The following is a 57,023-nucleotide window of genomic DNA, read 5'->3' as shown; positions in this document are numbered from 1 at the left end:
AGATCCTGCGTCGTGAACGTCTTGCGGGCCTTGTTGCGCGACATCCTCCGGCCGGCGCCGTGCGACGCGGACTCGAACGAGTCGGGGTTCCCGAGTCCGCGCACGATGTACGAACCGGTGCCCATGGAACCCGGGATGATGCCCAGCTCTCCACGGCCGGCGCGGATCGCACCCTTGCGCGTCACCAGCACGTCCTCGCCGAAGTGGTTCTCCTCGGAGACGTAGTTGTGGTGACAGCTGATCGGCTCTTCGAAGGCGATCTGCGGGAACTCGGCGCGCAGCACGTCGCACACCAGGCGCAGCATGACGGCGCGGTTGCGTCGCGCATAGTCCTGAGCCCAGTACAGGTCGTGACGGTACGCCGCCATCTCGGGCGTGCCCGCGAGGAACACGGCGAGATCCGGGTCCGGCAGCTCGGAGTTGTGCGCGAGCGTGCGCGCCACCGCGATGTGGTGCTGCGCGAGCTCGTTGCCGATACCGCGCGACCCGGAGTGCAGCATGACCCACACCCGCTGGTCGGTGTCCAGGCAGACCTCGAGGAAGTGGTTCCCGCCGCCGAGCGTGCCCATCTGGTGCATCGCCTTGTCGGCGCGCGCCTTCACGGCCGGCGTGAGGTCGTCGAACTTCCTCCAGAACGTGCCCCAGTCGGACGCGTCCCTCTCGGTGAACGCCGTCGCCTTGTGCTGGCCGAAACCGACGGGAACCACGGCCTCCATGCGGGACCGCAGACCGCGCAGCGTCTCCGGCAGGTCGCTGGCCGTGAGCGAGGTGCGCACGGCGGCCATGCCGCAGCCGATGTCCACGCCGACGGCCGCGGGGGAGACGGCGTCGCGCAGCGCGATCACCGAGCCCACCGTGGCGCCCTTCCCGTAGTGCACGTCGGGCATGACCGCGATGTGCTTCACGGCCCACGGCAGCGCGGAGATGTTCTGGAGCTGTCGCATGGCGAACTCCTCGACCTCGTCCGGTCGAGTCCACATTCGGATGTCCACGTTCTGGCCGCGGACCACAGTTGCTGCCATGCCTACGAGGTTAGGCCGCGTTTTGCTTGTTCCACAAAGGAGTTTCCCCGGCGCTGACGAACTCCCAGGTGCCCTTGCGCACCTTCGCCTTGCCGATGTCGCCGCCGATGCTGGTGACGAACGCCCGCACGGTCGGCAGGTCGCCCGCGTCCGCGATCAGGATCGCCTTGTTCTGCAACGTGACACTGCCGCCGCCCAGCTTCTCGCGCGCGACCGCGTCCTTGAGCAGGCCTTCGCGGACCTGCGTCGCGGTGACGCCGTCGACCTCGACCTGGACGGCGTCGACCTCCGGAGAGTTGGCGGGCAGGAAGCGGAACGTGAGCACCGACTCCTGCCGGAACTGCTTGCTGATCAAGGACGCGGTGTGGCGCAGGCTTTCCTCGTCGAGGGTGACGTCGAACTTGCGGGATCGCTCGAACGTCGTCTGCTGGGAGTCGCTCGACCAGAACACGCCGTCGAGCAGTGTCGAACGGAGGGTGACGCCACCGTTGGCGCGCACGATGCCGCGCACCTCGTGGTCGAACCGGACCAGTCTGTCCCGCAACCGCGGATCGGCGGGGTCGGTGATGATCGCGGTGTTGTTCGTCGCGAAGATCTCCGGGCACGGCAGCGGCGCGCCCGCCGCCGTGCCGGTGGAGACCGTGAACGCCAGTACCGACATGACTGCCACGACAAGATTTCGCATGGCGCACAAAGTATTGGGCGGACCCGGTCCGGCACACCCCGTTCCACTCAGCGGGCGGCCGCGCGACCGACCCGCGGCGTCTGACCAGGCCTTCGGTCACGATGATTGACAGCCGCTCTGAACGTGAAAATACTTCAGTCGCATGGAGCGTGTGTGCGTCATCGGAGCGGGTTCGTCGGGCATCGCCGCTTGTCAGGTCCTCGGCGCCCGCGGCATCGAGTTCGACTGCTTCGAGACCGGGTCGGAGATCGGCGGGAACTGGCGCTACCTCAACGACAACGGCATGTCGTCGGCCTACCGGTCCCTCCACATCAACACCTCGCGGCAGATGATGGAGTTCAAGTCCTTCCCGATGCCCGCGCACCTCCCCCCATATCCCTCCCACTTCCAGATCGCCGAGTACTTCGACGACTTCGTGAAGCACCACGGCTTCCGCGACCGCATCCGGTTCCGGACCGAGGTCACCTCCGTCGCCGTCGCACCGGGTGGCTACTCCGTCACGACGCGCGATCGCGACACCGGCGAGGAGACTTCGGGGGTCTACCGTTCGGTGATCGTCGCGAACGGGCACCACTGGTCGCCGCGGATGCCCGAGCCCGCGTTCCCCGGCTCGTTCGACGGCGAGCAGATGCACGCGCACTTCTACAAGACACCCGAACGGTTCGCGGACAAGAAGGTGCTGGTTCTCGGCATCGGCAACTCCGCCTGCGACATCGCGGTCGAGACGTCACGGGTGTCGGCGCGGACGTTCCTGGCGATGCGCCGCGGAGCGCACATCATGCCCAAGTACCTCTTCGGCATGCCGACCGATCACCTGACGACCTCGCCGCTCGCCCGCTTCGCGCCCGCGTGGCTGCAGGCGCTGTCCGTGCGGGTGATGCTCCGGCTGGCGCGCGGCAAGCTCTCCGACTACGGCCTGCCCGAGCCGTCGCACGGCATCCTCGCCGCCCATCCGACGGTGTCCGACGACCTGCTCACCCGGCTTGGGCACGGCGACATCACCGTGAAGCCGAACCTGTCGCGGCTCGACGGGTCCGGGGTCGTGTTCGCCGACGGGTCGCGCGAGGACGTCGACGTGATCGTCTACTGCACCGGGTACAAGGTGGAGTTCCCGTTCCTCTCCGCGGCGGAGTTCCCCGCGGTGTCGTCTCCCGACAACGACGTGTCGCTGTATCGCCGCGTCGTGGACCCGGCGCATCCCGGGCTGTACTTCCTCGGGCTGATCCAGCCGCTGGGGGCGATCATGCCGCTGGCCGAGGCCCAGTCGGAGTGGATCGCCGACCTGATCTCCGGGCGTGCGGCGCTGCCCCCGGTGCCGGAGATGAAGGCGGAGATCACCTCTTATCGGGAGAGGCTGCGGCGCCGGTACGTGAAGTCGAACCGGCACACGCTGGAGGTCGACTTCCTCGGGTATCAGCGGGAGTTGCAGCAGGAACGGCGAGCCGGCGCCGCTCGCCGCTGACCGCTTCCGCCGTCCGCTCCGGCCATGCCCGCCGCAGGGTCCGCACCCTCCGTCCGTTGGCCTTTGCAATGAGTCTTTTGACGTCGTCCGCAAACGTTTTTTGCATCCGGCGCACGGTGGAGACGATGTGGCAGTTGACGGGAGGGCTGTTAGCTGCGTCTTAGCAATGAGTCTTTTGACTTCGTCGGCAAAAGACTCATTGCCAAGGTGGTGATGGGCGAGGAACGAGGGGTGAGAGAAGAGGCGTCTGGGTACCGTCGGGACGTGTCGTCGAGTGCTCAAGTGATCGTTCTCAACGGTGGGTCCAGCTCGGGCAAGTCGGGGATCGCGCGGTGCCTGCAGGCGGTGTTGCCGGAAGCGTGGCTGGCCATCGGCGTCGACACGTTGATCGACGTGATGCCCGCGCGGCTGCGGCTCGGCTCGGAGGGCATCGGGTTCTCGGGTGGCGGTGAGGTCAGCGTCGGAGCCGAGTTCCGGGTGCTGGAGGACGCGTGGATGGCGGGCGTCGCCTCGATGGCGCGTTCCGGGGCACGGGTGATCGTGGACGACGTGTTCCTGGGTGGCGTCGAGTCCCGGCGGCGGTGGGAGAAGGCGCTCGACGGGCTGGACGTGGTGTGGGTCGGGGTGCGGTGTGATGCCGCCGTCGCCGCCGGGCGGGAGCTTGCTCGTGGTGATCGGGTCGCCGGCATGGCCGAGGCGCAGGCCGAGCTGGTGCATCGCGGGATGAGGTACGACGTCGAGGTCGACAGCGGGAAGTCCGAGGCGGTCGAGTGCGCCAGGGCGATCGCCGCGAGGATCGGCATTGCCCCGGCATCAGCCTGAGCGATCAGCCGCCGTTCAGAGACGCTTCATGAGGAAGCACGCGAAGCCGCTCCCGTGGGCGGGCTCGGCCAGGCGCTCGATCTCGAACGACGCCCCGAACAGCCGCTGCTCGTCACCCTCGGCGAGACCGGGGAACCGGCCGCCGCGGCGCTTCCACCACAGGATCTCGTCGTAGAAGCACCACATCAAGAACACCGAGCCGGGGTGCGACAGCCGGTGGACGGTCGCCGCCATCGCGTCCTGGGCGGGCCCTCGCAGGTCGTCGAGCACGCTGTAGTCGACCAGCAGGTCGAACGTCCCGGAGACGCCGGGGATCGAGGTCGCGGTCAGGTCTCCCGGCAGCCACTCGATCGACAACGACGGCGGCGTCGCGCGCCGGGCCTTCTCCAGGCCGACGGGGGAGAAGTCCACGCCCGTCACGTCGAAGCCGTGCTCGGCGAGGAAGATCGAGTTCGCTCCGCTGCCGCAGCCGAGGTCGATCGCGCGGCCGGGTTTGATACGTCCCGACGTCACTAGGTGCACGAGCTCGGAACGAGCTCCGCCCTCCCACGGCGCCCAGGTCCGGTACATGAAGTTGTAAGCCCGACGACCGACCATCGCACGTCCCTCCCACGAAAACGGGGCCGCCGACATGATGTCAGCGGCCCCGCTCATGCGGCTGCCCCTCAGTGCACGCCGAGCACACCGTCCACCCGGCGCGGGATGCCGAGCGGGTTCGCGTCCTGCAACTCCGCCGGCAGCAACGCGTCCGGCCACGACTGGTACGTCACCGGCGCGATCCAGCGGCGGATCGACGTGGCGCCCACCGACGTGTGCAGCGGGTTCGTCGTCGACGGCCACGGGCCACCGTGGTGCTGGCCCCACGCCACCGCGACACCGGTCGGCCAGGCGTTGAAGATGATCCGGCCCGCCACGTGTCGCAGGATCTCGGCGATCCGGCCGGCCTCCGCGTGGTCCGACTCGGCGGCGTGCACCGTGCCGGTCAGCGTGCCCGGCAGCTTCGCCAGCACCGAGTGCAGCTCCTCCGGCGACGAGTACGTCACGACCAGCGCGGCCGGGCCGAAGTGCTCCTCGGTCAGCTTCTCGAGGTTCTCCTCGAACACCTTCACCGACGTGCTGAACAGCAGCGGTGCCACGGCCCAGGCCTCGTCCGGGCGGACACCCGTCGACACCACGGAGACGAGGTCCGACGCGGCCAGCGCGTCCGTGCCCGCCTTGTAGGAGTCGCACATCCGCTCGTTCAGCATCGCGCCACCCGACGAGGCCGCGACGGCCTCGCCCAGCGCCGCCACGATCGACTCCGGCGCGAACACCAGGCCGGGGTTCGTGCAGAACTGCCCGACACCCATCACCAGCGACTGCGCGAAACCGGCGGCGATCTCCGGGGTCGCCGCACCGGGCAGGATCACCGTCGGGTTCACGCTGCCGAGCTCGCCGTAGAACGGGATCGGGTCCGGCCGGCCCTGCGCCAGGTCGAACAGCGCCCGGCCGCCCCCGGTCGAGCCGGTGAAGCCGACGGCGCGCACCGCGGAGTGCTTCACCAGCGCGACACCGGCCTCGGTGCCGTACACGATGCCGAACACGCCCTCGGGCGCACCGGCTTCACGCAGTGCGTCGACCACCACCCTGGCGGTCTCGCGCGACGTCGACGGGTGTGCCGAATGTGCTTTCACCACAACGGAACAACCGGACGCCAGCGCGGAGGCCGTGTCACCACCGGCGACCGAGAAGGCGAACGGGAAGTTCGACGCGGAGAACACCGCGACCGTCCCGAGAGGACGGAGCACGCGCCGCAGCACCGGCCGCGGCGGGATGATGTCCGGGTTCGCCGTGTCCAAAGTGGCTTCGACGTAGCTGCCCTCGCGCAACACCTCGCTGAACAGCCGCAGCTGGTTCGTCGTGCGCTTGAGCTCGGTCGTCAGCCGCGGCACGCCCAGCGCCGTCTCGCTGTCGGCCGTCTCCACGAGCAACGCCGACTCGGCGTCCAGCGCGTCCGCGACCTTCTCCAGCACCACGGCACGCTCCGCCGCCGGAACGACCGACCACGCCGAGAACGCGACGGCCGCGGCGGACGCGATGCGGTCGACCTCGCTGTCGGGGGTCTTCGCAACCGGTTCGCCGTACGGCTCACCGGTGCGCGGGTTGTATCCCTGCACGACGTGGCTCAACGCCCTGCCTCCTTGACTGCCGTGTCGAAATCGGGGCCGCACCAGGCTCCACCCACGTACCTCGCCGCGGGCGACGAGGGGTCGAGTTCGCCGTGCTGCTCCAGCACTGCGGCCGCGTACACCTCCGAGTCGTCCTGCGGCTCGTATCCCAGCGCGCGGGCCTCGTCCAGCGAGAACCAGCCGCGCTTGTTGTTCGAGACGCCCCACACGATCCGGAAACCGGGTGACGGGGCAGAGAGGCACGCCTCGAACAGGCGCGCGCCGTCGTCCGGCGACATCCACGTCGACAGCATCCGCACGTCGCGCGGCTTCTCGAAGCACGACCCGATGCGGATCGCGATCACGTCCATGCCGTAGCGGTCGGCGTACAGAGACCCCAGCGCCTCCAGCGCCACCTTGGACACGCCGTAGTAGGTGTCCGGGCGCGGGAACGCGTAGTCGCCCGCCTCACCGTCGGCGCGCTCGAGGTAGCCGACGGCGTGGTTCGAGCTGGCCAGGACGACGCGGCGGACGCCGGAACGCCGCGCGGCCTCCAGCACGGTGTGGGTGCCGTCGATGTTGACGCGCAGGATCTTGTCCCACGACTCCTCGAGGCTGTGGCCGCCGAGGTGGATCACCGCGTCGACGTCCTTCGTCGCGGCCTCCATCGCGGCCATGTCGGTCACCGAGGCCTCGACGAGCTCGACGTTCTCGCCGTCGGCGGCCGCGGGCAGCTCCGCGATGTCCAGCAGCCGCAGGACACGGCCCTCCGCGGCGAGACGGGAACGCATGAGCGTTCCCACCCCGCCACCGGCGCCGGTGATCAGGATGCGTGCGGTCACGGGTTGGAACCCTCCGTCTTGTTCAGGTGTTTCGGCAAGCTCAGCGACCGAACTGGCGGAGGAGCTCGGTGATCGTCCGGGCGGCGTCGAGCAGAGCGGAGATGACCTGCCGCTCGTGCTCCGGGGTCAGCCTGCCCAGCGGCACCGAGCAACTCATGGCGTCCAGCACGGGATTGCGGTACGGCAGCGCCACCGCGAAACAGCCCAGTCCGGGCGTGTTCTCCTCGCGTTCGTGGGCGTAGCCGACGTTGCGGAACCCGGCGAGCTGCTCGTGCAGCGCCGCCCGATCGATCACGGTGTTGGGGGTCAGCGGCGCCAGGTCGTGGGGGAGGATCAGGTCGACCTCCTCCGGCGTGCGCGTCGACAGCACGGCCTTGCCCAGCGACGTCGAGTGCGCCGGCAGCCGCCGGCCGACGCGCGAGACGACGCGCAGGTGGTGCTCGGACTCGCGGCTCGCCAGGTAGACGACGTCCGCGCCGTCCAAACGGGCAAGGTGCACGGTCTCGTTGATGTCCTGGCGGACCTGCTCCATCACGCGGATCGCCGCCCGCACGACGGGGTCGTGGTCCAGGTAGGACGTACCGACGAGCAGCGCGCGCACGCCGATGCCGTACGTGCCCCTGTCCGAGTCGACCTCCACCCAGCCGCGCGCGACCAGCGTCTGCAGCAGCATGTACAGGCTGGACTTGGGATAGCTCAGCTCGCGGTGCAGCTCCGTGAGCGTCAGCCTGCGGTCTGACGCGGACAGCACTTCGAGCAGCTCCACGGTGCGGTCGGCGGACTTCACCGCGCCCGGACGAGCCGTGCCCTTGTCGATCGGTGACGCCACCGGACCCTCCTCGAAACAGGAAAGCAACTTGCCCTTGACACGTCGCTGTCCTGATTCTTACAGTCCTGCACCAGGTTCACAAGTACGACCCAGGTTCACGTACATGAACGCGAAGGGCTTCGACGATGCGCCGTAGAACTGCCACAACACTCGCCACGCTGGGCGTGGCCGCGCTGCTCGCGGGGTGCGGCAGCGGTGGCAGCACGGCGACGTCGAGCAAGGACCCGAACAAGCCTCTGGAGGTGTGGACCCGCTCCACCGAGGCGACCGCGAAGGTGTACGAGAAGATCTTCAAGTCGTTCACCGAGAAGACCGGTGTGCAGGTCGACTACAAGCCGATCTTCAACGACTTCGACAAGCAGGTGCAGCAGCGCGCCGCGTCGAAGGACCTCCCCGACGTCGTCATCACCGACACCGGCTCGCTCGGCAACTTCGTCAAGCAGGGCTGGACGACCGAGGTCACCAAGGACGACATCGCGGGCGGCGCCGACATCGTCGACCGCGCGTGGAACAACGGGAAGGGCGCGGACGGCAAGTTCTACGCCATTCCCTACTCCACCCAGGCGATGGTCACGCTGATCCGCAAGGACTGGCGCGAGAAGCTCGGCAAGCCGATCCCCACCACGTGGGAGGAGCTCGACGACCTCGCGAGGGCCTTCACCCGCGACGACCCCGACGGCAACGGGCAGAACGACACCTACGGCATGCTCGTGCCGGGCACGACCGACCGCGGCTACCTCGGGTGGTGGGCGGCCAGCTACATCTGGCAGGGCGGCGGCGACATCCTCGAGGACGAGGGCGACGGCAAGTTCCGCGTCGGCATCGACTCGCCGGAGTCGACCAGGGCGGTCGAACGGCTGCGCAAGCTCTTCTGCGAGGACAAGGTCATGCAGCCCGGCTCGCTGACCCTGGGCACGAACGACGCGCACCCGCTGTTCGAGTCGGGCAAGAGCGGCATCTACCTCACCGGCCCGTACATGATCGGCCGCTTCGACAAGTCGGTCGGCAAGGACAAGTACGAGGTCGTCGCGTCGCCGAAGGGCCCGGCCGGCGCCACGGTGCTCGGTGAGGGCGAGAACATCTACCAGATGGCCGGCTCCGCCAAGACCGCCGACCAGAAGAAGCTCGCCGAGTACCTGATCACGCCCGAGGCGCAGCAGGCCGGCATGAAGGGCGACCCGCAGCCGGTCGTGCGCCTGCCCGTCAACAAGAGCGTCGACGTCAACGCGACGTACAAGGATCCGCGCTGGGCGACCGTGGCGGGCGTGTACTCCAGCGAGGCGCGGCCGTTCCCCAGCGTCCCGAACTTCGCGCCGTTCCGGCAGAAGACCTCGGAGGCCCTGAACTCCATCTTCGCGAAGTGCCCCGCTGACTCCTCGGCCGAGCTGAAGGCGCTCGCGGAGGCGCTCAAGAAGGAACTCGAGAACCAGAAGGCGTCGAAGTGACCGCAGTCCAATCACTCGGCGACACCCGAGACGTGGGCTCGACGGCTAGTGGCGGCGGTGCCGTCGAAACCCACCCCGTGAGGCGGCGCCGCCGGCGCCGCCTCACGGGAGCCAACTTCATCCCGTGGCTCTTCCTGCTCCCCGCCGCGCTGATCTTCCTGGTCTTCAAGTTCATCCCGATGGCGGAGGGCATCCGGCTCTCGCTGTTCGAGGTCCGGCCGTTCCTGGGCGACATCTTCGTCGGCTTCAAGAACTACGCGACGATCCTGCAGGACGAGAAGTTCCTGACCGCCAGCTGGCACACCCTCGTGCTGGCCGGCGGTCAGACCGTCGGCGCCATGGTGATCGGCTTCTTCCTGGCGCTGCTGCTCGAAGGCCACACCAAGTCGCTGTGGTTCGTGCGGTCCGCGGTGTTCCTGCCCGTCGTGGCGGCCACCGCGGTCATCGGTGAGATCTGGCGGCTGTTCTTCTACCCGGCGCCCGAAGGCTTCCTCAACGAGCTCATCTCGTGGGTAGGCCTCGGCCCCTGGGAGTACATCCACAGCACCGACACCTCGCTGGTGTCGGTCATGTTCGTGGGCATCTGGAAGCACGCCCCGTACGACATGGTGCTGATCCTCGCCGGGCTCGCCGGCATCGACCGCCAGCAGTACGAGGCCGCCGCGATCGACGGCGCGACGACGCCGCAACGGATCTGGAACGTCACGCTCCCCGCGTTGCGGCCCGTCATCACGATCCTGCTGACGCTGGCGGCTATCCGCGGGCTGCGCGTCTTCACCGAGGTGTACGTGCTCACCGGCGGTGGGCCCGCCGGGTCGACCGACGTGTGGATGACCCGCGTCTACACCACGGCCTTCGAACAGTCCGAAGCCGGACTCGCCTCGGCTGGTTCTGTGCTCTTGTTCCTGGTTACCTTGGTTTTGACGGTCAGCGTGCAGTGGTACCGCCGGTGGAAGGAGGCGCGATGAGCGTCAACTCGAGTCGCTTCGACAGCGCCATCGGCTGGTCCGCCCGCCCGGACGCGTGGCTCAGCAGGGGCATCCGGTTTCTTTTCAGCGCCCTCGCTGTAATCCTTTTCTGCGGACCGCTGCTGGTCATCTTCTCCGGCGCGTTCGACCACAACCCGGACCCGACCAAGCTGTCGGTGATCCCGGACAACCCGTCTCTGATCAACTTCCAGGTCGCGGCGGAGAACAAGATCTGGCACTACCTGATGAACTCGCTGATCATCGCTGGTGGTGCGCTGCTGCTGCAGCTGGCGGTGAGCGTTTTCGCCGCATACGCGTTGGCGCGCAAGAAGTTCCGCGGTCAGGCCATCGCCCTGTTGGTCATTCTCGCCACGATGATGTTGCCTGAGGAGGTCATCGCGATCCCGCTGTCGCTGGTGATCGGGGACCTGCCTCTGGTGCACGTGAGTCTCAAGGGCACCCTGCTCGGCGTCATCCTCCCGCTGGGGGCTTGGGGTTTCTCCATCTTCGTCATGACGGAGTTCATGAAGGAGATCCCCAACGAGCTGGAGGAGGCGGCCAAAGTGGACGGTGCCGGGGAGCTGCGCCTCTTCGCGCAGATCATTCTCCCGCTGTGCAAGCCCGCGCTCGGCGTCATCGCCGTGTTCGGATTCAACATGATTTGGGAGCAGTACCTGCTCCCCCTGATCGTCGCCGCTGACCCCTCCGATTACACGCTCACGGTCGCACTCCTCGCGCTTCGGTCCGACGACATGGTCGGAACGGGCATCGTGCTGGCCGGTGCGTTGCTGGCGCTGGTACCGAGCCTGGTCGTGTACCTGTCGCTGCAGAAGTCCTTCCTGCGTGGGATCACCACCGGAGCGATCAAGGGATGAGTCTGGTTATGCAACTCGATGGTGTGCTGTTCTTTCCGGTGACCCCGTTCGACAGCGAGGGGAACATCGCGTACGACGTGCTGGCCGAGCACGTCAAGCACGGTGTCTCCGCCGGGCCGGGCGCGGTGTTCGCCGCCTGTGGCACCGGCGAGTTCCACGCGTTGGAGCTGGGCGAGTTCGAGCGAGCGGTGGCGGTCGCGGTCGAGGCGACCGCGGGCAAGGTGCCGGTGTTCGCCGGGGCGGGCGGTTCGGTCGCGTCGACCAAGCAGTTCGTGCAGGCGGCGGAACGCGCCGGCGCCAACGGCATCCTGCTGCTGCCGCCGTACCTGGTGACCAACCCGGCCGCCGGGCTCGTGCGGTACGTGGCCGAGGTCGCCGGTGCCACCGAACTGCCGATCATCGTCTACCAGCGCAACAACGCGCGGTTCACGCCGGAGACCGCGGTCGAGGTCGCGCGGATCCCGAACGTCGTGGGCCTGAAGGACGGTCTCGGCGACCTCGACCAGATGCAGCGGATCGTGCTGTCCGTCCGTGCCAACGTTGACAAGCCGTTCCAGTTCTTCAACGGCCTGCCGACCGCGGAGATGACGCAGCTCGCGTACCGGGCCATCGGCGTCGAGCTCTACTCGTCGGCGGTGTTCTGCTTCGCCCCGGAGATCTCGATCGGCTTCTACAACGCCGTGCAGTCCGGCGACACCGAGCTCGTGAACCGGTTCCTCTTCGAGTTCTACAAGCCCCTGGTCGAGCTGCGGGACAAGGTCCCCGGCTACGCGGTCGCCCTGGTGAAGGCCGCGGTGCGCGCGAACGGTCTCGAGGTCGGCGGCGTGCGGCCGCCGCTGATCGACCCGCTGGACGAGCACCTGGCCGCGCTCGACAAGATCATCGCCGCGGGCAAGGCCCTGCTGAGCTGAGAGGGCGTCCCGCATGAAGATCACCGAGATCGTCCTGACACCGATCGCGTTCCGGGACCCGCCACTGCTCAATTCGGCGGGCGTGCACGAACCGTGGGCGCTGCGCACGATCGTCGAGGTGCACACCGACGAAGGCATTTCGGGACTGGGGGAGACCTACGGCGACCTCGGGCACCTGGAGCGCTCACGGTCCGTTGTGGACTCTTTGATCGGCCTCGACGTCTTCGCGTTGAACGAGATGCACGCGAGGGTCGCCGCCGCGCTCGGCGGCGAGGCCGGACCGGACAAGCACGGCCTGACCGGCAAGATCACGGCGGAGAGCACCGTCGACCGCGTGTACTCGCCGTTCGAGGTCGCGTGCCTGGACATCCAGGGCAGGGCGCTGGGACGCCCGGTGCACGACCTGCTGGGCGGCGCGGTCCGGTCGTCCGTGCCCTACTCGGCCTACCTGTTCTACAAGTGGGACGGACATCCCGGCGCCGAGCCGGACGAGTGGGGCGAGGCGGTCGATCCGGCCGGCATCGTGGCCCAGGCCACGAAGATGATCGAGCGGTACGGCTTCGGGTCGATCAAGCTCAAGGGCGGTGTCTTCCCTCCGGAGCAGGAGATCGAGGCGATCCGCGCCCTGCGCGAGGCGTTCCCGGACCACCCGCTGCGGCTGGACCCGAACGCGGCCTGGTCGACGGCGACGTCGCTGAAGGTCGCGGCGGAGCTCGACGGCGTGCTGGAGTACCTGGAGGACCCGACGCCGGAGATCTCCGGGATGGCGGAGGTGGCCGCGCAGGCACCGATGCCGCTGGCCACCAACATGTGCGTGGTCGCGTTCGAGCACCTCAAGCCGTCCGTGCGGCAGGACGCCGTGCAGGTGCTGCTGTCCGACCACCACTACTGGGGCGGACTGCAGCGGTCGCGTCAGCTGGGGATGATCTGCCAGACGTTCGGCATCGGCCTGTCGATGCACTCGAACTCGCACCTCGGCATCTCGCTGGCCGCGATGACGCACCTGGCGGCGGCGACGCCGAACCTCAACTACGCGTGCGACACCCACTACCCGTGGAACGCCGCGGACGAGGTCGTGGAGCCAGGCGTGCTGTCCTTCGTGGATGGTGCGGTGCCGGTTCCCGTGACGCCGGGACTCGGTGTGTCGCTGGACCGCGACGCGTTGGCGCGCATGGCCGAGAACTACGTCCGGTGCGGCATCACGGCTCGTGACGACACGGGCTACATGCAGAAGTTCGACCCGAGTTACGAGAGGAAGCGCCCCCGGTGGTGAAGTCGGTTGTCCACGCTTATCCGTGGGACCTGGTCGGAGACCCCGACGCCGTCGCGCGGTACCAGGACCTCGGCGTCGACGCGATCGCCCTCGCGGCGTCGTATCACACCGTGCGGGCCGCGACGCCGCTTCATCCCTCGCACCGGATGGTCGATGCGAGGCACGCGGCGTTCTACCTGCCGGTGCGGGAGTCGAAGTACGGCCGCCTGGTGCCCGCCGAACCGTCCTGGATGGACGGTCCGGACTCGTTCGGCGCCGCGGCGGCCCTGGTCCGGGCCGCCGGCCTGCCGGTCTACGCGTGGACCGTGCTGACGCACAACTCGCGCCTCGGTGACCTGCACCCGGACGTGACCGTGGTGAACGCGTTCGGGGATCGCTACCCGTACGCGCTGTGCACCGCGCAGCCCGACGTCGTCGAGTACACGTCGGTGCTGGTGTCCGAGGTGCTGGACCTCGGCGCGCCGGACGGGATCATCCTGGAGGCCTGCGGGCCGCTGGGGTTCTTCCACGGCGGGCACCACGAGAAGACCGACGGCACGGACTGGAACGCGGTGCAGCAGAAGCTGTTGTCACTGTGCTTCTGCTCTGCCTGCACCGCCCTGCACGCCGACCCGGATGCCCTGCGTGAAGCGGTCCGGGCCGGGGTCGATCGCGGCGCGTCCAGCGTCGAGGAAGCGCTGGGCGCGCTCGCGGAAGACGTTCAAGCGGTGCGCACCGGCGTGGTGCGGTCGTTGCGGCAGAGGCTGGTGGCGGAGATCCGCGCCGCCGCGCCGTCGATCCGGATCGGCATGCACGTGACGGCGGATCCTTGGGGCACCGGACCGTTCGCGACCGTGGCCGGTGGTGTCGACGCCGACGTCGACGTCCTGACCACGATGTGCTGGCCCGGCCCGGAGATCGCCGTCCCCGGCATCGAGGCCCTTCGTTCCGTCGCGCCGGACACGCGGATCGCAGCGTACGTGCTGGGGCTGCCGCCGAAGCCGGCCGACGGTGCCGCGTTGTCGAAGGAGTGGCTCGCGTACCAGGACGCAGGCGTGGAGGAGTTCCACCTCTACCACGGTGGTCTCGCGTCCGCGGCACGGCTGGAAGCTCTGCGAGAGGCTGTAGCGGCCGTTAGCCGCTAACTGTGAAGAGAAGTCACTGCAACCGGCTTTGAGCGCGGTTCCGTCCTCTTCACATGAGGCACATAGGAACCGTAGTTGGCACTGGCGTCCTGCTGCTGGTCATCTCGGCCTGTGGCAGTGCGCAGAACGCGGGCACAGGAGCAGGTGGCGGTCAGGAGCTGCCGATCGCCACCTCCTCCTCCGAGGTGCCCCCGAACATCGCACCCGGAGAAGTGCCGCCGGACGGCAAACCCGTGACGAAGCTCGACGCCAACGCGCTCGCGCCGGATCAGCCGCGCACCGTGTGGACGCAGGGCGACGGGAAGACCGTCGGAGTCGTGGCCCAGGAGGGCGGATGCGGCAAGGCGAGCGCGTCCGTGCTGGAGCAGAACGCTTCCACGGTGAAGATCGAGCTGCTCGAGACGCTGCCGCTGACCAAGCAGATGTGCACTATGGACATCCGCTTCCCACCCCTGACGGTGCAGCTGTCCGAACCCCTCGGTGAGCGCACGGTCGTGCTGACGTCGCGGCAGGAACAGAAGTAGACCTCCCTCCCCCCAGGTGCCCGGTCGGCAACTGCCCCGCCGGCCGGGCATCTCTCCTTGCGGACCTGTTTCTGGGGACCCGTCCGGGAAAATTCCACCGGACACATCGCGAGACATTTGACAGGGACTTCGTGTCCCGGTTTGCGAGGATGGTGCGCATGAGAAACGCCGTCGCTGCCGTTGCTCTCGCCGTCGTGCTCGTCGGTTGCTCGTCCGGCACGCAGTCCGGCGCGCCCGGCTCCAGTTCGCCGGGCGCCACGCCCACGGGCACCAGCGCGCCCGGTTCGAGCGGCACCCCCGGCTCGTCCGGCGCGAACCCCACCGCTCCCGTCCAGCCTCCGGTGTCGATCTCGGAGGAGAAGCCCGTCGTCCCGCCCGGCGTCACGCCCGTGGCGCCGGACAAGGTCGACACGACATCGTTGTCAGACACCTACCGCGACGAGGCCTACGTCTTCGGCGACGGCCGGGACGTCGAGGTCTTCGGCGTGGGCGGCGGCTGCAAGGAGGCGCGTGCCGAGATCACCGGCCAGTCCGCCGACGTCGTCCAGATCACGCTGGTCACGATCACCAAGCAGCCTCCGGGCACCCTGTGCACCCAGGAGGTCCGCCAGGTGCCGCTGACCGTCCGCCTGGACGCGCCTCTCGGCAACCGCCGCCTGGTCCTCGAATCCCGCGAGGAAACCGGCTGACCCGTGGATCCACAGCCTGTCGACCTGGCGCACGGCGACCGCGTACTGCGTGTATACGACGTGGGTACAGGTGTCCCGGTGTTCTGGCACCACGGGACACCCAACCTCGGTCTCCCGCCGGAACCGCTGTTCAGGCCCGGCATCCGCTGGGTGTCCTACGACAGACCCGGCTACGGCGGCTCCACCGCCGTCCCGAACCGGCCGGTGGCCTCCGCCGCCGCTGACGTGGCGCACATCGCCGACTCGCTCGGCATCTCGAAGTTCGCGGTCGTAGGTCACTCCGGCGGCGCACCGCACGCCCTCGCGTGCGCCGCCCTGTTGCCCGGCCGCGTCACCGCCGTCGTCGCCGGCGCGTCGCTGGCCCCCTTCGACGCGACCGGCCTCGACTGGTTCGCCGGCATGATCGCCTCAGGCGAGGCCTCACTTCGTGCCGCGGCGGCCGGTCGAGCGGCCAAGGAGGCCCACGAGGCGTCCGGTGCTCCCTACGACCCCGAGTTCACTCCCGCCGACCTCGAGGCGCTCGACGGCCCGTGGTCGTGGTTCGGCGAGGTCGTCGGTCCCGCGCTGGCCGGTGGCCCCGCCCCGTTGATCGACGACGACCTCGCCTACGTCACGCCCTGGGGCTTCGACCCCGCGTCGATCCGCGTGCCGACCCTGCTGCTGCACGGCGAGCGCGACGGCGTGGTCCCGGCCTCGCACAGCCGCTGGCTCGCGGCGCGGATTCCCGGCGCCGAACTCCGCCTGACCGCGGACGACGGCCACATCTCGGTCCTCGCCCACGCCCCGGCCGCCCTGGACTGGCTGCTGGCCCGCTGACGGTCCTGTCAGGCGTCCGCCGAGGAACTCGACGCGGTTGCCCACGGCGTCGAAGGTGTGGAACCGGAGCCTGCCGGGGACCTCCTCCGGATCGGCCCAGACGACCGGGTGCCCCGCTGCCGGTCCTCGGCTCCTGCCGGACAGGTGACCTGGACGGGGTGGATCAACGCGAAACCCCCGATCGAACGAATACGGGACAACCGTACTGTTTGATCGGGGGTCTCGGGAGAGCTAGCGGCGGAAGCTGATCTGCAGGGTCGGCGTGGACGTCTCCGCGAAGAAGTCGTTGCCCTTGTCGTCGACCACGACGAACGCGGGGAAGTCCTCGACCTCGATCTTCCAGACGGCTTCCATGCCCAGCTCGGGGTACTCGAGCACCTTGACCTTGCGGATGCAGTCCTGCGCCAGCCGCGCCGCCGGGCCGCCGATCGAGCCCAGGTAGAAGCCGCCGTGCGACGAGCAGGCGTCGGTCACCTGCTTGGAGCGGTTGCCCTTGGCGAGCATCACCAGCGAGCCGCCCGCGGCCTGGAACTGCTCAACGTAGGAGTCCATGCGGCCGGCGGTGGTCGGGCCGAACGAACCGGAGGCGTAGCCGTCGGGCGTCTTGGCCGGGCCGGCGTAGTAGACCGGGTGGTCCTTGAGGTACTGCGGCATCTCCTCGCCGGCGTCGAGGCGTTCCTTGATCTTGGCGTGCGCGATGTCGCGCGCCACGACCAGCGGGCCGGTCAGGGAGACGCGGGTCTTCACCGGGAGCTTGGTGAGGATCTCGCGGATCTCCGACATCGGGCGGGTGAGGTCGATCTGGACGACCTCGTCGGACAGGTCCTCGCCCTCGATCTCGGGCAGGAACCGGGCCGGGTCGCGCTCCATCTGCTCCAGGAACACGCCCTCGGCGGTGATGCGCGCCTTGGCCTGGCGGTCGGCCGAGCACGACACCGCGATGCCGACCGGGAGGGACGCGCCGTGGCGGGGGAGTCGGATCACGCGCACGTCGTGGCAGAAGTACTTGCCGCCGAACTGGGCGCCGATGCCGAAGTTGCGGGTGAGCTCGAGGACCTGCTGCTCGAGGTCCGTGTCGCGGAACGCGTGGCCCGCGGCGGAGCCCTCGGACGGCAGCGTGTCGAGGTAGCGGGCGGAGGCGAGCTTCGCGACCTTGAGGTTCTGCTCGGCGGACAGGCCACCGACGACGACCGCGAGGTGGTACGGCGGGCACGCCGCGGTGCCGAGCGACCGCAGCTTCTCGTCCAGGAACGACGCGAGGCGCTTCGGGTTCAGCACCGCCTTCGTCTCCTGGTAGAGGAACGTCTTGTTCGCGCTGCCGCCGCCCTTGGCCATGAACAGGAACTCGTACACGGGTTCCTGGCCCGGCTTGTGGAACACCTCGATCTGCGCGGGCAGGTTGGTGCCGGTGTTCTTCTCGTCCCAGAACGTCACCGGGGCCATCTGCGAGTAGCGCAGGTTGAGCTCCTGGTAGGCCTCGTAGACGCCGCGGGCCAGGGCCTTCTCGTCGTCGCCGCCGGTCAGGACGGTCTCCGAACGCTTGCCCATGATGATCGCCGTGCCGGTGTCCTGGCACATCGGCAGCACACCACCGGACGAGATGGCGGCGTTGCGCAGCAGGTCCATGGCGACGAAGCGGTCGTTGCCGGAGGCCTCGGGGTCGTCGACGATCTTGCGCAGCTGGGCGAGGTGCGACGGGCGCAGCAGGTGCTGGATGTCCCGGATCGCCTCCTTCGCGAGCAGCGTCAGCGTCTCCGGGGCGATCTCCAGGAACTTGCGGTCACCGGCCTCGATGAGCTTGACCCCGTCGGAGGTGACGAGGCGGTACTCGGTCTCGGTGTCCTTCGCGAGAGGGAGGACGTCGGTGTACTCGAATGTGGTGGGCACGGGGTACACAACTCCAACGGTGTGCAGTTCGGATCAGAAAACCGTACCGCCATCAAAGGGACCTGCCGGTCCCCGTCCACCGTGTTCTTCGCAACGACGTCCTCGCGTGGCCGCGAAACGCGGAAGGCCGGGGCGGCCCCCGGCCGTCCCGACCTTCCTTCGCGTGCTAACCCGACTCACGACGGGCGTCGCGTGGCTCTGGTAACGCCCGACCGTGCCGTGAGTTGAGTCACAAGTCAATACTGCTCGGCAGGTGAGACCCGACCGTGACGCCTGCCGGTCTAGGAGGCGTACGCCCGCAGCTTCGCGGCGCGTTCGCCCTGGCGGAGCTTCGACATGACCTCGCGCTCGATCTGGCGGACCCGCTCGCGCGACAACCCGAAGCGCTTGCCGATCTGGTCGAGGGTGCGGGGCTGGCCGTCCTCCAGGCCGTAGCGCAGCCGGATCACGGCCTGCTCGCGCGGCTCCAGCGTCGCGAGAACGCGGCGCAGGTCGTCCTGCAGCAGCCCGGAGATCACGGCGCTCTCGGCGTCGGTGGCGTCCGAGTCCTCGATGAAGTCACCGAGGGGAGCGTCCTCCTCCGTGCCGACCGGCATGTCGAGCGATACCGGGTCACGGGCGTGGTCGAGCAGGTCGGCGACCTTGTCGACGTTGAGGCCGGCTTCCTTCGCGAGCTCCTCGTTCGTCGCCTCGCGGCCGAGCGTCTGGTGCAGGTCGCGCTTGATCCGCGCGAGCTTGTTCACCTGCTCGACGAGGTGGACGGGGAGGCGGATGGTGCGGCCCTGGTCGGCCATGCCGCGGGTGATCGCCTGGCGGATCCACCACGTCGCGTACGTCGAGAACTTGAAGCCCTTGGTGTAGTCGAACTTCTCGACCGCGCGGATCAGGCCCAGGTTGCCTTCCTGGATCAGGTCCAGCAGCGGCATGCCGCGGCCGGTGTAGCGCTTGGCCAGCGACACGACGAGGCGCAGGTTGGCCTTGAGCAGGTGGTCCTTGGCGCGGCGGCCGTCGCGGACGAGCTCCCCCATCTCGTCGCGACGCGTGGGGGTGAGGCGCTTGGCCGTCTCCAGGACGTGCTGCGCGAACACACCGGCCTCGATGCGCTTGGCGAGCTCCACCTCCTCTTCGGCGGTGAGGAGCGCGGTCTTGCCGATCCCGTTCAGGTAGACTCGAACGAGGTCGGCTGCTGGTCCTTGCGCGTCGAGTTCGTGCTCGACGACGGCGGGCGTGTTCTCTCCGACTTCACGGTCGGAGATCCTCGTGACGGTCATGGATCTCCCTCCCCCTGGTGCGGGCGACGCTGCTGTCGGTCAGGACAGTCGCGCGTGGCGGTCAAGGCGGCGCGGCGCTGCGCCCTGGTTGCCGGTTGCGGCGGGCCCGCTCGGGATCCCATCGCTAGCTGGCTGATACCTGGGTAACGAAGACGATTCCGAATTCGTTCCCGACTTCCATGACCTGAAGACGTCACCGCAGTCACAGCGGTTGCGCGACTAATCTGAGGATTACCTGAGAACCGTTTAGTCAGAGGTCGACGATCACCGTGAACGGACCGTCGTTCACGCTCCGTACCTTCATCTCTGCTCGGAATCGTCCTGTTTCGACGCGGGCGCCCTTTTGGCGTAGTTCCTGCACGACGGCGTTCACCAACGGTTCCGCGTGCTCGGGCCTGGCGGCCGCCGTCCAGGACGGACGGCGGCCTTTGCGGGTGTCCCCGTAGAGGGTGAACTGGCTGACGACCAGCAGCGGAGCACCTGTGGACTCGCACGACTGCTCGTCGTCGAGGATGCGCAGACCATGCAGCTTCTGCGCCATTTTGCGGGCGTGCTCGGTCGTGTCGTCGTGGTGGACGCCGAGCAGCACCAGCAATCCGGGCTCGTCGATCGCGCCGACGATCTCCCCTTCGACTTCGACACTCGCTTCTGTGACGCGCGCCACAACTGCTTTCACGCGGGAATCAACATTCCGTGCCGGACGAGATCACGAACGATCGGCAAGGCCGCTTCTGCATCGATTTCTCCGTACGCGAACTCGAGCAGTGCGAGCAGGTCCTCCAGCGGCAGCGCGCCGTTGCACCCGGCGACGAGCTTGGCGGTCGCCTCGTCGACCTCGTGCTGCCAGCCGGGCCCATCGGTGCGGTGCAGCCGGGCGACGACCTTGCGCCAGCCCTCGTCGCCCGGTTCGGACACCTCCTCGAGCAGCACGGTGTCGGCGACCCGGAACCGCTGGCCCAGCAGATCGGGGTTGGCGCGCAGCCACGCGACGTTGTCGAGCCAGCGCGCCGCCTCCGGGCCCAGCGGGTCGTCGTAGGCGTGGCGCAGGTCCTCGCAGATGACCTGGGAGTGCATCTCGTCGGTGCGCCGCAGCGTCACGTACCCGAAGCCGACGCCCTGGACGTCGTTCTCCTCGAACCAGTCGAGCCACGCCGCGGCCTTCTGCCGGCCCTCGGGGCTGCGCGGGTCGACGCCCGCGTCCTTGAGCCACGTGCCGACGTACAGGGCGGGCTCGGCGATGTCGCGCTGCACGAACCACGCGTCGATGCCGCCGCGCGGGAGCCAGCCGGAGACGCGCTCCTCCCAGTCCTCGCCCTTGCGGTGCACCCACGACGCGAGCAGCTGGCCGACGCCGCCCTCGTTGAGGAAGGCGGGCAGCTGCCGGATGACCAGCGCCGACGCGTCGTCGCCACCGAGGCCGGAGTCGCGGTAGACGAAGTCCACCCGCGGCGGGCCGACGACGAACGGCGGGTTGCACACGACGTGGTCGAACCGCCGGTTGCGGACCGGCCCGAACCACTCGCCCTGCAGCGTCTCCACGTCGAGCTCGTTCAGGCGGAACGTGCCCTGCGCGAGCCTCAATGCGCGCTCGGACAGGTCGGTCGCGGTGATCTTCTGAGCGTGCGTGCTGGCGTGCAGCGCCTGGACGCCGCAGCCGGTGCCGAGGTCGAGCAGCGTGCCGACGGGCGTGCGCTTGGTCGCGCGGGCGAGGCTGATGGACGCGTGGCCGACACCGAGCACGTGGTCCTCGGGCACGGCGCCGCCGCGCAGGTCGGAGTCGAGGTCGGCGACGACCCACCAGTTGTCCTCGTACGGCCGCACGTCCAGCCCGGCCTTCAGGCTGGTCGCGCCGGACACGGGGGACAGGACCTCGTTCTTGACGGCGTCGTCGATGTCGACACCGTCCAGCGCCTTGCGGACGTCCTGCTCGGGCTCGTGGTCGCCGAGCAGGAACATGCGGATCAGCGTGCCGAGAGACCCGGCGTCCTTGCTCGCGCGGCGGGCGGGTTCGGGCTCACCGCGGCCGAGTGCGGCGTGAGCCTGCGGGCCGAGCGCGTCGACGACGCCGTCCGCGGTGTAGCCGGTGTTCAGGAAGGCCTCGCGCAAACGGGCGCACAGTTCAGCGGAAAGATCGGGGTGCACGGGTGGAGATGCTTTCACGCCCCAGGACTCAGCGCGTGATCCGGAGGGCGATGGCCATCGCGAGCCGCTGGTCGGGATCGTCGAGGGGGAGCGGCGTCACCTCGGCCATCTTCTGCATGCGGTACCGCAACGTGTTCGGGTGCACGTTCAGCTCCCTGGCCGCCGCGCGCACGTCCCCCTGAGCCGTCAGCCAGGACTTCAACGTCGTCGCGTACTGCGTCCCGTGCTCGGCGTCGTGCCGCAGGATGTCGGAGATCGGTCCGCGGGTCGGCAGGCGTCCGGCCTCGGCGACAGCGGCCAGCCGGTGCAGCAGGACCTGCGCCCACGCGTCGTCGTACACAACCGGTACACCGGTGGAGAGCGCGAGGCATTCATCCGCCTCCTGCCGCGACGTCGGCAGCTGCGCCGCCTCGGCCGGCCCTCCGATGCCCGCCAGCACCGTCGCCTCCGCGGGCAGCTCGCGCACCAGCGAGCGCACCCACGCGACGGCGTCGTCGGCGGCCGGGATGACGGTGTAGAGGACGTTGCCGAACAGTGCGCTGCGCCCAGGCCGCGACCAGCCGAAACCGGCGGTCGCCCGCTGGAACGCGAGCACCGCCGCACCGTGCTCGCCCTCGCCCGCGTGGGCCTGCACCGCGATCACCCGCAGGTCCGCGGACGGCAGCCCGAGGCGCGCGACGTCGGCGGACTCGGGCTGGTCGAGCAGCCTGATCACCAGATCGGCCTCGGCCTGGCGTTCGAGGTCCGTCGACGCGCGCGACCGCAACAGGTGCAACGCCGCCGTGCGCGCACCGTCGACCAACGCGGCGCTCCGGGCGGCGTCCACCGGCCCCGTCACCTCGACCCACACGGACCCGAGCAGCTCACGGCCCGCCCGCACCGCGGCGACGAGCCGGTTGCCCAGTTGCGGGGTCAGCTTGGGCACGAAGATCGGCTCGTCCGAAGACGCGAGGTGCGTGAACACCCCGAACTCGTCGAGCGCCCGCCGGGCCTCCTCCGGCACCCGCCGCCCGAGGATCGTCTGCACGCGCACGGGGTCGACGTCCTCCTGGCGGTAGGAGTACGCGAGCACGCGGGACTGCTGGTCCTCGATCGTCACCGGCCCGCCCACCACGCCCGCGATCACGTCGGCCAGCCCGAACAGGTCCCCGGTCCGCGTACCGCCGTTGACCAGCGTCTGCGTGACGTTCGCCAGCTGGCTCCACGGCACGGACGGATCCACGAGCAGCACGGCCGCACCGGACTTCTTGGCCGCGGCGACCACCCGTTCGTCGAGCGGCGGCCTGCCGTGCAGGACCACCGCGGACGCCACTGTGGAGGACACGAGCCGCGCCGCCGCCGCGACCGACGGCGTACCGAGCCCGAGCAGCACGTCGCCCGCGGTCGCCGGTGTGTTCTCCGCCGGATCGTGCAGCGCGACCCCGCGGAGCTCGGCGTCGCGCCCTCTCGGCGCGCAGGCCAGGTGCGTGCCCAGGCTGCCGAGCACGTCCACGAGGCGATCAAGGGCGACCACCCGCGGATGTTAACCGCCGACCGGCCGTCCCCGGCGTCACTCGGACGTGGGACTATGGAAGGCGTAGCCGATGGAGTTGGACGAGGTGGTGTCGTGAGCAGTCCCGACCGGAACGACACCGCGGTGTTGATCACCGAGGCCGCTCCGTCCTACGAACAGCAGCACGCGGCCCGGCGCCGGAAGTACGCGATCATGATGAGCCTGCGGTTCCCGTGCCTCATCCTCGCGGCGCTGTTCGCCCACATCTGGTGGCTGGCCCTGTTCTTCATCGTGCTGTCCGTGCCGCTGCCCTGGATGGCCGTGCTGATCGCGAACGACCGGCCGCCGCGCAAGGCCGAGAAGGCCAACCGCTACGAGGTCGAGCGCCGCGCCATCGCCCCGAAGAGCACCACCGTCATCGACGGCTGACCGTCCCGCATCCGCTCTGCCCGGCCAGCGGATCGCCGCCGTCCAGCCCTTTGCAATGAGTCGTTTGTCGTCGTCCGCAAACGTTTTTTGCATCCGGTAACGCAAAACCGCAGGTCGAGGCGACCGGTATACCAGCCGGCAGCCGACATGCCGGTGGAGCCAGGAGTCAGCGGGGTGCTTGGGCTCCGACGACGCTGACCGCGCGAGAGCCCGCGCGGACGCCGCCGAGGAGGGCGTCGCGCTTCGATGCGCCGGACAGCCAGGCGGCGAGGAAACCCGCGTCGAAGGCGTCGCCCGCTCCCGTCGAGTCGATGCACTCGGTGACTTCAGCGGGAACTGAGATCAGCTCGTCGGCGTCGACCCACGTCGCGCCATCCGGACCCGAGGTCACCACCACGGTGCCGACGTGGGAGAGCAGCGACTTCGCCGACGAAGGTTCCGAGGAGCCGGTGAGGGCGAGGAGCTCGTCGGCGTTGGGGAGCAGGAAGTCGACACCGCGCACGTCCGCCAGGAATGCCTCGGCCGAGTGGATCAGGACGGCTGCCTGGGGGTCCACGGACGTCGTCCAGCCCGCGGCGCGGGCCGCGTCGAGCACGGCCAGGCCTGCGGGGCGTGAGGTGGCGTCGAGCAGCACGTAGCCGGACAGGTGCAGGTGGCCGTCGGGCTCGGCGAGCAGGCCCGGTGCGAGGTCCTCGGGGGAGAAGCGGGCGTTCGCGCCGCGGTCGGGGAGCATCGAGCGCTGGCCGTCCTCGTCGACGAGGACGACCACGCAGCAGGTGGCGAGCTCCTGGTCGACCGCGAAGGCGCACTGGACACCCGCCGTGGTCAGTTCGGAGTGCACCTGGCGGCCCGCCGAGTCGGCGCCGACACGGGCCACCAGGACCGGCGAGGCGCCGCAGGCCGCGAGCCACACCGCGGTGTTGGCGCCCGCCCCGCCCGGTTCGATGGTGACCTTGGCGCGGACGTCGCCGCCGTGGGCGATGGGGCCGGCGTGGCGGGCCACCACGTCGAGGCCCGCGTCGCCGACCACGACCACCGGCCTCACTGGAACAGCTCGACGGCGACGGCGGCGGCCACAGAGGCGTTGTTGACGACCAGTTCCTCGTTGGCGTCGAGGCTCACGCCCTCGCTCGCGGTGTGGAAGTGCTCCAGCAGAACGGGGGTGACGTCCTTGCCGCGCACGTCGGCGTCGACGAGCTTCTGCAGGCCTTCGGCGAGCAGGCGGTCGTGCAGGGCGGAGTCCATCTCGAACGCGGCGGGGATCGGGTTGGCGAGCAGCATGCCGCGGCCTCCCGCGGCGAAGACGGCGGCGGCCTCCCGGGCCGTCTCGACGCGCCACGGGACGTCGAACTCCGACTCGCGGCGGTAGAAGGCCGGGAAGCGGGACGTCTGGTAGCCGACGACCGGCACCGAACGTGTCTCCAGGACCTCCAGGGTCGCGCCCATGTCCAGGATCGACTTCACGCCCGAGCAGACGATGAGCACCGGCGTCGTCGCCACCACGTCGAGGTCGGCGGACACGTCCCACGTCTCGCGCGCGCCCCGGTGCACGCCGCCGAGGCCACCGGTCGCGAAGACGCGGATGCCCGCCTGGTGGGCGAGGGCCGTGGTCGAGGCGACGGTCGTCGCGCCGCTGCGGCCCAGCGCGTAGGCGGGCCCCAGGTCGCGCAGCGAGAGCTTCACCAGGTCGCCCTGGTTGCAGACGCGGTCGAGCTCGGCGGAGGTCAGGCCGATGTGCGGGACGCCATCGAGCACCGCGATCGTCGCGGGGACGGCGCCTGCCTCCCGCACCACCTTCTCCAGGCGTGCGGCGACGGCCAGATTGCGCGGCGCGGGCAGGCCGTGGGACAGGATCGTGCTCTCGAGCGCGACGACCGGCCGGTTCTCGGCGAGGGCGGCGGCAACTTCATCGGCGATGTGCAGCGTGGTCACGAGGGGACATCATCCCAGGTACCCTGGGCGGGTGAGCACCCAGACTCTTCCCGAGGTCGACGTACGGCCGGATGAGACCGACCAGTCCTCGGACGACACGCCGAAGATGTTCCACTACGTGCGCAAGGCGAAGATCGCCGAGAGCGCCGTGATGGGTACGCATGTGGTCGCGCTCTGCGGAGAGGTCTTCCCGGTCACGCGGTCGCCGAAGCCCGGTTCGCCGGTGTGCCCGGACTGCAAGAAGATCTACGAGAACCTCCCGCCCGGCGGCGACGGCGACTAGTCGCCCCCAGAAGCCTTCCGGCGCCCGCCGCCTCGAGACGACTCGAGGCGGCGGGCGTTGCTGTCTCGAACCGGTGTGGGGGAGTGACGTGGATCTTCTTGCCTCTTGGCGCGCCGTGCTGGGGGACGTCGGGACGCCCGCGCCCGCGGTGGACTGGCCGGCGGTCGAGTCCCGGCTCGGCACCGCGCTGCCGGCCGACTACAGGGTGCTGGCCGAGAACTACCCGGCCTTGTCCATCGACGGCTTCATGGGCGTCTTCCACGTCGTGAGCGAGAAGGACGACGAGTCCGACCTGCGGGAGTTCGCGGAACGGACGCTCGGCTACTGGCGGGCGCTGCGGGCGGACCTCCCCGACGCGGTGCCGCATCCGCTGTACCCCGAGTCCGGCGGCCTGCTCCCCTGGGGCGTCACCGACAACAACGACTTCCTCTGCTGGCTCACGAACGGCGAGCCGGACGAGTGGCCGGTGGTGGTCACGACCGTCCACGAGTGGTGGACGTACGAGGGAACGATGCTGAGCTTCCTCTCCGGGATCCTGCGCAGGGAGATCGTGTGCCCGGTTCTCACCGAGGACTTCCCTGGTGAGGACTACGAGGTGACGGCCGACTAGCCGCGCTGCTTCTCTTCCTCCGAGTGCGACCGCTGCTCCTGGATCTCCAGCGGAGTCGTGAGCTGCGTGTCGGCGGGGGAGGGCGCCGAGTACTCCGCGCCGTTCTCCTGCTGGGGCGCGGCGGTCTCCTCGCGGATGCGGGACGCCGCGCGCTCCATCTCGAGCCTGCGCCAGCGGCGGCGCTGGCGGCGGGTCATGCGGGCCGGCCACATGTCCTGCACGGCGCTGTTGAAGTACGCGCCGATCGTGATCGCCAGGCCGATGAAGAACACGAACAGCAGGAACGCGATCGGCGTCGCCAGCGCGCCGTAGGTGTAGCCGGTGGTGGTGATCCACTGGATGTACAGGCGCAGGCCGATGGACGACAGGATGAAGAACGCCATGGCGAGGATCGCGCCGGGCAGCACGCGGTGGTACGGCAGCCTGCGCGGCAGCGCGACCTTGTAGAGCAGCGACAGCGAGAGCACCAGCAGCAGCGCCACGCCGGGGTAGTAGAACCGGCCGACCCACGTCGTGATGTACGGCTGCCAGGACGCCGGGAACAGCTCCGGCAGGATGTCCGGGCCCAGCGCGAGCACCGGCAGGCCGACCACCAGCGCCACCAGCGACACCAGGTAGAGCAGCAGCGCGAAGAACCGTTGCCACACCTCGTTGCGCACGCCGTACTGGCCGTGGGCGACCGTGATCGCGTCGACGAACGACGACATGGCCGACGACCCCGCCCACAGCGAGATCAGGAAACCGATGGAGACGATCTCGCCCTTGCCGGTCGACAGGATCTCCGCGACGGTCGGCTGGATCACGCCGTTGACGACGTCCGCGCTGAAGATCGTCCGGGTGAACCCGATGATCTTCTCCTGGACGGAGAGCACGATCTCGGGGCCGAACCAGGTGCCGATCCAGCCCATCGAGCCGAGCACGCCGAGCAGCAGCGGGGGGAACGACAGCGTCTGCCAGAACGCGGCTTCGGCGGCTTCTGAGAAGATGTTGCCCTGCCATGCCTTCGACAGCGTGCGCGCGAGTAGACGCAGCGGCCCCTTGCGGCCGGACCTGCGCGCGTCGTTCTCGGAAGGCGAACCCATCGCAGTGACAAGCATGGTGCATACCGCCACGTTTCGCGGCATCGACGCCCGGAACAGGTAGAGTCGCAGTGCCCTCGGCCACGGTCTGCCTGAGGGTATTGCCATGTTTGACCTGCATAAATGAGGAGAAACACGTCTGTGACAGCGACAGCAGCAATGCGACCGCTGCGGGCATGGCAGCGGCGCGCGCTGACCAAGTACCTCGCCGTCAAACCCAAGGACTTCCTCGCCGTCGCGACGCCGGGTGCGGGCAAGACGACCTTCGGGCTCCGCGTTGCCGCCGAGTTGCTGGCCGACAGGACGATCGAGGCCGTCACGATCGTCACGCCCACCGAGCACCTCAAGCACCAGTGGGCGAAGGCGGCGGCCGAGCAGGGCATCCACATCGACTCGAACTTCCGCAACACCAACGCGATGACCTCCCGCGACTACCACGGTGTGGCCGTCACGTACGCACAGGTCGCCGCTCATCCGACGCTGCACCGGGTGCGCACCGAGAACCGCAAGACGCTCGTGCTGCTCGACGAGGTGCACCACGGCGGTGACGCCAAGTCGTGGGGTGACGCGATCCGCGAGGCGTTCACGCCGGCGGTGCGCCGCCTGTGCCTCACCGGCACGCCGTTCCGCTCCGACGACTCGCCGATCCCGTTCGTCACTTACGAAGAGGGTTCCGGCGGCTTCAAGACGTCCAAGGCGGATCACACGTACGGGTACGCCGACGCGCTGCGCGACGGCGTGGTCCGGCCCGTGCTGTTCCTGGCGTACTCGGGTGAGGCGTCGTGGCGGACCAGCGCGGGCGAGGAGTACACGGCACGCCTGGGCGAGCCGCTGACACAGGAGCAGACCGCACGGGCGTGGCGCACGGCGCTCGACCCGGCCGGCGACTGGATGGCGTCCGTGCTGCGCGCCGCCGACCAGCGCCTGACGCAGAAGCGGGAGAACGGCCTGCCCGACGCGGGCGGACTGGTGATCGCCACCGACCAGACGGTCGCGAAGGCCTACGCGCAGGTGCTGGAGCGCGTCACGGGCCAGATCCCCACGCTCGTCCTGTCCGACGACCCGAAGGCGTCCGGCAAGATCGCCGAGTTCTCGGCGACGAACGAACGCTGGATGATCGCCGTCCGCATGGTGTCCGAGGGCGTCGACGTGCCGCGGCTCGCCGTCGGCGTGTACGCGACGTCGTCGTCGACCCCGCTGTTCTTCGCCCAGGCCATCGGGCGCTTCGTGCGCAACCGGAAGCCCGGCGAGACGGCGACCGTGTTCCTGCCCTCGGTACCGGTGCTGCTGCAGCTCGCGTCCGAGCTGGAGGCCGAACGCGACCACGTCCTGGGCAAGCCCCACCGCGACAAGGACGGCTGGGACGACGAGCTGATGGCCGCGGCCAACGCGGTCAAGGACGAGCCCGGCGAGGACGAACGCGCCTTCACGGCCCTGGGCACCACGGCCGAGCTCGATCAGGTGATCTACGACGGCTCGTCGTTCGGCGCCCCGACCCACGCCGGCTCCGAGGAGGAGCAGGAGTACCTCGGTCTGCCGGGTCTGCTCGCACCGGACCAGGTGCGCACCCTGCTGCTCCAGCGCCAGGAGGAGCAGATGGCGTCGGCCGCCAAGCGGCCCAAGCCCGAGGTCGCCGTGCGCGAGGCACGGCCCGTGGGCGTGCAGGAACGCCTCACGTCGCTGCGCAAGGAGCTCAACACCCTCGTCGCGATGCACCACCACCGCACGAAGAAGCCGCACGGCAAGATCCACAACCAGCTGCGCGAGTACTGCGGCGGGCCGCCCACGGCGATGGCCACGATCGAACAGCTCGAAGAGCGGATCGCGACGCTGCGTTCCTGGTAGCGCTGAGTCAGGTGCGCGTGACGGCGACGGCCAGCGTGCTGTAGCGCATCGTGAACTCGCCGCCGATCGCGTCGATCGCGCCGCCGACGTCGTCGAGGAGCGCGGTGCCCTGCTCGCTGCTGAGCAGGGCCATCGGGCTCATGGTGCGCATCAGGTCGAGGTAGCCGGCCGTCGTGAAGGTCCGCTCCCAGTCCGCCTGCCACTGCTCGGCGTGCGCGAACGCGCCGGTGGCGGCGAACGCCTCGCCGGTGCGCACGGAGCCCGCCAGGTAGGACTCGAACGCCTCCTCGTAGGAATGGCCGATCCGGTACTGCGGCCGCGGCGCGAGCTTCTCGTACGCCGCGACGAAGGCGTCGGCGATCGGCTCCGGCGTCCCGTACACGTGCCACAGCGCCACGAAGACCCCGCCCGGCCGCAGCACCCGAGCGGCGTGCGCCGGACCCGCCTCCTGGTCGACCCAGTGCCACGACTGCCCGGCGACGACGGCGTCGAACTCGCGACCAGCCGGGTCCCAGGCTTCGAACTTCGACACCTCGACGGTCACTCCGGCGCCGCGCGCGAACTCCGCCATCCGCTCGTCGTGCTCCACGCCGAGCACGTCCATGCCGGCCGCGCGCAGCTGCCGCGACAGGACGCCGGTGCCGCACCCGACCTCGACCACCCGAGGCCCTGGGCTCGCGGCGACGAGCCTGTCGATCAGCTCCTGCGGGTAGGCCGGCCGGGTGCGGTCGTAGCGCGCCGCCTCGGCGCCGAACGAGTGCGCCAGTCTTTCGGCGGCTTCCTTGTCGACGGTCATGCACCCAACCTAGGGATGTCCGGGAGGTGACGGCCGGGTGTTCGCCGCGGGCGATGTCCGATATCTCGCCGTTGTAATCGGTAGCGCGGTGGTAACGCTCTCACGACTCTCCGTGACTAAATTTCGGCACGGTTACCGCATCGTTGCGACTTAATCGATCCAGTGTGGTTCCGGTCACGCATATGTCGGGCATACGTTGTGCGCCACAACATTCTCTGTGACACAGCGCAGTGAAAGGGATGGCGGATGCGCAGCAAGACTCTCGCTTCCATCGCCGTTACCGCGGGCCTCGCCCTGGCGGTTTCGGCGTGCGGCGCCAACACGTCCTCCGGCACCGGAGGAACCTCTGAAACGAACTCTGGCAGCGGCACGGGCGCGAAGGTCGGCGTGATCCTGCCCGAGACCGCCTCTTCCGCGCGCTGGGAGGGCTTCGACAAGCCGCTCCTCGAGGCCGCGTTGAAGAAGGAGGGGCTCGACCCCGACATCCAGAACGCGCAGGGCGACGTCCAGAAGTTCAGCACCCTGGCCGACGGCATGATCAACGCCGGCGTCAAGGTCCTGATCATCGCCACGCCCAACAGCGAGGTCGGTGCCTCCGTCGCCAAGAAGGCGCAGGCCCAGGGCATCCAGGTCATCGACTACGACCGCCTGAACACCGGTGGCACCTCGTCCTACTACGTGTCGTTCGACAACGTGAAGGTCGGCGAGCTGCAGGGCCAGGGTCTCGCGGACGCGATGAAGGCCTCCCCGCAGGGCGCGAACGTCATCGAGATCGAGGGCGCGCCGACGGACAACAACGCGACCCTGTTCCACCAGGGCCAGCAGAAGGTCCTCAAGCCGCTCTACGACTCGGGCAAGCTCAAGCTGGTCCAGTCCCAGCCGATCGACAACTGGGACAACCAGAAGGGTGGTCAGGTCTTCGAGCAGATCCTGACCGGCAACGGCGGCAAGGTCGACGGCGTCGTCGCCGCGAACGACGGCCTCGCCGGCGCCGTGATCACGATCCTCAAGAAGGTCGGCCTCAACGGCAAGGTCCCGGTCACCGGTCAGGACGCCACCCCGGACGGCCTGCAGGCCGTGCTCCGCGGTGACCAGTACATGACCGTCTTCAAGCCGATCAAGGACGAGGCCGAGGCCGCCGCCAAGCTGGCCGGCGCCCTCGCCAAGGGCGACACCGCCGCCGCCGACGCGCTCGCGTCCGGCTCGACGGACGACAGCAAGGGCAACCGCAAGGTCAAGTCCGTCCTGCTGTCCGCCCAGCTGATCACGAAGGACAAGGTCAAGTCCGTCGTGGACGCCGGCTTCGTCAAGGCGTCGGAGATCTGCGTGGCCGACACCCAGGCCGCCTGCACCGAGCTCGGCATCAAGTAAGACCGCTCGCGACGAGGGCGGGGTGCGCTTCGACGCACCCCGCCTCTCGTCACGTGTAACCACGGAGGAAAACCCAGTGAGCGAGCCGATTCTCGAGCTGCGCGGCATCAACAAGAGCTTCGGTCCCGTGCACGTCCTGCACGACATCGACCTCGACGTCCACCCCGGCGAGGTCACCGCCCTCGTCGGTGACAACGGCGCGGGCAAGTCGACGCTGGTCAAGTGCATCGCGGGCATCCACCCCACCGACTCCGGTGAGGTCCTGTTCAACGGCGAGCCGGTGCACATCAAGGGCCCGCGCGACGCCGCGGATCTCGGGATCGAGGTCGTCTACCAGGACCTCGCACTGGCCGACAACCTGGACATCGTCCAGAACATGTTCCTCGGCCGCGAGCGCACCAAGGGCGGTCTGCTCGACGAGACCGACATGGAGCAGGCGGCGCGCAAGACGCTGGCCTCGCTGTCGGTGCGCACGGTCAAGTCGGTGCGCACGCAGGTCTCGTCGCTGTCCGGTGGCCAGCGCCAGACCGTGGCGATCGCCAAGGCCGTGCTGTGGAACAGCAAGGTCGTGCTGCTCGACGAGCCCACGGCCGCACTCGGCGTCGCGCAGACGCGGCAGGTCCTCGACCTGGTCCGCCGGCTCGCGGAGCAGGGTCTGGGCGTCGTGCTGATCAGCCACAACATGAACGACGTCTTCGAGGTCGCGGACAAGATCGCGTGCCTCTACCTCGGACGCATGGCCGCCGTAGTGGGGTCCAAGGACGTCACGCACGGCCAGGTCGTCGAGCTGATCACGGCCGGACGTTCCGGTGACCTGGGCATCGCCCGCCCCGAGGCGGCGACGATCTGATGAGTTCCGAAGAGGGCAGCATGACCGACACCACCGAGACGCCTGCGCAGGACACCCCGCCGCAGGGCGCCATCTCCGACTTCGGCATCGACACGACGTCCCAGTCCACGGGCGAAGCGGTGCGCGACTACTGGGCCAGGGTCCGCGGCGGCGAGCTCGGCTCGCTGCCCGCGCTGCTCGGGCTCGTCGTGCTGCTCATCGTGTTCAGCGCGTTGTCCCCCACGTTCTTCACCCTCGGCAACCTCGCCAACCTGCTCCAGCAGGGCGCCAGCATCACCATCATCGCGATGGGCCTGGTGTTCGTGCTGCTGCTCGGCGAGATCGACCTGTCCGCCGGTACCGCGTCCGGTGTGACGGCGGCCGTGATGGCACTGCACCTCATCAACAACGGCAACCTGCTCGGCGGCATGGGCGACACGGTGTTCTACGTGTTCTGCGGCCTGCTGGTGCTCGCGATCGTGCTCGCGTCGATCATGAAGATCTGGGCCGGTGCCGCGCTGTCGGCCATCGCCCTGGTCATCGCCGCCGTCGGCATCCCCGCGAACGCCTGGCTGGAGATGCTGCTCGCGGTCTGCGTCGGCGCGGCCATCGGCTCCATCACGGGCTTCCTGGTCGCGAAGGTCGGCATCCCGTCGTTCGTCGTGACCCTGGCGCTGTTCCTGGTCTGGGGCGGTGTCGTGCTGCAGTTCATCGGTGACGGCGGCACGCTCGGCCTGCGCGACGACACGATCTTCAACGTCGCCAACGGCAACCTGAACTTCGTCGGCTCCTGGGTGCTGTTCGTCGTCGCCGTCGGCGGTTACGCGGCGGTCGTGCTCACGCGGCACTTCTCGCGGCTGCGCAGGGGCCTCGTGGCCCAGCCGACGTCGCTGGTGATGGCCAAGATCGGCGCCCTCGCGGTGCTGGCCGCCGTCATCACCTACGCGCTGTCGCTGAACCGCGCGCCGAGCAACCTCGTGGTGATCGAGGGCGTGCCGTACGTGGTGCCGCTGGTGCTGGTGCTGCTCGTGATCGGCACGTTCGTGCTCGACCGCACCAGCTACGGACGCCACGTGTACGCCGTCGGCGGCAACAAGGAAGCCGCCCGCCGCGCCGGTATCAACGTCGAGCGCATCCGGATGAGCGTGTTCGTGATCGCCTCCTCGGCGGCCGCGATCGGCGCGATCGTGTACTCGTCGAAGGTCGGCTCGGTCGACCCGAACGCCGGTGGCGGCAACACGCTGCTGCTGTCGGTCGGTGCGGCGGTCATCGGTGGCACGTCGCTGTTCGGCGGCAAGGGCCGCCTGCGCGACGCGGTCATCGGTGGCGCGGTGCTGGCGATCATCCAGAACGGCATGGGCCTGCTCAAGCAGCCCGCCGCCGTCGTGTTCATCGTGACCGGCCTCGTCCTGCTGCTCGCCGCGAGCGTCGACGCGTTGTCCCGCCGCCGGGCGGCCACCGCGGCTCGATGACGCGGTGACGGGACCCACGTCCGGCACTCGTCCCGATGAGATCCGCAGGCACAACAGGACGGCGCTGCTGCGCCGCCTGCACGTCGACGGACCGTCCACCAGGGCCTCGCTAGCGGCTGAGCTGGGGCTCAACCGCAGCACGATCAAGGCCCTGGTGGACGGCCTCGCCGAAGCCGGCGTGGTCGCCGAACGCGTGCCCGCTCTGCGCAGCGGAGCGGGCCGCCCATCCCTGCTGGTACTGCCCCAGCCGCACGCCGCGGTCGTCATCGCGATCGACGTGCGGGTGGAACACGTGGCGATGGGGTTCGTCGGCCTCGGCGGGGAGATCCTCGGACGGGACAGCTGGAACCTGCACCGGACGCGTGATCCGGGGGAGGTCATCACGCACATCGTCGAGTCGGCGCGCCTCATGGCCGACGACCTCGACGTCACCGCGGTCGGGGTCGGGGTCTCGGTGCCCGGCGTCGTGCGACGCGCCGACGGGCACGTCCACGAGGCACCCAACCTGCACTGGACCGGTGTCGCCCTCGGCAAACGCCTGGAGGCGGTGCTGAAGCTGCCCGTCCAGGTCGGCAACGACGCGGAGCTCGGTGCCCTGGCCGAGCACGTGCGCGGCGCGGCCCGCGAGTCCTCGGACATGGTCTACATCTCCGCGGACGTCGGCGTCGGCGGAGGAGTGATCCTGTCCGGGCAGCCGTTGCGAGGCTCCGGCGGCTACGTGGGCGAGCTCGGGCACATGGTGGTCAACCCGGCCGGGCGGCGGTGCTACTGCGGCTGTGACGGCTGCTGGGAGACCGAGGTGGGCGAACCGGCGCTGTGCCGGGCGCTCGGCCTTCCCGACGACGCTCCGCGCGGCGCCGTCGTCGCGGCGCTGCGGGCGCTGGACGACCCGTCGGTGCTCGACGAGTTCGCCGGCTGGCTCGCCCTGGGGCTCGCGAACATCGTCAACGTCCTCGGCCCGGAACTGGTCGTGCTCGGCGATCTCTACACCGCGTTGCCGGCCTCCGTCGTCGACGCGGTGAGCTCCGCCGTCCAGGTCCGCAGCCTCGTCTCCCGCGCTGTCGGCGGCACCCAGGTCGTGACCTCACCCCTGGGCCGTGACGCGAAGCTCGTAGGAGCGGCTGAGCTGGCCTTCGAGCCCGTGCTGGACGCCATCTAGAAAGCGAAGGGGGCGGAGACCCAGAAGGTCTCCGCCCCGAGCGGCTAGGTGGGGTGGAAGTCAGCCCTGCTGAATCTCAGCAGCGAGCTCGCGCAGTTTTTCGCTGTGTGCGCGGGAGTGGTGCCCGCAGAACAGCAGCTCGCCCCCGGACGGGAGAACGGCGCGAACCTGGGCAGCAGCCCCGCAGCGGTCGCAGCGGTCGGCAGCGGTCAACTCGGGGCGGGTGAGTGCTGCAGTCATGATGGATCTCCCTCCGTCCCAGCACCGGAAACGGTGTGTTTCGGTGCCCTCTTACCAAGCTGCGACCACAGCGCCCCTGGCCGGTGCGCGGTGCTCGCTGGCTCCACTCTGACAGACGTTTCGGCGATAGTCAGTGTTCCCGTGTACGTGGCGACTCGCGTCACTATGCGATTTACCCGCCTGCAGCACGCTCACACATGAGTTTGCTACCGGTTCACCGTCTTGACACGCACGCTGCGCAACCGAAAACCCGCTGGTGGAGCAGTGTGTTCGGGCCATCCGGTCGGTTGCGTGCGACCGGGAGTGTGATATCGGTTGCCCTTGTCCGCCCTCCGCGAACAGGTCACGAACGTCCCACGATTCGGACGCGGAACCGTGATCAAATTCCGCTCGAATGGTCGCTTCAGGCCTCTCCGACCGCCTCTCGAGGGCCGCGCTGATGGCTCGAACGGCATGCCTGAGTCGAATGCGGAGACGCTCGATTTCACAAACAGAACAGCCCCGCACCGAACCGGTGCGGGGCTGTCTGCGTATGTCTGGGTAAGACCTAGTCGAGGTAGTCGCGCAGAACCTGCGAACGCGACGGGTGACGCAGCTTCGACATCGTCTTGGACTCGATCTGGCGGATGCGCTCACGCGTGACGCCGTAGACCTGGCCGATCTCGTCCAGGGTGCGCGGCTGGCCGTCGGTGAGGCCGAAGCGCAGCCGGACGACGCCCGCCTCGCGCTCGGACAGCGTCGCGAGCACGGACTGCAGCTGGTCCTGCAGCAGCGTGAACGAGACGGCGTCGACGGCGACGACGGCCTCGGAGTCCTCGATGAAGTCGCCGAGCTGGCTGTCGCCCTCGTCGCCGATCGTCTGGTCCAGCGAGATGGGCTCACGCGCGTACTGCTGGATCTCCAGCACCTTCTCGGGCGTGATGTCCATTTCCTTGGCGAGCTCCTCCGGGGTGGGCTCGCGGCCCAGGTCCTGGAGCAGTTCGCGCTGGATGCGACCGAGCTTGTTGATGACCTCGACCATGTGCACCGGGATGCGGATGGTGCGGGCCTGGTCGGCCATCGCGCGGGTGATCGCCTGACGGATCCACCAGGTGGCGTACGTGGAGAACTTGTAGCCCTTGGTGTAGTCGAACTTCTCGACCGCGCGGATCAGGCCGAGGTTGCCCTCCTGGATCAGGTCCAGGAACGCCATGCCGCGGCCGGTGTAGCGCTTGGCCAGCGACACGACGAGGCGGAGGTTCGCCTCGAGCAGGTGGTTCTTGGCGCGCTCGCCGTCGCGGACGATCCAGCGCAGGTCGCGGCGCAGCTGCGGCGTGAGCTTCTCCGCTTCCTCCTCGGAGCGGCGCACGCGCTCGGCGGCGTAGAGACCCGCCTCGATGCGCTTGGCGAGCTCGACCTCCTCCTCGGCGTTGAGGAGGGCGACCTTGCCGATCTGCTTGAGGTAGGCGCGGACCGAGTCGGCCGAGGCGGTGAGCTCCGCGTCCTTGCGCGCCTGGCGCAGGGCCTCGGACTCCTCCTCGTCCCAGACGAAGTCACCCTTGTTCTCGGGGTCCTCCGCCTCCTCGGGCTCGTCCACGACGGGCTCGTCGACGATCTCGACGTCCTCGACCAGGTCCTCGGCGCCAGGAGCGCCTTCCATGTCCTCGGGGTCGTCGCCGTCCTTCTTGGCGGTGCCCTTCGCGGCAGGATCGGCCTTGCCGGCCGTCTTGCGCGGGGCCTTGGCGCCGGCTGCGGGCTTCTTCGCTGCCGCAGCGGTCGTCTTGCGCTTCGGCTTCTCCTCGGCCTCGCCGGCCGCGGTCGCCTTGGTGGTCTTGGCGGCGCTCGCGGCGGAGCTGGAGCGTCGGGTTGCGGTTTCTGCGGCTGCCACGTACGCCCTTTCGCGACGGTCGTTCAAGGCAAACCGGAGGGCGCGAAACCTCGGTCGCCAGAGTTCGGGGGATCTCCCCGCCGATCTTGCTTGGCGGGTGTGCGTTCCATTGTAACGACGTCCGTGACGCGGTGTTGCGCCCCGAGGTGCTTCGAGGCGCTCTCACCTGCGTTCCCGCAGCTAGATCTGGTCGGACACGTTTCGGTGTCGAACGCTCACTACGGCCTGACACCGTGCGAGGCGGCCCATGCGGCGCCCACGATGCCGGCGTCGTTCTTCAACGCCGCGGCGACGACCTCGGTGCGGACCTTGAGCAGCGGCAACCACTTGTGCGCCTTCTTGCTCACACCGCCACCCGCGATGACCAGGTCGGGCCAGATGAGGTCCTCGAGCACGTTGATGTACCGCGTGACCCGGGGAGTCCACTCCTCCCACGACAGGTCCTTCTCCTCCTTCACGGAGGCGGCCGCACGCGTTTCCGCGTCGTGCCCGTCGACCTGGAGGTGGCCGAACTCGGTGTTCGGGACGAGCTTGCCGTCGAGGAACACCGCGCTGCCGATGCCCGTGCCGAACGTCAGCAGGACCACGGTGCCGTTCTTGCCCACGCCCGCGCCGAACGTCATCTCCGCGATGCCGGCCGCGTCCGCGTCGTTCATCACGACGATGTCCTCGGGCCTGCGGTTGAGGCGCGCGGCGAAGAGCTGCTGGGCGTCGCAGTTGATCCAGCCCTTGTCCACGTTCGCGGCGCTGTGGGCGACACCGTGCTTGACCACGCACGGCAGCGTGATGCCGACCGGCCCGTCCCACTGGAACTTCTCGACGATCTCGGCGACGACCTCCGCCACCGCTTCCGGTGTCGAGGGCTGGGGCGTGGGGATCCGCATGCGTTCGCCGTCCAGTGCTCCTGCCTCGAGGTCGACCAGGCCGCCCTTGACGCCGGAGCCGCCGATGTCCACACCGAACCCGCGGGTGATGCCCATCCCCGTGGTCCTTCCTACTAGATCCAGCTGGTTTCGATTCAGTACACCTGTGGTGCGCAGACATTAGCCTGACGTTGCCCGATAGTCCCGTGCTAGTGACGCAGGAGGGAACCGGTCGTGTTCGATCCCCGGCCACTCGTCGACATCGCGACGGCGATCGGACGAGAAGCGGGTGCTCTTGTTCAGCGCATGCGCGCTTCCGCCGTCGTCTCGTTCGACACCAAGAGCACCTCGACAGACGTGGTGACCGCAGCCGACCGCGCCTCAGAACAACTCGTCCGGACGCGTCTGTCCGAGTTGCGCCCCGGCGAGCCCGTGCTCGGCGAGGAGGAGGGCGGCACCGTCGTCGAGGGGCTGACCTGGGTCGTCGACCCCATCGACGGCACCGTCAACTACCTCTACGGAATCCCCTGGTACTCGGTGTCGATCGCCGCGCAGCTCGACGGCGAGTCCGTCGCGGGTGCGGTGTTCGAGCCCGCCACCGGCCGCATGTGGACGGCCGCACGCGGCTACGGCTCGTTCCTGGACGGCTCGCCGTTGCGCGTCTCCGCGACGACCGAGCTGTCCCTCTCATTGCTGGGATACGGCTTCGCGTACCGGCCTGAGCGCCGTCAGCGGCAGGCCGACACGTGGGCCGGCATGTCCACGAGGGTGCGCGACATGAGGCGGGCCGGCGCGGCGTCGCTCGACCTGTGCTCGGTGGCCGCCGGACGGCTCGACGCCTACGCGGAGCACGGGCTGGGCCGCTGGGACTGGGCCGCCGGAGGACTGGTCGCCTCGGAGGCGGGCGCGGTCGTGCGGCTGCCGGGGTCGTCGCCCGAACTCGGGCAGGACGCGACGTTCGCCGCCGCCCCCGGCATCGCCGACGAGATGTACGACGCCCTCGTCGAGTCGGGCTTCGGCAAGGTCTGAACCCGCAGTTCAGAGCGGTAACGAGGTGCCTTTGCAACAGACGTTTGCGGACGTACGCAAACGTCTGTTGCAAAGCCAGCCCGGAATCAACGTTGAGTCAACGTTGATTCCGGGAGGCCCGTCAACGTCGACAGCAGGGTGACGACCTGGCGCACGTCCGGGACGTGGATCAACTCGGCGACCGTCCGGGTGCCGTAGCCGTCGGGCATGATCCGCCGGTCGAGCCGGATGTGTCCGGAGCCGTCCGGTTCCTCGGCGAAGGACAGGGCGTCGATGTCGGCGAGCTTCACCGACCGCGCTCGCCTTCCGGGAACGGACACGACGCGTTGGTCGGTGACGTAGTAGGTCGTGCGACGCAGCGTCCGGTAGCGCCAGAGGAACGGCTCGGCGAGGTAGAGAAGATCGAGCACGACGAACGCGCCGCACACCAGCAGGACGGTGGACCAGTCGTCGAAGAAGTCCGTCCACCCGTGTGCCAGAAGCGCCAGCCCCACCACGATCGCGATCTTGACGGCGTCGAACCTCAGGCTGAACCAGATCCACTTCGGATCGAGCCTCAGGAAGACCGAGTGATGTGCAGGCTCGCCCTGCCACAGGACGCGCTCGTCCGGAAGAAGATCTACCCCCATGCGCGCAAGGTAGCGCGCGGTCTCACGGAGGTCAGCAGGTCACGTCGCGTGCGCCGGCCAGGCTGTCGGCGTTGAGCGACGGCGGAGCCGCCGCGGCGACCTGACCGCCCTGCTGCTCCGGCTGCTGCGCCGCCCACTCGCTGAGCTGGTCGAGGACCTTGCGGGCGCTGCTGTTCGGCTTGACCTCGTCGAACTTCTTGCCGATCGCGATGTCGACGGTGGCGTCCTGGCGGTCGTCGCGCACGAGTTCCAGGCACGGCTCCAGCAACGACAGCGTCCTGGCCGCCGACGCGCCTGGCGCGCCGAAGCGGATCTGGCCGCGGCACGTCATGTCGCCCGCCGGGTAGATCGCGTCGTTGCCGGGGTCGGCCGCCTGCTTCAGGCCCAGTTCGGTGAACATCGTCGCGACGGCCTTGGCGTGGTTGCGCTGAGTCGAGGCGTTGACGACCTTGAAGTTGACCTCGCCGACCGGCACCGGGTTCGTGCGGTCCAGCGCGTCGTGCTCCAGGACGGTGCCCAGGGGCGGCGCCTGCGGCGTCGAGGCCGCGGCCGGATCGGCCGCGCCTGTCACCGATGTCGTGACGTTGCCGGGCGCGTTGCACTTGATGGCCGCGTCCACGTCGCTCGCGTTGCCGAGCACCTTCACCCACACGAACACGGAACTGACCAACAGCACCGCGAACAGGACGAGCGCGGGCACGGGCCGACGCCTCTTGTAAGGCGTCAAGCTTCCCGATGCGGATCCCACGTTCGAAGCCCTCCCCGTGATCCGTCCCTGAGAATCAGCCTAGGCCCAACCCGGCTGATGCGCGCCCTGGCGGGCGTGACCCACTGCACCGGCCTGATTGCTCACAGTCAGGACGGTACCGGCCCGGCGCCAGGTTGCACGCCACGGCACACGTGCTCCCGCACAGGGTATCGGTCCAGCGTAGAAAGGTTGTGTCACCCGTCCGGTCGGTAAGGGGTAACCCGATGTCGAGCCACTCGGGCAATGAGCTACCCTCTGCGCGCTCCGCACACATTTCGATCAAGCCGACGGTCACGTCAAGGGGGTTGGCTTGCCCGCCGGGTGTGGGAGACCTACGTCACCTTGACGTGGGGCACAAAAGAGGTCGCTGGAGCGTTAACCAGCGACACGAACAGTCTCCGTAGACCGCAGGGGTGAAGAAGATGGCGACCGACTACGACGCGCCGCGTCGCAGCGAGGCGGACGAACTCGCTGAGGACTCCCTCGAGGAGTTGAAGGCCCGGCGGAACGAGACGCAGTCCGGCGTCGTCGACGTCGACGAGGACGCGAGCGCGGAGAACTTCGAGCTTCCGGGCGCCGACCTGTCCGGTGAGGAGCTCACGTTCAAGGTCCTGCCGAAGCAGGCCGACGAGTTCACGTGCTCGAAGTGTTTCCTGGTGCACCACCGCAGCAGGCTCGCCGAGGACAACGGCGGCACGTACATCTGCCGGGACTGCGCCTGAGTTCAGTCCGCCGAAGAAAGACACTGGGCGCTCACCCTCTCGGGTGGCGCCCAGTTGTGCGTTTCAGGACTTGATCGCGGCGGCGAGCTCGTCGGGACGACGCGTGCTGATCACCCAGTAGGGCGTCGGGTCCTCCGGGTCGTTCACCCGCACCCGCACGAGCGGCTTGACCCAGCCCCGGTGCACGACGAACGCCGCGGGGTCGAGGTCGCGGCCCATGGCCCGGCGGCGGTCCTCGGGGGCGATGATCTCGACGTCGCCGAGCAGCTCCAGCGGGATGTGCGCGTCGCCCGCGCGCAGCTCGCCGTCGGCGACCTCCACCTTCGTGGAGCCCATCTTGGCGATCAGGACGGCCGTCAGCGGGAGCAGGATCACGTACGGCAGCCAGGACCTGACGCCGGGGAAGCCCATGTGCACCTCGGCGGCCAGCAGCGCGGCCGCGAGCAGCGGCAGCGGCCAGATCCACCACGTCACGTACAGGCGTTCGCGGAAGGTCGTAGTGGCGGTCACGGCAGTCTCACTCACGTCGTCAGGGTAATCTCGGCCGCCGTGTCCAGCGTCGAGGTGTTGCTGACCCGGCTCGATCCGGGGGTTCCCGTGCCCGCCTACGCCCGTGCCGGCGACGCGGGCGCGGATCTGGTCACCACGTCGGACGTGGTCATTCCACCAGGAGAGCGCGCCGTGGTCGGCACCGGTGTCGCCATCGCGCTGCCCGAGGGGTTCGCGGGCTTCGTGCACCCCCGGTCGGGCCTCGCCGCACGGGCCGGCCTGAGCGTGGTGAACACGCCCGGCACGATCGACTCCGGCTACCGCGGTGAGATCCGCGTTTGCCTCGTGAACCATGATCTCCGTGAGCCGATCGTGCTGTCACGGGGCGACCGGATCGCCCAGCTCGTCGTGCAACGCGTCGAGCACGCGGTGTTCCGGGAGGTCACCGAGTTGCCGGAGACGGAACGCGGTGCGGGAGGCTATGGCTCGACCGGCGGGCACGTGGTGCTCGCCCGGATGAAGGCGGAGGGGTAAGGGCATGTTCGGAAGGCGCCGCAAGCGCGGTCGTCACTCCTCGGGTGCGGTCGAGACCGGGCCGGAGCACGACGAGACGTTCGACGAGGACGTCGACGGCCCGTGGGACTCGACGGTGGCGCCCCACGACGACGTGCAGCGGCTCGACCTGGGATCGGTGCTGCTGCCGATGCCGGACGAGGCCCAGCTGCAGGTCGAGATGGACCAGCAGAACGGCTCCGTGCGCGCCGTGCACGTGCTCACGTCCGTCGGCCAGCTGACGGTCAGCGCGTTCGCCGCGCCGAAGTCGGGCGGCCTGTGGCGCGAGGTCGGCGCCGAGCTGATCGAGGGCCTCAAGGAGGACGGCGCCCGCATCAACCGCGAGAACGGCGAGTGGGGCGAGGAGATCACCGCGCGCAACCAGGGCGTGCAGATCCTCTTCGTCGGCGTCGACGGCCCGCGCTGGATGCTGCGCGGCGTCGCGGCCGGCCCCGAGGAGCACTTCGAGCAGAACTCGCAGGCGCTGCGCGAGATGTTGCGCGGCACCGTGGTCGTGCGCGGCGAGCAGCCGATGCCGCCCCGCACGCCGCTGCCGGTCGAGCTGCCGGAGGCGATCGCGCGGCACATCCAGCAGCAGGGCTAACGAGCCTGCTGCCACGCCTGCACCGCACGCCCCAACGCGTGCGGGTAGGCGTCCAGGGTCGTGGTGACGAGCACGGCGCGCGGGATGGCCTCGGCCCAGGCCCGCGCGACCGCGATCGGGTGCACCGGGTCGTCGGTGCACCCGACGATGCCCGTCGGCACGTCCAGCGACTTCAGCTCGTCGAGCGTGGGCGCGAGCGACTCGGCGGCCTCTTCGAGGTGCGGCACGAGCTGGTCGCCGTAGCCGTGCCAGGCCCTCGTCAGTTCGTCGTGCAGCCAGCCTGTGGTGCCGGAGAGCGCCGTCGTGAGGCCCTCGGTCCGGACGATCTGCGCACTCGCCCTGGCCGCGAGCGCCGCGGGCGCCTCGTCCGGAGTGCCGGTCCACGCCGGCAGCGCCAAGATCAGGCCCGCGCACCGGTCCGGGTTGGCCACCGCCCACCTCGCGGCGACGTGCGCGCCCAGCGAGACACCACCTACCACGATCGGGTGGCTTGCCGGGGCATTTTCGAGCGCCGTCAACCGTTCACGGAGTGTGCGGACACGTGGTGCGGCGAGAACGGCACCGACCTGCGACAACGGCTCTGTGAACACCGAACGGACGAACACCTCGTCAGAGGCGGTTCCGGGCAGGAGAAGCACAGTCTCGGCAGGCACGCCCGAGATTGTCGTTGCTCGTGCGTACCCTCACTGTCAGACGGTCCACACCACGGGGCCACTTGAGCAATGCAGGAGTCGGGGATGAGCGGCTATTGGCGCCGCTTGGTACGTCGCTTGACCAGCGACGTGACCGAGCTCGACGCGGACGACCTGTCGCGAAAAGCGGAGGCCGTCGGCGCGGTGAAGGCCTGCGACTGCAAGTCCGGTGAGGAGGTCACCGTCCTCGGAAGGCTCCGCAGCGTGGAGCTCTGCCCGAGGGACGCGGCCGCCACGCTGGAAGCCGAGCTCTACGACGGCACCGAGGGCGTCACCCTCGTCTGGCTCGGCCGCCGTCGCATCGCGGGAATCGAGCCTGGTCGGACGATCAAGGCCCGGGGCCGCATCGCCGTGCGCGACGGGCGCAAGGTGCTCTACAACCCCTATTACGAGTTGCAGAACGCTTCATGACTTCAGTCAAGACCGAAGAAAAGCAGCCCACCGTCCTCGAGCAGATGGGCGGCGTGAGCGGAATGCTCTACTCGTCGCTGCCCGTGCTCGTCTTCGTGATCGTCAACTTCACGACCAAGAACCTGATGGCGGCGATCATCAGCTCGCTCGCCGCCGCCGTCGTCATCGGCGTCGTCCTGGCCATGCGCAAGGGCACCATCCAGCCCGCGATCTCCGCCGTCTTCGGCGTGGGCATCGCGGCGTTCATCGCGTACAAGACAGGCGAGGCCAAGGGTTTCTTCCTCTTCGGCATCTGGCAGAGCGTCGTGTACGGCAGCGCGTTCCTGCTGTCGATCATCGTGCGCTGGCCGCTCGCCGGCGTGATCTGGACGTTCCTCAACGGCAGGGACCGCTCCTGGCGCGAGGACAAGGCCACGGTCCGCGACTACGACATCGCGACCTTCGTGTGGGCCCTGGTGTTCTTCGCCCGCTTCGTGGTCCAGCGCTGGCTCTACGACGAGGACCAGGTCGGCTGGCTCGCTGTCGCCCGTCTCGGCATGGGCTACCCGCTGATGGCCATCGCCCTCCTCGCCACGGTCTGGGCGGTCCGCCGCGCGGACAAGCGCCTCAAGGAGGCAGAGGAGGCCGCCGAGGCCAAGGCCAAGGCGGAGACCGAGGCGGCGACGGAGGCAGTGCTCGCACGCACGGCCGACGACCTGCTCACCCCGGACATGGACGAGCTCAAGCGCGTCGTCGACGCCGAGTCCCGCGACAAGTCCAGAGACTGACCCCGCTCCACGCTCCACGGCCGGTGCCTCCTCTCGGGGCACCGGCCGCGTCGTCTCCGGACCCGACATGGCGCTGCCGTGCGGGTACGCCGCGCACATCGAGCTACGCGCCGTGGCCGAACAACACGCGCAAGCCATCTCGTCCCGTGACACCCACCGCCGCGTAGGTCGTGTGCAAGTGGTTGTCCACGGTCCGTTTGGCGATCGCCAGCCGTTCGGCGATCTCCGCGCTCGTCAGCCCGGCCACGGCGAGACGGGCGATTTCCAGCTGACGTGGCGTCAACGCGGCGAGGGTGCTCGTCACCACGAGACCGGGAGTGGTCGCGCCGTCGAACGTCTCCGCGAGCGCGGACGCCTGCCGTTCCAGCCGATCCGCGTCACGAGGCCGGTCGTGCAGGCGCGACAGCCTGCTGGCCTCCGCGAGCGCCTCTGCCGCGTAGAGCGTGGCGCCGCACGCCGTGAACGCCGCCGCCACCTCCTCCAGCCCCGCCGGGTCGCGCAACGCGCGCGCCTGAGCATGCGAGGCGTACGCGGTCGTGAGCGGGTCCTTGCGCGACTTCGCGAGTTCCAACAGACGAGGCGAGGTGTCCGCACCGAACCGTGCGGCGTCGTGCAGCGACTCGATCTCTTCGGAATGCGCGCCGTGTTCCCTCGCCAAGACAGCGTTGTCCAGGGCGGCCTGCATCGCCTCGTTGACGTGCCCAGCGCCGGCAAGCACCCACGACCGTGCGGCCCCCACGGCGAGCCGCGCGATGCGCCACGCAGGCCGCAACCCGGCCTCCGCACGCGCCAAGGCTCGAAATGCGCGGTCCGGCTGCCCCTGCAACGCCGCACCGGCCGCGAGCTCGGCCAGCAGCAGCACGTCCCACATCATCGTCGGCGTGCCCAGGTCCGGCGCACCCTCGGCGGTGATCCGCACGGCCGACGCCGCCCTCCCGCGCATGCGCGCGCTCCGGCTCAGCAGCACCCGCGGCGGTACCTGCGCGCCCGTCCAGCGGTCCTCCTCGACCGCCTCGGCGAGCGCCTGCACGGCTCGTCTTTCCGCGCCCGCCAGGTCACCGCACCGCAGCATGCTCTCGTTGTGCACGCTGTTCGCCGCGTTCATCAACGACGGGAACCGCTCCGCCGTCGCCAGCACGGCCATGTGGTTGTCCTCGATCCGTGCGATGGCCTCGGTGTAGCGGCCCGCGAACTGGTCTGCGGACGCCAGCACCTGCCGTCCCGCGATCGCCGCCCAGCCGCCCTCCGCGAGCAGCAGCTCACCGCCCAGCCGTGCGAAACCCAACGGCGCGGCCTCCAGCGCGAACGTCAGCGCGAAGAACAGCACGGCGTGCTCCAGCTCGGCGGGCAGCTTCCGTGCTGTCACGAGATCCAGCACGGCGACGGCGGCGTCCTCGTCACCGAGGCCGAAGAACAGGTTGTACGCGCGCGTACAGCCGGCCTGCGTCAACGTCAGCACGTCGCTGTCCACCCTCATGGCGTCGGCGAGCACTTCCTCGGCCTGCGCGCATCGACGTTGGTACATCAGTACAAGACCCAGCACGAGCCCCACGCGCGATGTCACCCCACGGGCCAGGGCGGCACGCGAGAGCCGTTCGGCGAGTTCCCAGTCCTGAGCGGACAGCGCCTCCTCGGCCGCCCGCGCCAGCACGTCGGGCGACTCGGCCGTCCCGCTGTCGAGCCGCCACGTCGCGACGCGCACCGCGTCACCGGGACGGCCGGAGCCCGTCGCTTCGAGCCGATCGGCCAACGCACGCCTATGTGCCCGTGCGCGCAACGTCGGGCATGTGGCGCGCAGGCGCGCGCTGTAGAGCGGATGAGCGACACGCGCCCGTCCGTCGTCACCAATGCGCACGAACCCAAGGTCCACGAGGTCCTGCGGCACGGTCATCAGTGCGGCTTCGAGCGGTTCCCCGTACGCGAGCAGCTCCAACGCCCGCCGTTGCGGATCCGTGAGCCGTCCCAGCGCCATGTCGACGAGCTCGGTGAGCCGTCCGGACGGCTCCAGCGGTCCGCTCCAGCTCCACCCGGCCCCGGTCAACGCGCCGCGGTGCCGGCCCGCCGCGACGAGCTCCTTGATGTGCAACGGGTTGCCCCGGCTCTTCGCCCACACCAGGTGCCGCGTCGAGGCATCCACAGACCCGCCGAGAGCCGTCGTCAGCACCGTGTCCGCGCGTTCCCGATCCAGCGCGCCGACCGCGATGACGGTCGACCCCTCCAGGTCCCAACCAGGCTGTGCGGTGCACACGACTCGCATGAGCCGGTGACGCACGAGGTGCTGCAACACCAACAACGAGGCGTCGTCAAGCAGATGCGCGTCATCGACCAACAACACCCACCGGCCGCTACGAGAGAGGTGCTCGGCGACCGCGCGCACGGACGTAGACGGCAGGAGTGAACCCTGCGAGAGAGGCAGGCCGGTGGGTAAGAGCGACGCGATCGCGCCGAGGGGAATCCGGGACGTGGCGACCGTGGCGTAACAGCGCACGACCGGTTGCGTCACGGCGGCGAGCGCCTCCCAAGCCAGCCGTGTCTTCCCCACACCCGAAGGACCCGAAAGCAGCACCGCACCGTGCACGGCCAACGCCCGCAGCACGGTCCGCAACTCTTCCTCGCGCCCGACCAGGGGCAGCTGATCGCTCACAGGAAGTAGGTGCCCGCCTCCGCTGCGCAGATACGCGGCGGAGGCGGCCCGGCCTACGGCCTAGTACCCCAGAGCGCTCTTGATGTCCTGCTCGACGGCGGCGGTGGTGACGAACAGCAGCTCGTCGCCGCCCTCCAGCGTGTCGTCCGGCTGCGGCACGATGACCCGCCCGCCGCGCAGGATCGTCACCAGGGCGGCGTCCCGCGGCAGCGTCAGCTCCGAGACCGCCCGGCCGGCGAACGGCGTCGACTCGTCGAGCGTGATCTCCACGAGGTTCGCCTGCCCCTGCCGCAACGTCATCAGGCGCACGACGTCACCGATCGTCACGGACTCCTCGACCATGGCGGCCAGCAGCCGTGGCGTCGACACGGCCACGTCGACGCCCCACGACTCGGTGAAGAGCCATTCGTTCGTGGGGTCGTTCACGCGCGCGATGACGCGCCGGACGGCGAACTCCGTCTTGGCCAGCAGCGACACGACGAGGTTGACCTTGTCGTCACCGGTCGCGGCGATCACCACGTCGCAGAGCTGCATGCCCGCGTCCTCCAAAGAGGACAGCTCGCACGCGTCGGCCTGCACCCACTCGGCCTGTTCGACGGAGTTCGGGTCGAAGTGCGCCCGGTCCCGTTCGATCAGCATGACCTGGTGCCCGTCCGAGACGAGCTCCTGCGCGATGGACCGTCCCACGGCTCCCGCACCAGCGATGGCGACCCGCATCAGCTCTCCTCCGGTGCCTGCAGCGCCGCCGCCGCGACGTCGGTGATCGTGCCGGACAGCGCCGCCACGTAGATGGAGTCGTCGGCCTGCACGACGGTCTTGGCGTCCGGCAGCACGCCCGTGCCGAAGCGCATCACGAACGCCACACGCGCGCCGATCGCCTCTTCGAGCTCGCGCACCGGCCGGCCGACCCAGGCCTCGTCGACCTCGATCGGCAGCACCGCCACGGTGCCGGACGGGTCCCGCCACGCGGTCGACGCCCCTTCGGGCAGCAACATCCGCAGGAACCGGTCCGTCGACCACGGCACGGTCGCCACGGTCGGGATGCCCAGGCGCTCGTACACCGCGGCGCGCTTGTGGTCGTAGATGCGCGCGACGACGTGCTCGACGCCGAACGTCTCGCGCGCGACCCGCGCCGAGATGATGTTCGAGTTGTCGCCGCTGGAGACCGCGGCGAACGCGCCCGCGCGCTCGACACCGGCCTCGATCAGGACATTGCGGTCGAAACCGTTGCCGATGACCTGCTGGCCGTGGAAGTCGCTGCCCAGCCTGCGGAACGACTGCGCATCCTTGTCGATCACGGCGACCTGGTGGTCGAGTCGCTCCAGGGCCCTTGCCAGGGACGCCCCCACCCGGCCACAACCCATGATCACCACGTGCACGACATGCCTCCTCAGGCGAACTCTCCGCAGAACCTACCGAGCATTAGCCCGTCCCGGTGAGCGGACCCCTTACGCTCTGCCCGTGTCCAAGCTCGCCACCGCTGCCAAACGCCTCCTGGTCGGGCGGCCGTTCCGCAGTGATCGCCTCGCGCACACCCTCCTGCCCAAGCGCATCGCCCTCCCCGTGTTCGCCTCCGACGCCATGTCGTCGGTCGCGTACGCGCCGGAGGAGATCTTCCTGATGCTGTCGGTGGCGGGCCTGAGCGCCTACACCATGGCGCCCTGGGTCGGGGTCGCGGTCGTCGTGGTGATGCTCACCGTGGTGGCCAGCTACCGGCAGAACGTGCACGCCTACCCGTCCGGCGGCGGCGACTACGAGGTCGCGACGGTCAACCTCGGCCGCAAGGCGGGGCTCACGGTGGCGAGCGCCCTGCTCGTCGACTACATCCTCACGGTCGCGGTGTCGATCTCGGCGGCCGCGGCGAACATCGGCTCGGCGATCCCGTTCGTCGCGACCCACAAGGCGGAGTTCGCGGTCGCGGCCATCGTGCTGCTGACGGCGGTGAACCTGCGCGGCATCCGCGAGTCCGGCAGCGCGTTCGCCGTGCCGGTCTACGCGTTCATGATCGGTGTCTTCGGCCTGATCGGCTACGGCCTGTTCCGCGGCCTCGTCATGGGCGACGACATGAAGGCGGAGAGCTCGGGCCTCGAGATCCACGCCGAGCAGGACCACCTGATGGGCCTCGCGTTCGTGTTCCTGGTGATGCGGGCGTTCTCGTCCGGCTGCGCCGCCCTCACCGGCGTCGAGGCGATCAGCAACGGCGTGCCCGCGTTCCGCAAGCCCAAGTCCCGCAACGCCGCGACGACGCTGCTGATGATGGGCGGCATCTCCGTGGTCATGCTGATGGGCCTGATCATCCTCGCCCAGCTCACCGACGTGCGGATGGCGGAGTTCCCGCAGCAGCAGATCACCAACGCCCCGGAGGGCTACGAGCAGAAGACGATGGTCGCGCAGATCGCGCACGCCGTGTTCGACAGCTTCCCGCCCGGCTTCTACTTCATCGCCGGCGTCACCGCGCTGATCCTGGTGCTCGCCGCGAACACCGCGTTCAACGGGTTCCCGGTGCTCGGCTCTATCCTCGCCCAGGACCGCTACCTGCCGCGTCAGCTGCACACGCGCGGCGACCGGCTGGCGTTCTCGAACGGCATCGTGTTCCTGGCCGGCTTCGCGGTCGTGCTGGTGATCGCGTTCGACGCCGAGGTCACCCGGCTGATCCAGCTCTACATCGTCGGTGTGTTCGTGTCGTTCACGCTCAGCCAGCTCGGCATGATCAAGCACTGGCAGCGGCTGCTGAAGACCGAGACCGACGAGCAGGCGCGCAGGCGGATGCGGCGCTCGCAGTCGATCAACACGTTCGGTCTCGCGCTGACCGCGACGGTGCTGATCATCGTGTTGATCACGAAGTTCACCAAGGGCGCGTGGATCGCCATCGCCGCGATGGCCGCCATCTACGCGTTGATGACGGCGATCCGCAAGCACTACGACACCGTCGCCGAGGAGCTGCGCAAGCAGGACCGCGTGCGCACGATGCCCGCGCGCAACCACGCGATGGTGCTGGTGTCCAAACTGCACATGCCGACGCTGAGGGCGTTGTCGTACGCGAAGGCCGTGCGCCCGGACGTGCTGGAGGCCGTCACGGTCAACGTCGACGACGGCGACACCCGCAAGCTCGTCGCGGAGTGGGAGAAGGAGAACTTCAAGATCCCGCTGAAGGTGATCGAGTCCCCCTACCGGGAGATCACCAAGCCCATTCTCGACTACGTCAAGCGCGTCAGGACGGACAACCCGCGCGACGTTGTTACGGTGTTCATCCCCGAGTACGTCGTCGGCCACTGGTGGGAGCAGCTTCTGCACAACCAGAGCGCGTTGCGGCTCAAGGGAAGGCTGCTTTTCCAGCCGGGTGTGATGGTGACCAGCGTGCCGTGGCAGCTGGAATCTTCGGTGAAGGTCAAGGACAAGGACGTCATCGCGCCCGGCGCTGTCCGAAGGGGACTTGACGACCGATGAGCTCGACCAAGGAAGACTGGACCGGACGCAAGTTCGAAGTAGAGGTAGGGCCTGTCGCGCATGGCGGGCATTTCGTCGCACGGCACGAGGGCCGCGTTCTGTTCGTGCGTCACGCGCTGCCCGGCGAGCGCGTCGTGGTCTCCGTGTACGAGGACAACGGCGGGTCGTTCTGCCGCGCGGACGCCGTGGAGGTCCTGGAGGCGTCACCGGACCGCGTCGAGGCGCCGTGCCCGTTCAGCGGGCCGGGGCTGTGCGGTGGCTGCGACTTCCAGCACGTGGCGTGGGACGCGCAGCGGGAGCTGAAGGCCCAGGTCGTCCGCGAGCAGCTGGCGAGGCTCGGCAAGATCGAACGCGACGTGGTCGTCGAGGCGCTGCCGGGCGGCCCGCTGGAGTGGCGGACCCGCATCCGGATGGCCGTCGGCCGCGACGGGACACCGGGTTTCCGCAGCCTGCGTTCCCACGATGTGATCCCGGTCGACCACTGTGTGATCTCCCGGCCGGGCATGGTCGAGGCGGTGGCCGACCGAAAGTGGCGGGCGCAGGAGCTCACGATCGTCCAGGACGGTGACGGCAACCGTCATGTGGGTGAGGTGCGCGGCCGACACACCGTGCGACGCGCCGGAACCGGTACGGCCGTCGAGACCGCCGCCCAACGAAAGTGGCGAATCTCGGCGGACGGTTTCTGGCAGGTCCACCCGGCCGCCGCGGACACCTTCGCGTCCGTCGTGGGGGAGTGGGCCGCGGCCGGGCCCGGGCAACGCGCGTGGGACCTCTACGGCGGCGCGGGACTCTTCGCGTCGGTGCTCGGACGGCAGGTCGGCGAAAGCGGGTCCGTGCTGGTCGTGGAGTCTTTCCCCGGCGCCGTGGAGGACGGCCGGCGCAACCTCCGCCGCATGTCCCAGGTGGAGTGGGTGGCGGACAAGGTGGAGCGTGCCGTGACGCGCAAACTGCCCGTGGAAGACCCTCACGTCGTGGTCCTCGACCCCCCTCGCAAGGGCGCGGGCAAGGTCGTTGTGGCTGAAGTCGCACGACGCCGTCCGCAGCGGGTCGTCTACGTCGCCTGCGACCCCGCCGCGCTGGCCCGCGACCTGGCCGAATTCACAGTTCAGGGGTACCGGCTCGCTGATCTTCGCGCGTTCGACGCGTTCCCGATGACGCATCACGTCGAGTGCATCGCCCTGCTGGTCCCTGAGACGAGCTGAGGCAGCGTCTCAGCCGCGTCTCCGTAGACTGGGCCGAAGTCTTCAGGAGTGAGGTGGGCGTGGTGACCCTGCTGGAGTCCGTGCACGGACCAGCTGATCTGAAACGGATGGACGAGGCGCAGCTGTCGCAGCTGTGCGAGGAGATCCGGCGTTTCCTGGTCGACAAGGTGTCCAAGACGGGCGGGCACCTGGGCCCGAACCTGGGTGTCGTCGAACTGACCCTGGCGCTGCACCGGGTCTTCGACTCGCCGCAGGACCCGATCGTGTTCGACACCGGTCACCAGTCGTACGTGCACAAGATCGTGACGGGCCGTCGCGACGGCTTCGACCGGCTGCGCAAGCAGGGCGGGATGTCCGGCTACCCGTCGCGGTCGGAGTCCGAGCACGACGTGCAGGAGAGCTCGCACGCCTCGACGGCGCTGTCCTACGCGGACGGCCTGGCCAAGGCGAAGCAGATCAACGGCGCCCACGGCCACGTGGTCGCGGTCGTCGGAGACGGCGCGCTGACCGGCGGCATGTGCTGGGAGGCGTTGAACAACATCGCGGCGGACAAGACGCGTCCGGTCGTGATCGTGGTCAACGACAACGGCCGCTCGTACTCGCCGACGATCGGTGGTCTCGCGGACCACCTGTCGTCGCTGCGGCTGCGTCCCGGCTACGAGCGCGTGCTGGAGAAGGGCAAGAGCGCCCTGCAGCAGACGCCGTTCTTCGGCAAGCCCCTCTACGCCGCCCTGCACGCCGCCAAGCGCGGCATCAAGGACGCGCTGGCGCCGCAGGCGATGTTCGAGGACCTCGGCCTCAAGTACATCGGCCCGGTCGACGGCCACGACATGGCGACGCTGGAGTCCGCGCTGCAGCGCGCCAAGTCCTTCGGCGGCCCGGTGATCGTGCACGCGGTCACCCGCAAGGGCATGGGGTTCGCGCCGGCCGAGAACCACGAGGCCGACCAGATGCACGCCACCGGCGTCATCGACCCGATCACCGGCGAGGACGTCAAGCCGTCCAGCCGGACCTGGACGCACGTGTTCTCCGACGCGCTGGTCGAGGTCGGCCGCGAGCGGTCCGATGTCGTGGCGATCACCGCCGCGATGCAGGGGCCCACCGGCCTGGACCCGTTCGCCAAGGCGTTCCCGGAGCGGTTCTTCGACGTCGGCATCGCCGAGCAGCACGCGCTGACCTCGGCCGCCGGTCTGGCCATCGGTGGTCTGCACCCGGTCGTGGCCGTCTACGCGACGTTCCTCAACCGGGCGTTCGACCAGCTGCTGATGGACGTCGCGCTGCACAAGCAGGGCGTCACGGTCGTGCTGGACCGGGCCGGCGTCACCGGCCCGGACGGCGCGTCGCACCACGGCATGTGGGACATGTCGATCCTCGGCGTCATCCCCGGTGTCCACGTGGCGGCGCCGCGTGACGCAGGCACGCTGGTCGAGGAGCTGCGGGAGGCCGTGGCGATCTCGGACGCGCCGTCGGTGATCCGCTATCCGAAGGCCTCGGTCGGCCCGGACCTGCCCGCGCTGGAGCGCGTGGGTGCCGTGGACGTGCTTCGGCGGTCGGGTTCCGACGTGCTGCTGGTGACGGTCGGCGCGTTGGGCGGGCTCGGTCTTGAGGCCGCGCAACGGCTGGAGGACCAGGGCATCGGCGTGACGGTCGTCGACCCGCGGTGGATCTACCCGATGTCGGTGGACCTCGTGGAGATGGCGGCGTCGCACAAGCTCGTGGTGACCGTGGAGGACGGTGGCCGCCACGGTGGCTTCGGTTCCTCTCTCGCGGCCGCCCTGCGCGACGCCGACATCGAGGTGCCGTTGCGCGACATCGCCCTGCCGCAGGAGTTCCACGACCACGGTGAGCGTGGCGAGGTGCTGGCGTTGTGCGGCATCACCGCGCAGGACGTCGCACGCCGCGTGACGGAGTGGGCCGCCCGCCTGGAGTGCCTGCCCGTCGAAATTGACGAGCACGTCGAGAAGTAGGTCGGCTAACCTCCACCCCGACGGCGTTCGTTCTTGCGGCCCAGCAGGTTTCCCTCGCTCGGGTCCCGCGTTCTGCGAACGCCTTGGAGCCCTGTAACGGCACCAGGTTCAAACCCTGAACGCCACGACCCCGGTCGCACACGGGGGCGACGAGCTTTGCGAGTCCCTTGTGGAGTCCCGCTCGAAGCCCCGCCGGCCGGGGTCGTGGTCTACCCGGGCGGAGGTGGAGACGATGAAGCACACGTTGTACCCGTGGGAGCGGGCGGTCCAGTTCGATCGTGGGGTGCTGGTGGGCGAGGTCGGGCCCGGCGAGCACAAGTTCCCGCGCCACGTCGCGCTGCACCGCGTCGACCTCCGGCCGCGCACGATGACCCCGGCGGCGCAGGACGTGCCGACCGCCGACGGCGTGCTGGTCCGTGTCACCGTCGTCGTGCGTTGGGCCGTGTCCTCGGCCACGACGTTCGTGGTCGCGTCCGCTGGTCCTGAGGCAGAGCTCTACACAGCCGTGCAGCTGGCATTGCGCGGTGCGGTGGTCACGCGCGCACACTCGGCCGTTGATCCCGAGCGGGAGGCCATCGCCGCCGAGGTGCTGGCTGCCGTGGCGTCACGTGCGGCCGAGCTGGGTGCGGCGGTGACCGAAGTGGCTGTGCGCGACGTCGTCATGCCCGGCGAACTGCGCCGGGCCGCCCTGGCCGAGCTCGTGGCGGCGGCCGAGGGACGTGCGGCGCTGGAACGGGCACGCGGGGAGACCGCGGCACTGCGGTCGTTGCTGAACGCGGCCCGGCTGGCGGAGCAGCACCCGGCGTTGCTGGAGCTCCGGGCACTGCAGACGGCCTCCACGGTCGTCGTCGATCGGCCCGCGCGCGGCAAGTGAAGGTGTCGTTAAGCGCCTTCTCAGGTGCGTATGGCACCTTTGAAGCGTGCGGATTCTGGTAGTCGAGGACGAGGCGCCTCTGGCCGACGCGATCGCTCGCGGCCTGAGGCGCGAAGGCATGGCCGTGGACGTCGCCTACGACGGCGAGACCGGGCACGAGAAGTCGACCGTCACGCGGTACGACGTGGTTGTGCTCGACCGCGACCTGCCGGGGATGTCCGGCGACGAGCTGTGCAAGGAGATCCTCAGCTCCGGAGCGCTCACCAGGGTCATGATGCTGACGGCGAGCGGCTCCATCGAGGACCGCGTGTCCGGGCTGTCGCTCGGCGCCGACGACTACCTCGCGAAGCCGTTCGCGTTCCCCGAACTGGTCGCGCGCGTGCGGGCGCTGGCCCGGCGCGCGACCCCCGCGACGCCGCCGCTGCTCTCCGCCCAGGACGTGGAACTCGACCCCGCGCGGCGCACGGTGTCGCGCGGCGGGCAGCCGATCGAGCTGACCCGCAAGGAGTTCGGCGTCCTCGAGGTGCTGCTCGCGGCCAAGGGTTCGGTCGTCAGCAGCGAGGAGCTGCTTGAGCGCGTGTGGGACGAGAACGCCGACCCGTTCACCACGACCGTGCGCGTCACTGTGATGACGTTGCGCAAGAAGCTCGGGGAACCGGGCATCATCGACACCGTCGTGGGCTCCGGCTACCGGGTGCCGAGTGCTTCGAACGGATCTGCTGAGGACTGACCTATGCGAAGGCGCGGACCAGGGCTTCGCCTTCGGATCACGCTCCTCACCACCGCGCTCGTCGCGGTCGTGAGCGCTGTTCTGCTGTTCCTCGGGTGGACGCTGGTCGGGCGGGTCTTCGACTCGTCGCCGTCGTTCCCCTCCGACACCCAGGTCACCGTCGACGGCGTCACCGTCACCGTGAAGGTGCTGACCGACGCGTTGACGGCCACCGCCCGTCAGGACCTGCTGCGCGCAGGCCTGATCGCGTTCGCGTGCATGGTCGTGGCCGCCGCCGTCCTGACCTGGACGCTCACCGGCCGCGTCCTGAAACCACTGCACGACGTGACGGGGGCTGCCCGCCGGTTGTCCGCCGAGTCGCTGGGGTCGCGGTTGCGGCTGGAAGGCCCGCGCGACGAGGTCGCCGAGCTCGCGGACACGTTCGACGCGATGCTCGACCGGCTGGAAGCCGCCTTCGACTCGCAACGCCGGTTCGTCGCGAACGCATCGCACGAACTGCGCACTCCTCTCTCGGTGGTGCGCACCGAGCTGGACGTGACCCTCTCCGATCCCGATGCCGACGTGGAAGAGCTGCGGCGCATGGCCGGCGTCGTGCGTTCGGCGGGGGAGCGTGCCGAGCAGTTGGTGTCCGCGCTGCTCCTGCTCGCACGCACCGACGGGATCGGGCTCGCCGTGCGGGAGCCGGTCGACCTGTCCGCGGTGGTCGAGTCCGCGTGGAAGGCCACACGGGCCGAAGCCGAGGCACGCAACCTGCGAACGGTGTTCCGGTGCGCGCCGGCGCTCGTCGTCGGGGATCCCGCACTGCTGGAGCGGATCGCCGGCAACCTGCTGGAGAACGCCGTCCGCCACAACCACGTCGGCGGATGGATCGAGACCGCGGTGGAGACGGGGCCGCAGTGGTCCGTCCTGCGGGTGTCGTCGTCCGGGCCGGTGATCCCCCCGGACCGCGTGGAAGAGCTGTTCGAGCCGTTCCGCCGCGGGGTCAAGGACCGGACCAGCCAGTCCGGGACGGGGCTCGGGCTCTCGATCGTGCGCGCCGCGGTGGCCGCCCACGGCGGGTTTGCGCAGGCAGTGGCCGTGCCGACCGGCGGTCTGTCGGTCACCGTGCACCTGCCGGCCGCGCCTCGGTGAGACCGGATGCAAGATTGTCGGCGTGGTCCCGGTCACACTCTGCGTCGATCTTGGCGGGTTTGAGCCGTCTGCATGCCGCCTGACCTGCGGTTACGCCGTACGTGACCCCCGATTTGGATCTCGTGGGGGCCCCGTGTAAATTTCTCCATGCCAGCACGGAACGGGCCGGGAAACACAGCCGGAACGGAGTGCGGCGAAAGACTTCTAAGCCTGACACAGCCCCGGAAGTGACTCTCCTCGGAGATTAGCTGCGGTGTGCGCGTGTTCTTTGAGAACTCAACAGCGTGCCGAAACACAGCCAGTAATATATGAATTACCTCCTCGTCGAGGTAGTTCCTTTGAGGCAAGACTAGATTGATGCCAGACATATTCCGTCTGGAGCGA

Annotated in this window: 56 protein-coding genes (1 of these 56 running past the window's edge); 31 read left to right on the top strand and 25 right to left on the bottom strand. The window is 69.4% G+C overall.

The window, feature by feature from the left end; all coding sequences use genetic code 11:
• Positions 1 to 1,022 carry the 5' portion of an RtcB family protein gene (locus ORI60_RS34025; protein WP_266042103.1) on the bottom strand. The gene continues 157 nt to the left of window position 1, outside the view, so only the first 1,022 of its 1,179 coding nucleotides appear in the window; the start codon lies at positions 1,020 to 1,022; its stop codon lies off the left edge, out of view.
• 10 nt (positions 1,023 to 1,032) lie between these two features.
• Complete coding sequence (locus ORI60_RS34020; protein ID WP_266042102.1) at positions 1,033 to 1,707, bottom strand: hypothetical protein; 675 nt, start codon at positions 1,705 to 1,707, stop codon at positions 1,033 to 1,035.
• A 142-nt stretch (positions 1,708 to 1,849) separates the two neighbouring features.
• On the opposite strand from ORI60_RS34020, the gene ORI60_RS34015 reads away from it, so the two are divergent.
• Both ORI60_RS34015 and cpt read left to right on the top strand, forming a co-directional pair.
• Positions 1,850 to 3,169 (top strand): NAD(P)-binding domain-containing protein, encoded by a 1,320-nt coding sequence (locus ORI60_RS34015; RefSeq protein ID WP_266042101.1) that lies wholly within the window; start codon positions 1,850 to 1,852, stop codon positions 3,167 to 3,169.
• A 282-nt stretch (positions 3,170 to 3,451) separates the two neighbouring features.
• Positions 3,452 to 3,991: a chloramphenicol phosphotransferase CPT gene (gene cpt, locus ORI60_RS34010; RefSeq protein WP_266042100.1), complete on the top strand. Its 540-nt coding sequence runs from the start codon at positions 3,452 to 3,454 to the stop codon at positions 3,989 to 3,991.
• A 15-nt stretch (positions 3,992 to 4,006) separates the two neighbouring features.
• Here cpt and ORI60_RS34005 read toward each other — a convergent pair whose 3' ends face one another.
• The 4 genes from ORI60_RS34005 to ORI60_RS33990 form a co-directional block, all read right to left on the bottom strand.
• Positions 4,007 to 4,588 (bottom strand): class I SAM-dependent methyltransferase, encoded by a 582-nt coding sequence (locus ORI60_RS34005; protein ID WP_266042099.1) that lies wholly within the window; start codon positions 4,586 to 4,588, stop codon positions 4,007 to 4,009.
• A gap of 68 nt (positions 4,589 to 4,656) precedes the next feature.
• Complete coding sequence (locus ORI60_RS34000; protein WP_266042098.1) at positions 4,657 to 6,159, bottom strand: aldehyde dehydrogenase (NADP(+)); 1,503 nt, start codon at positions 6,157 to 6,159, stop codon at positions 4,657 to 4,659.
• Entirely contained in the window at positions 6,156 to 6,980 is an 825-nt protein-coding gene (locus tag ORI60_RS33995; protein ID WP_266042097.1) for an NAD-dependent epimerase/dehydratase family protein, read from the bottom strand. Before ORI60_RS33995 ends, ORI60_RS34000 begins: the two co-directional genes overlap by 4 nt.
• Before the next feature lie 40 nt (positions 6,981 to 7,020).
• On the bottom strand, positions 7,021 to 7,809 hold the full coding sequence (locus ORI60_RS33990; protein ID WP_266042096.1) for an IclR family transcriptional regulator: 789 nt from the start codon (positions 7,807 to 7,809) through the stop codon (positions 7,021 to 7,023).
• A gap of 125 nt (positions 7,810 to 7,934) precedes the next feature.
• On the opposite strand from ORI60_RS33990, the gene ORI60_RS33985 reads away from it, so the two are divergent.
• From ORI60_RS33985 to ORI60_RS33945, 9 genes are all read left to right on the top strand, one after another.
• Entirely contained in the window at positions 7,935 to 9,254 is a 1,320-nt protein-coding gene (locus ORI60_RS33985; RefSeq protein WP_266042095.1) for a sugar ABC transporter substrate-binding protein, read from the top strand.
• A gap of 77 nt (positions 9,255 to 9,331) precedes the next feature.
• Positions 9,332 to 10,222: a carbohydrate ABC transporter permease gene (locus ORI60_RS33980; RefSeq protein ID WP_266042094.1), complete on the top strand. Its 891-nt coding sequence runs from the start codon at positions 9,332 to 9,334 to the stop codon at positions 10,220 to 10,222.
• A complete protein-coding gene (locus ORI60_RS33975; protein ID WP_266042093.1) occupies positions 10,219 to 11,097 on the top strand; it encodes a carbohydrate ABC transporter permease in 879 nt (292 codons plus the stop codon). The genes ORI60_RS33980 and ORI60_RS33975 overlap by 4 nt, the downstream gene beginning before the upstream one ends.
• 8 nt (positions 11,098 to 11,105) lie before the next feature.
• Complete coding sequence (locus tag ORI60_RS33970) at positions 11,106 to 12,008, top strand: 5-dehydro-4-deoxyglucarate dehydratase (protein ID WP_266042092.1); 903 nt, start codon at positions 11,106 to 11,108, stop codon at positions 12,006 to 12,008.
• 13 nt (positions 12,009 to 12,021) lie between these two features.
• The gene (locus ORI60_RS33965) at positions 12,022 to 13,281 is read left to right on the top strand and encodes a glucarate dehydratase family protein (protein ID WP_266042091.1); all 1,260 of its coding nucleotides are present in this window, start codon (positions 12,022 to 12,024) and stop codon (positions 13,279 to 13,281) included.
• Positions 13,275 to 14,405 (top strand): hypothetical protein, encoded by a 1,131-nt coding sequence (locus ORI60_RS33960; RefSeq protein ID WP_266042090.1) that lies wholly within the window; start codon positions 13,275 to 13,277, stop codon positions 14,403 to 14,405. Before ORI60_RS33965 ends, ORI60_RS33960 begins: the two co-directional genes overlap by 7 nt.
• Before the next feature lie 53 nt (positions 14,406 to 14,458).
• Positions 14,459 to 14,929, top strand: coding sequence for a hypothetical protein (locus ORI60_RS33955; protein WP_266042089.1), 471 nt, complete (start codon positions 14,459 to 14,461; stop codon positions 14,927 to 14,929).
• Positions 14,930 to 15,087: 158 nt separating this feature from the next.
• On the top strand, positions 15,088 to 15,618 hold the full coding sequence (locus ORI60_RS33950; protein ID WP_266042088.1) for a hypothetical protein: 531 nt from the start codon (positions 15,088 to 15,090) through the stop codon (positions 15,616 to 15,618).
• Between the two features lie 3 nt (positions 15,619 to 15,621).
• Positions 15,622 to 16,434, top strand: a complete 813-nt coding sequence (locus ORI60_RS33945; RefSeq protein WP_416234535.1) for an alpha/beta fold hydrolase — start codon at positions 15,622 to 15,624, stop codon at positions 16,432 to 16,434.
• Positions 16,435 to 16,665: 231 nt separating this feature from the next.
• Here the strand turns inward: ORI60_RS33945 and ORI60_RS33940 are convergent, their stop codons facing one another.
• From ORI60_RS33940 to ORI60_RS33920, 5 genes are all read right to left on the bottom strand, one after another.
• On the bottom strand, positions 16,666 to 18,330 hold the full coding sequence (locus ORI60_RS33940) for a fumarate hydratase (protein ID WP_416234534.1): 1,665 nt from the start codon (positions 18,328 to 18,330) through the stop codon (positions 16,666 to 16,668).
• Between the two features lie 272 nt (positions 18,331 to 18,602).
• Positions 18,603 to 19,592, bottom strand: coding sequence for a sigma-70 family RNA polymerase sigma factor (locus ORI60_RS33935; protein WP_266042085.1), 990 nt, complete (start codon positions 19,590 to 19,592; stop codon positions 18,603 to 18,605).
• Positions 19,593 to 19,842: 250 nt separating this feature from the next.
• The gene (gene dtd / locus ORI60_RS33930) at positions 19,843 to 20,268 is read right to left on the bottom strand and encodes a D-aminoacyl-tRNA deacylase (protein WP_266042084.1); all 426 of its coding nucleotides are present in this window, start codon (positions 20,266 to 20,268) and stop codon (positions 19,843 to 19,845) included.
• On the bottom strand, positions 20,265 to 21,734 hold the full coding sequence (locus tag ORI60_RS33925; RefSeq protein ID WP_266042083.1) for a methyltransferase: 1,470 nt from the start codon (positions 21,732 to 21,734) through the stop codon (positions 20,265 to 20,267). Before ORI60_RS33925 ends, dtd begins: the two co-directional genes overlap by 4 nt.
• A gap of 28 nt (positions 21,735 to 21,762) precedes the next feature.
• Positions 21,763 to 23,247 carry a PucR family transcriptional regulator gene (locus ORI60_RS33920; protein WP_266042082.1) on the bottom strand — a complete coding sequence of 495 codons (1,485 nt, stop codon included), beginning with the start codon at positions 23,245 to 23,247 and terminating at the stop codon, positions 21,763 to 21,765.
• 93 nt (positions 23,248 to 23,340) lie between these two features.
• Here ORI60_RS33920 and ORI60_RS33915 point away from each other — a divergent pair, with 93 nt between their 5' ends.
• The gene (locus tag ORI60_RS33915; protein ID WP_266042081.1) at positions 23,341 to 23,655 is read left to right on the top strand and encodes a DUF3099 domain-containing protein; all 315 of its coding nucleotides are present in this window, start codon (positions 23,341 to 23,343) and stop codon (positions 23,653 to 23,655) included.
• Between the two features lie 166 nt (positions 23,656 to 23,821).
• On the opposite strand, the gene ORI60_RS33910 is transcribed toward ORI60_RS33915, so the two are convergent.
• A complete protein-coding gene (locus ORI60_RS33910) occupies positions 23,822 to 24,700 on the bottom strand; it encodes a carbohydrate kinase family protein (protein WP_266042080.1) in 879 nt (292 codons plus the stop codon).
• Positions 24,697 to 25,587: a pseudouridine-5'-phosphate glycosidase gene (locus tag ORI60_RS33905; RefSeq protein ID WP_266042079.1), complete on the bottom strand. Its 891-nt coding sequence runs from the start codon at positions 25,585 to 25,587 to the stop codon at positions 24,697 to 24,699. The genes ORI60_RS33910 and ORI60_RS33905 overlap by 4 nt, the downstream gene beginning before the upstream one ends.
• Before the next feature lie 31 nt (positions 25,588 to 25,618).
• Between ORI60_RS33905 and ORI60_RS33900 the strand changes: the two genes are divergently transcribed.
• Positions 25,619 to 25,870, top strand: a complete 252-nt coding sequence (locus tag ORI60_RS33900; protein ID WP_090006425.1) for a DUF3039 domain-containing protein — start codon at positions 25,619 to 25,621, stop codon at positions 25,868 to 25,870.
• 88 nt (positions 25,871 to 25,958) lie between these two features.
• Positions 25,959 to 26,480 carry an SMI1/KNR4 family protein gene (locus tag ORI60_RS33895; RefSeq protein WP_266042078.1) on the top strand — a complete coding sequence of 174 codons (522 nt, stop codon included), beginning with the start codon at positions 25,959 to 25,961 and terminating at the stop codon, positions 26,478 to 26,480.
• Here ORI60_RS33895 and ORI60_RS33890 read toward each other — a convergent pair.
• Positions 26,477 to 27,562 carry a YihY/virulence factor BrkB family protein gene (locus tag ORI60_RS33890; protein ID WP_266042077.1) on the bottom strand — a complete coding sequence of 362 codons (1,086 nt, stop codon included), beginning with the start codon at positions 27,560 to 27,562 and terminating at the stop codon, positions 26,477 to 26,479. The two genes, ORI60_RS33895 and ORI60_RS33890, sit on opposite strands and share 4 nt — an antisense overlap.
• 156 nt (positions 27,563 to 27,718) lie before the next feature.
• Here ORI60_RS33890 and ORI60_RS33885 point away from each other — a divergent pair, with 156 nt between their 5' ends.
• The gene (locus ORI60_RS33885) at positions 27,719 to 29,404 is read left to right on the top strand and encodes a DEAD/DEAH box helicase (RefSeq protein WP_266042202.1); all 1,686 of its coding nucleotides are present in this window, start codon (positions 27,719 to 27,721) and stop codon (positions 29,402 to 29,404) included.
• 7 nt (positions 29,405 to 29,411) lie between these two features.
• On the opposite strand, the gene ORI60_RS33880 is transcribed toward ORI60_RS33885, so the two are convergent.
• A complete protein-coding gene (locus ORI60_RS33880; RefSeq protein WP_266042076.1) occupies positions 29,412 to 30,200 on the bottom strand; it encodes a class I SAM-dependent methyltransferase in 789 nt (262 codons plus the stop codon).
• Between the two features lie 246 nt (positions 30,201 to 30,446).
• Here ORI60_RS33880 and ORI60_RS33875 point away from each other — a divergent pair, with 246 nt between their 5' ends.
• The 4 genes from ORI60_RS33875 to ORI60_RS33860 all read left to right on the top strand — a co-directional run bounded on the left by ORI60_RS33875 (position 30,447) and on the right by ORI60_RS33860 (position 35,031).
• Entirely contained in the window at positions 30,447 to 31,571 is a 1,125-nt protein-coding gene (locus ORI60_RS33875; RefSeq protein WP_266042075.1) for a sugar ABC transporter substrate-binding protein, read from the top strand.
• A 76-nt stretch (positions 31,572 to 31,647) separates the two neighbouring features.
• Positions 31,648 to 32,421: an ATP-binding cassette domain-containing protein gene (locus ORI60_RS33870; protein WP_266042074.1), complete on the top strand. Its 774-nt coding sequence runs from the start codon at positions 31,648 to 31,650 to the stop codon at positions 32,419 to 32,421.
• Positions 32,422 to 32,441: 20 nt separating this feature from the next.
• Complete coding sequence (locus ORI60_RS33865; RefSeq protein ID WP_266042073.1) at positions 32,442 to 33,872, top strand: sugar ABC transporter permease; 1,431 nt, start codon at positions 32,442 to 32,444, stop codon at positions 33,870 to 33,872.
• Between the two features lie 4 nt (positions 33,873 to 33,876).
• Positions 33,877 to 35,031, top strand: coding sequence for an ROK family transcriptional regulator (locus tag ORI60_RS33860; protein WP_266042072.1), 1,155 nt, complete (start codon positions 33,877 to 33,879; stop codon positions 35,029 to 35,031).
• A 60-nt stretch (positions 35,032 to 35,091) separates the two neighbouring features.
• Here the strand turns inward: ORI60_RS33860 and ORI60_RS33855 are convergent, their stop codons facing one another.
• The 3 genes from ORI60_RS33855 to ppgK form a co-directional block, all read right to left on the bottom strand.
• Complete coding sequence (locus ORI60_RS33855; protein ID WP_030464836.1) at positions 35,092 to 35,271, bottom strand: hypothetical protein; 180 nt, start codon at positions 35,269 to 35,271, stop codon at positions 35,092 to 35,094.
• A gap of 547 nt (positions 35,272 to 35,818) precedes the next feature.
• Positions 35,819 to 37,138 (bottom strand): RNA polymerase sigma factor, encoded by a 1,320-nt coding sequence (locus tag ORI60_RS33850; protein WP_266042071.1) that lies wholly within the window; start codon positions 37,136 to 37,138, stop codon positions 35,819 to 35,821.
• Between the two features lie 218 nt (positions 37,139 to 37,356).
• Complete coding sequence (gene ppgK / locus ORI60_RS33845; protein WP_323055974.1) at positions 37,357 to 38,118, bottom strand: polyphosphate--glucose phosphotransferase; 762 nt, start codon at positions 38,116 to 38,118, stop codon at positions 37,357 to 37,359.
• Positions 38,119 to 38,235: 117 nt separating this feature from the next.
• Between ppgK and ORI60_RS33840 the strand changes: the two genes are divergently transcribed.
• Entirely contained in the window at positions 38,236 to 39,030 is a 795-nt protein-coding gene (locus tag ORI60_RS33840; protein WP_266042070.1) for an inositol monophosphatase family protein, read from the top strand.
• A gap of 86 nt (positions 39,031 to 39,116) precedes the next feature.
• Here ORI60_RS33840 and ORI60_RS33835 read toward each other — a convergent pair whose 3' ends face one another.
• The gene (locus ORI60_RS33835; protein ID WP_266042069.1) at positions 39,117 to 39,659 is read right to left on the bottom strand and encodes a hypothetical protein; all 543 of its coding nucleotides are present in this window, start codon (positions 39,657 to 39,659) and stop codon (positions 39,117 to 39,119) included.
• A gap of 31 nt (positions 39,660 to 39,690) precedes the next feature.
• On the bottom strand, positions 39,691 to 40,407 hold the full coding sequence (cei, locus tag ORI60_RS33830) for an envelope integrity protein Cei (RefSeq protein ID WP_266042068.1): 717 nt from the start codon (positions 40,405 to 40,407) through the stop codon (positions 39,691 to 39,693).
• A gap of 422 nt (positions 40,408 to 40,829) precedes the next feature.
• Here cei and ORI60_RS33825 point away from each other — a divergent pair, with 422 nt between their 5' ends.
• A complete protein-coding gene (locus tag ORI60_RS33825) occupies positions 40,830 to 41,129 on the top strand; it encodes a DUF4193 domain-containing protein (RefSeq protein ID WP_030474775.1) in 300 nt (99 codons plus the stop codon).
• A 63-nt stretch (positions 41,130 to 41,192) separates the two neighbouring features.
• Here ORI60_RS33825 and ORI60_RS33820 read toward each other — a convergent pair whose 3' ends face one another.
• Positions 41,193 to 41,654, bottom strand: a complete 462-nt coding sequence (locus ORI60_RS33820) for a DUF3093 domain-containing protein (protein ID WP_266042067.1) — start codon at positions 41,652 to 41,654, stop codon at positions 41,193 to 41,195.
• Between the two features lie 24 nt (positions 41,655 to 41,678).
• On the opposite strand from ORI60_RS33820, the gene dut reads away from it, so the two are divergent.
• The gene (dut, locus tag ORI60_RS33815) at positions 41,679 to 42,152 is read left to right on the top strand and encodes a dUTP diphosphatase (protein ID WP_266042066.1); all 474 of its coding nucleotides are present in this window, start codon (positions 41,679 to 41,681) and stop codon (positions 42,150 to 42,152) included.
• A 4-nt stretch (positions 42,153 to 42,156) separates the two neighbouring features.
• Positions 42,157 to 42,774, top strand: coding sequence for a DUF3710 domain-containing protein (locus ORI60_RS33810; protein ID WP_266042065.1), 618 nt, complete (start codon positions 42,157 to 42,159; stop codon positions 42,772 to 42,774).
• Here ORI60_RS33810 and ORI60_RS33805 read toward each other — a convergent pair.
• Positions 42,771 to 43,427: an alpha/beta fold hydrolase gene (locus tag ORI60_RS33805; protein ID WP_266042064.1), complete on the bottom strand. Its 657-nt coding sequence runs from the start codon at positions 43,425 to 43,427 to the stop codon at positions 42,771 to 42,773. The genes ORI60_RS33810 and ORI60_RS33805 overlap by 4 nt on opposite strands.
• A gap of 69 nt (positions 43,428 to 43,496) precedes the next feature.
• On the opposite strand from ORI60_RS33805, the gene ORI60_RS33800 reads away from it, so the two are divergent.
• Positions 43,497 to 43,877 carry an OB-fold nucleic acid binding domain-containing protein gene (locus ORI60_RS33800; protein WP_030474780.1) on the top strand — a complete coding sequence of 127 codons (381 nt, stop codon included), beginning with the start codon at positions 43,497 to 43,499 and terminating at the stop codon, positions 43,875 to 43,877.
• Positions 43,874 to 44,644 carry a DUF3159 domain-containing protein gene (locus ORI60_RS33795; protein ID WP_266042063.1) on the top strand — a complete coding sequence of 257 codons (771 nt, stop codon included), beginning with the start codon at positions 43,874 to 43,876 and terminating at the stop codon, positions 44,642 to 44,644. The genes ORI60_RS33800 and ORI60_RS33795 overlap by 4 nt, the downstream gene beginning before the upstream one ends.
• 103 nt (positions 44,645 to 44,747) lie before the next feature.
• Here ORI60_RS33795 and ORI60_RS33790 read toward each other — a convergent pair whose 3' ends face one another.
• From ORI60_RS33790 to ORI60_RS33780, 3 genes are read right to left on the bottom strand one after another with little or no spacing between them, the layout of a single operon-like run.
• A complete protein-coding gene (locus ORI60_RS33790) occupies positions 44,748 to 47,288 on the bottom strand; it encodes a LuxR family transcriptional regulator (RefSeq protein ID WP_266042062.1) in 2,541 nt (846 codons plus the stop codon).
• Between the two features lie 60 nt (positions 47,289 to 47,348).
• Entirely contained in the window at positions 47,349 to 48,005 is a 657-nt protein-coding gene (locus tag ORI60_RS33785; protein ID WP_266042061.1) for a potassium channel family protein, read from the bottom strand.
• Positions 48,005 to 48,667, bottom strand: a complete 663-nt coding sequence (locus ORI60_RS33780) for a potassium channel family protein (protein WP_090006444.1) — start codon at positions 48,665 to 48,667, stop codon at positions 48,005 to 48,007. Before ORI60_RS33780 ends, ORI60_RS33785 begins: the two co-directional genes overlap by 1 nt.
• A gap of 82 nt (positions 48,668 to 48,749) precedes the next feature.
• Here ORI60_RS33780 and ORI60_RS33775 point away from each other — a divergent pair, with 82 nt between their 5' ends.
• The 6 genes from ORI60_RS33775 (at position 48,750) to ORI60_RS33750 (ending at position 56,639) form a co-directional block, all read left to right on the top strand.
• Positions 48,750 to 50,735, top strand: a complete 1,986-nt coding sequence (locus tag ORI60_RS33775; protein ID WP_266042060.1) for an APC family permease — start codon at positions 48,750 to 48,752, stop codon at positions 50,733 to 50,735.
• Positions 50,732 to 51,937: a class I SAM-dependent RNA methyltransferase gene (locus ORI60_RS33770; protein WP_266042059.1), complete on the top strand. Its 1,206-nt coding sequence runs from the start codon at positions 50,732 to 50,734 to the stop codon at positions 51,935 to 51,937. Before ORI60_RS33775 ends, ORI60_RS33770 begins: the two co-directional genes overlap by 4 nt.
• A 62-nt stretch (positions 51,938 to 51,999) precedes the next feature.
• Positions 52,000 to 53,904: a 1-deoxy-D-xylulose-5-phosphate synthase gene (gene dxs / locus ORI60_RS33765; RefSeq protein WP_266042058.1), complete on the top strand. Its 1,905-nt coding sequence runs from the start codon at positions 52,000 to 52,002 to the stop codon at positions 53,902 to 53,904.
• A gap of 232 nt (positions 53,905 to 54,136) precedes the next feature.
• The gene (locus ORI60_RS33760; protein WP_266042057.1) at positions 54,137 to 54,778 is read left to right on the top strand and encodes an SPFH domain-containing protein; all 642 of its coding nucleotides are present in this window, start codon (positions 54,137 to 54,139) and stop codon (positions 54,776 to 54,778) included.
• Between the two features lie 46 nt (positions 54,779 to 54,824).
• Positions 54,825 to 55,508: a response regulator transcription factor gene (locus ORI60_RS33755; protein WP_266042056.1), complete on the top strand. Its 684-nt coding sequence runs from the start codon at positions 54,825 to 54,827 to the stop codon at positions 55,506 to 55,508.
• A gap of 3 nt (positions 55,509 to 55,511) precedes the next feature.
• Complete coding sequence (locus ORI60_RS33750) at positions 55,512 to 56,639, top strand: sensor histidine kinase (protein ID WP_266042055.1); 1,128 nt, start codon at positions 55,512 to 55,514, stop codon at positions 56,637 to 56,639.
• Positions 56,640 to 57,023: the final 384 nt, after the last annotated feature.

The sequence above is a fragment of the Lentzea sp. NEAU-D7 genome, from assembly GCF_026242055.1.
Lineage (GTDB): Bacteria > Actinomycetota > Actinomycetes > Mycobacteriales > Pseudonocardiaceae > Lentzea.
The sequence above is the reverse complement of the archived record's forward strand: the minus strand, read 5'-3'. Positions and strand labels throughout refer to the sequence as shown.

Bases quoted from the DNA above. Each gene is read 5' to 3' on its own strand.
- ORI60_RS33785 (WP_266042061.1), bottom strand. From the start codon at position 48,005: ATGCGGGTCGCCATCGCTGGTGCGGGAGCCGTGGGACGGTCCATCGCG.
- ORI60_RS33885 (WP_266042202.1), top strand. From the start codon at position 27,719: ATGCGACCGCTGCGGGCATGGCAGCGGCGCGCGCTGACCAAGTACCTC.
- ORI60_RS33750 (WP_266042055.1), top strand. From the start codon at position 55,512: ATGCGAAGGCGCGGACCAGGGCTTCGCCTTCGGATCACGCTCCTCACC.
- ORI60_RS33880 (WP_266042076.1), bottom strand. From the start codon at position 30,200: ATGACCGTCGACAAGGAAGCCGCCGAAAGACTGGCGCACTCGTTCGGC.
- ORI60_RS33760 (WP_266042057.1), top strand. From the start codon at position 54,137: ATGAAGCACACGTTGTACCCGTGGGAGCGGGCGGTCCAGTTCGATCGT.
- ORI60_RS33955 (WP_266042089.1), top strand. From the start codon at position 14,459: ATGAGGCACATAGGAACCGTAGTTGGCACTGGCGTCCTGCTGCTGGTC.
- ORI60_RS33985 (WP_266042095.1), top strand. From the start codon at position 7,935: ATGCGCCGTAGAACTGCCACAACACTCGCCACGCTGGGCGTGGCCGCG.
- ORI60_RS33875 (WP_266042075.1), top strand. From the start codon at position 30,447: ATGCGCAGCAAGACTCTCGCTTCCATCGCCGTTACCGCGGGCCTCGCC.
- ORI60_RS33800 (WP_030474780.1), top strand. From the start codon at position 43,497: ATGCAGGAGTCGGGGATGAGCGGCTATTGGCGCCGCTTGGTACGTCGC.
- ORI60_RS33825 (WP_030474775.1), top strand. From the start codon at position 40,830: ATGGCGACCGACTACGACGCGCCGCGTCGCAGCGAGGCGGACGAACTC.
- ORI60_RS33970 (WP_266042092.1), top strand. From the start codon at position 11,106: ATGCAACTCGATGGTGTGCTGTTCTTTCCGGTGACCCCGTTCGACAGC.
- ORI60_RS33855 (WP_030464836.1), bottom strand. From the start codon at position 35,271: ATGACTGCAGCACTCACCCGCCCCGAGTTGACCGCTGCCGACCGCTGC.
- ORI60_RS33890 (WP_266042077.1), bottom strand. From the start codon at position 27,562: ATGGGTTCGCCTTCCGAGAACGACGCGCGCAGGTCCGGCCGCAAGGGG.
- ORI60_RS33965 (WP_266042091.1), top strand. From the start codon at position 12,022: ATGAAGATCACCGAGATCGTCCTGACACCGATCGCGTTCCGGGACCCG.
- ORI60_RS34020 (WP_266042102.1), bottom strand. From the start codon at position 1,707: ATGCGAAATCTTGTCGTGGCAGTCATGTCGGTACTGGCGTTCACGGTC.
- ppgK (WP_323055974.1), bottom strand. From the start codon at position 38,118: ATGGGCATCACCCGCGGGTTCGGTGTGGACATCGGCGGCTCCGGCGTC.
- ORI60_RS34015 (WP_266042101.1), top strand. From the start codon at position 1,850: ATGGAGCGTGTGTGCGTCATCGGAGCGGGTTCGTCGGGCATCGCCGCT.
- ORI60_RS34005 (WP_266042099.1), bottom strand. From the start codon at position 4,588: ATGGTCGGTCGTCGGGCTTACAACTTCATGTACCGGACCTGGGCGCCG.
- ORI60_RS33810 (WP_266042065.1), top strand. From the start codon at position 42,157: ATGTTCGGAAGGCGCCGCAAGCGCGGTCGTCACTCCTCGGGTGCGGTC.
- ORI60_RS33935 (WP_266042085.1), bottom strand. From the start codon at position 19,592: ATGACCGTCACGAGGATCTCCGACCGTGAAGTCGGAGAGAACACGCCC.
- ORI60_RS33975 (WP_266042093.1), top strand. From the start codon at position 10,219: ATGAGCGTCAACTCGAGTCGCTTCGACAGCGCCATCGGCTGGTCCGCC.
- ORI60_RS33835 (WP_266042069.1), bottom strand. From the start codon at position 39,659: ATGGGGGTAGATCTTCTTCCGGACGAGCGCGTCCTGTGGCAGGGCGAG.
- ORI60_RS33950 (WP_266042088.1), top strand. From the start codon at position 15,088: ATGAGAAACGCCGTCGCTGCCGTTGCTCTCGCCGTCGTGCTCGTCGGT.
- ORI60_RS33795 (WP_266042063.1), top strand. From the start codon at position 43,874: ATGACTTCAGTCAAGACCGAAGAAAAGCAGCCCACCGTCCTCGAGCAG.
- ORI60_RS33865 (WP_266042073.1), top strand. From the start codon at position 32,442: ATGACCGACACCACCGAGACGCCTGCGCAGGACACCCCGCCGCAGGGC.
- ORI60_RS33770 (WP_266042059.1), top strand. From the start codon at position 50,732: ATGAGCTCGACCAAGGAAGACTGGACCGGACGCAAGTTCGAAGTAGAG.